The organism is bacterium SCSIO 12827 (assembly GCA_024397995.1).
GTDB lineage: Bacteria > Pseudomonadota > Alphaproteobacteria > Rhodospirillales > Casp-alpha2 > UBA1479.
Genome location: CP073746.1, coordinates 3,160,001 through 3,215,952 on the forward strand (window position 1 = coordinate 3,160,001; position 55,952 = coordinate 3,215,952).

The 55,952-nt window shown below is 63.9% G+C and carries 57 protein-coding genes (2 of these 57 running past the window's edge); 28 read left to right on the top strand and 29 right to left on the bottom strand.

The window, feature by feature from the left end:
• The 3 genes in view from KFF05_14755 to KFF05_14765 are tightly spaced (at most 41 nt apart) and all read left to right on the top strand, a layout consistent with a single transcriptional unit that may run on beyond the window.
• Positions 1-989, top strand: the 3' portion of a protein-coding gene (locus tag KFF05_14755; GenBank protein ID UTW53736.1) for a peptidoglycan DD-metalloendopeptidase family protein. The gene continues 82 nt to the left of window position 1, outside the view; 989 of the gene's 1,071 nt are visible here — the last part of the coding sequence; its start codon lies beyond the left edge, outside the window; its stop codon occupies positions 987-989.
• A gap of 41 nt (positions 990-1,030) precedes the next feature.
• Complete coding sequence (locus KFF05_14760) at positions 1,031-1,816, top strand: alpha/beta fold hydrolase (protein UTW51160.1); 786 nt, start codon at positions 1,031-1,033, stop codon at positions 1,814-1,816.
• A 26-nt stretch (positions 1,817-1,842) separates the two neighbouring features.
• Positions 1,843-2,154 carry an antibiotic biosynthesis monooxygenase gene (locus KFF05_14765; GenBank protein ID UTW51161.1) on the top strand — a complete coding sequence of 104 codons (312 nt, stop codon included), beginning with the start codon at positions 1,843-1,845 and terminating at the stop codon, positions 2,152-2,154.
• An 8-nt stretch (positions 2,155-2,162) separates the two neighbouring features.
• Here the strand turns inward: KFF05_14765 and KFF05_14770 are convergent, their stop codons facing one another.
• The 4 genes from KFF05_14770 to clpB all read right to left on the bottom strand — a co-directional run bounded on the left by KFF05_14770 (position 2,163) and on the right by clpB (position 6,798).
• The gene (locus tag KFF05_14770; GenBank protein UTW51162.1) at positions 2,163-2,543 is read right to left on the bottom strand and encodes a flagellar protein FlaF; all 381 of its coding nucleotides are present in this window, start codon (positions 2,541-2,543) and stop codon (positions 2,163-2,165) included.
• Entirely contained in the window at positions 2,543-3,379 is an 837-nt protein-coding gene (locus KFF05_14775) for a hypothetical protein (protein ID UTW51163.1), read from the bottom strand. Before KFF05_14775 ends, KFF05_14770 begins: the two co-directional genes overlap by 1 nt.
• A 78-nt stretch (positions 3,380-3,457) precedes the next feature.
• Positions 3,458-4,204 (bottom strand): class I SAM-dependent methyltransferase, encoded by a 747-nt coding sequence (locus KFF05_14780; GenBank protein ID UTW51164.1) that lies wholly within the window; start codon positions 4,202-4,204, stop codon positions 3,458-3,460.
• A complete protein-coding gene (gene clpB, locus KFF05_14785; GenBank protein UTW51165.1) occupies positions 4,204-6,798 on the bottom strand; it encodes an ATP-dependent chaperone ClpB in 2,595 nt (864 codons plus the stop codon). The genes KFF05_14780 and clpB overlap by 1 nt, the downstream gene beginning before the upstream one ends.
• A 239-nt stretch (positions 6,799-7,037) precedes the next feature.
• Here clpB and KFF05_14790 point away from each other — a divergent pair, with 239 nt between their 5' ends.
• Complete coding sequence (locus KFF05_14790; GenBank protein ID UTW51166.1) at positions 7,038-7,802, top strand: MOSC domain-containing protein; 765 nt, start codon at positions 7,038-7,040, stop codon at positions 7,800-7,802.
• 47 nt (positions 7,803-7,849) lie between these two features.
• Here KFF05_14790 and KFF05_14795 read toward each other — a convergent pair whose 3' ends face one another.
• The 9 genes from KFF05_14795 to KFF05_14835 all read right to left on the bottom strand — a co-directional run bounded on the left by KFF05_14795 (position 7,850) and on the right by KFF05_14835 (position 20,163).
• On the bottom strand, positions 7,850-8,530 hold the full coding sequence (locus KFF05_14795) for a DUF4167 domain-containing protein (protein ID UTW51167.1): 681 nt from the start codon (positions 8,528-8,530) through the stop codon (positions 7,850-7,852).
• A 340-nt stretch (positions 8,531-8,870) separates the two neighbouring features.
• Positions 8,871-9,671 (bottom strand): peptide chain release factor N(5)-glutamine methyltransferase, encoded by an 801-nt coding sequence (gene prmC / locus KFF05_14800; protein ID UTW53737.1) that lies wholly within the window; start codon positions 9,669-9,671, stop codon positions 8,871-8,873.
• A gap of 86 nt (positions 9,672-9,757) precedes the next feature.
• Positions 9,758-10,828 carry a peptide chain release factor 1 gene (prfA, locus tag KFF05_14805; GenBank protein UTW51168.1) on the bottom strand — a complete coding sequence of 357 codons (1,071 nt, stop codon included), beginning with the start codon at positions 10,826-10,828 and terminating at the stop codon, positions 9,758-9,760.
• Positions 10,829-12,133 carry a glutamyl-tRNA reductase gene (locus tag KFF05_14810; protein UTW51169.1) on the bottom strand — a complete coding sequence of 435 codons (1,305 nt, stop codon included), beginning with the start codon at positions 12,131-12,133 and terminating at the stop codon, positions 10,829-10,831.
• A gap of 12 nt (positions 12,134-12,145) precedes the next feature.
• A complete protein-coding gene (locus KFF05_14815; GenBank protein ID UTW51170.1) occupies positions 12,146-13,390 on the bottom strand; it encodes a histidine--tRNA ligase in 1,245 nt (414 codons plus the stop codon).
• 14 nt (positions 13,391-13,404) lie between these two features.
• Complete coding sequence (gene ispG, locus KFF05_14820; protein ID UTW51171.1) at positions 13,405-14,703, bottom strand: flavodoxin-dependent (E)-4-hydroxy-3-methylbut-2-enyl-diphosphate synthase; 1,299 nt, start codon at positions 14,701-14,703, stop codon at positions 13,405-13,407.
• 175 nt (positions 14,704-14,878) lie between these two features.
• A complete protein-coding gene (locus KFF05_14825; protein UTW51172.1) occupies positions 14,879-16,216 on the bottom strand; it encodes a DUF4115 domain-containing protein in 1,338 nt (445 codons plus the stop codon).
• Positions 16,217-16,426: 210 nt separating this feature from the next.
• Positions 16,427-18,658 carry a phosphoenolpyruvate--protein phosphotransferase gene (gene ptsP, locus KFF05_14830; protein UTW53738.1) on the bottom strand — a complete coding sequence of 744 codons (2,232 nt, stop codon included), beginning with the start codon at positions 18,656-18,658 and terminating at the stop codon, positions 16,427-16,429.
• Between the two features lie 284 nt (positions 18,659-18,942).
• Positions 18,943-20,163, bottom strand: a complete 1,221-nt coding sequence (locus KFF05_14835; protein UTW51173.1) for an aspartate kinase — start codon at positions 20,161-20,163, stop codon at positions 18,943-18,945.
• Positions 20,164-20,315: 152 nt separating this feature from the next.
• On the opposite strand from KFF05_14835, the gene ubiG reads away from it, so the two are divergent.
• From ubiG to KFF05_14850, 3 genes are all read left to right on the top strand, one after another.
• Positions 20,316-21,089, top strand: coding sequence for a bifunctional 2-polyprenyl-6-hydroxyphenol methylase/3-demethylubiquinol 3-O-methyltransferase UbiG (gene ubiG, locus KFF05_14840; protein UTW51174.1), 774 nt, complete (start codon positions 20,316-20,318; stop codon positions 21,087-21,089).
• Between the two features lie 85 nt (positions 21,090-21,174).
• Positions 21,175-22,686 carry a hypothetical protein gene (locus KFF05_14845; protein ID UTW51175.1) on the top strand — a complete coding sequence of 504 codons (1,512 nt, stop codon included), beginning with the start codon at positions 21,175-21,177 and terminating at the stop codon, positions 22,684-22,686.
• 157 nt (positions 22,687-22,843) lie between these two features.
• Entirely contained in the window at positions 22,844-23,722 is an 879-nt protein-coding gene (locus KFF05_14850) for an NAD(P)-dependent oxidoreductase (protein UTW51176.1), read from the top strand.
• Between the two features lie 22 nt (positions 23,723-23,744).
• Here KFF05_14850 and KFF05_14855 read toward each other — a convergent pair whose 3' ends face one another.
• Positions 23,745-24,176 carry a DUF1178 family protein gene (locus KFF05_14855; GenBank protein ID UTW51177.1) on the bottom strand — a complete coding sequence of 144 codons (432 nt, stop codon included), beginning with the start codon at positions 24,174-24,176 and terminating at the stop codon, positions 23,745-23,747.
• 170 nt (positions 24,177-24,346) lie between these two features.
• On the opposite strand from KFF05_14855, the gene KFF05_14860 reads away from it, so the two are divergent.
• Positions 24,347-24,952, top strand: a complete 606-nt coding sequence (locus KFF05_14860; protein UTW51178.1) for a class I SAM-dependent methyltransferase — start codon at positions 24,347-24,349, stop codon at positions 24,950-24,952.
• 2 nt (positions 24,953-24,954) lie between these two features.
• On the opposite strand, the gene KFF05_14865 is transcribed toward KFF05_14860, so the two are convergent.
• Both KFF05_14865 and KFF05_14870 read right to left on the bottom strand, forming a co-directional pair.
• Entirely contained in the window at positions 24,955-26,085 is a 1,131-nt protein-coding gene (locus tag KFF05_14865) for a hypothetical protein (protein ID UTW51179.1), read from the bottom strand.
• Positions 26,086-26,154: 69 nt separating this feature from the next.
• Complete coding sequence (locus KFF05_14870; protein ID UTW51180.1) at positions 26,155-27,078, bottom strand: LysR family transcriptional regulator; 924 nt, start codon at positions 27,076-27,078, stop codon at positions 26,155-26,157.
• A gap of 147 nt (positions 27,079-27,225) precedes the next feature.
• Here KFF05_14870 and KFF05_14875 point away from each other — a divergent pair, with 147 nt between their 5' ends.
• Together KFF05_14875 and KFF05_14880 are read left to right on the top strand one after the other, a co-directional pair.
• Positions 27,226-28,116: a TauD/TfdA family dioxygenase gene (locus KFF05_14875; protein UTW51181.1), complete on the top strand. Its 891-nt coding sequence runs from the start codon at positions 27,226-27,228 to the stop codon at positions 28,114-28,116.
• A 185-nt stretch (positions 28,117-28,301) separates the two neighbouring features.
• Positions 28,302-28,862, top strand: coding sequence for a hypothetical protein (locus tag KFF05_14880; protein ID UTW51182.1), 561 nt, complete (start codon positions 28,302-28,304; stop codon positions 28,860-28,862).
• A 52-nt stretch (positions 28,863-28,914) separates the two neighbouring features.
• On the opposite strand, the gene KFF05_14885 is transcribed toward KFF05_14880, so the two are convergent.
• The 4 genes from KFF05_14885 to KFF05_14900 form a co-directional block, all read right to left on the bottom strand.
• Positions 28,915-29,982: an outer membrane beta-barrel protein gene (locus KFF05_14885; GenBank protein ID UTW51183.1), complete on the bottom strand. Its 1,068-nt coding sequence runs from the start codon at positions 29,980-29,982 to the stop codon at positions 28,915-28,917.
• Positions 29,983-30,084: 102 nt separating this feature from the next.
• Complete coding sequence (locus KFF05_14890; protein UTW51184.1) at positions 30,085-30,927, bottom strand: carbon-nitrogen hydrolase family protein; 843 nt, start codon at positions 30,925-30,927, stop codon at positions 30,085-30,087.
• A 9-nt stretch (positions 30,928-30,936) separates the two neighbouring features.
• Positions 30,937-31,200: a glutaredoxin 3 gene (grxC, locus tag KFF05_14895; GenBank protein ID UTW51185.1), complete on the bottom strand. Its 264-nt coding sequence runs from the start codon at positions 31,198-31,200 to the stop codon at positions 30,937-30,939.
• 85 nt (positions 31,201-31,285) lie between these two features.
• Positions 31,286-32,110, bottom strand: coding sequence for a ComF family protein (locus tag KFF05_14900; GenBank protein ID UTW51186.1), 825 nt, complete (start codon positions 32,108-32,110; stop codon positions 31,286-31,288).
• Between the two features lie 9 nt (positions 32,111-32,119).
• Here KFF05_14900 and KFF05_14905 point away from each other — a divergent pair, with 9 nt between their 5' ends.
• The 5 genes from KFF05_14905 to KFF05_14925 all read left to right on the top strand — a co-directional run bounded on the left by KFF05_14905 (position 32,120) and on the right by KFF05_14925 (position 36,744).
• Positions 32,120-33,055, top strand: coding sequence for a methyltransferase domain-containing protein (locus KFF05_14905; GenBank protein UTW51187.1), 936 nt, complete (start codon positions 32,120-32,122; stop codon positions 33,053-33,055).
• Positions 33,056-33,112: 57 nt separating this feature from the next.
• Positions 33,113-33,820 carry a DNA/RNA nuclease SfsA gene (sfsA, locus tag KFF05_14910; protein UTW51188.1) on the top strand — a complete coding sequence of 236 codons (708 nt, stop codon included), beginning with the start codon at positions 33,113-33,115 and terminating at the stop codon, positions 33,818-33,820.
• A 107-nt stretch (positions 33,821-33,927) separates the two neighbouring features.
• On the top strand, positions 33,928-34,749 hold the full coding sequence (map, locus tag KFF05_14915) for a type I methionyl aminopeptidase (protein UTW51189.1): 822 nt from the start codon (positions 33,928-33,930) through the stop codon (positions 34,747-34,749).
• Entirely contained in the window at positions 34,746-35,486 is a 741-nt protein-coding gene (gene radC, locus KFF05_14920) for a DNA repair protein RadC (protein UTW53739.1), read from the top strand. The genes map and radC overlap by 4 nt, the downstream gene beginning before the upstream one ends.
• Positions 35,487-35,562: 76 nt before the next feature.
• Entirely contained in the window at positions 35,563-36,744 is a 1,182-nt protein-coding gene (locus KFF05_14925) for an ion transporter (GenBank protein UTW51190.1), read from the top strand.
• On the opposite strand, the gene KFF05_14930 is transcribed toward KFF05_14925, so the two are convergent.
• Together KFF05_14930 and KFF05_14935 are read right to left on the bottom strand one after the other, a co-directional pair.
• Complete coding sequence (locus KFF05_14930; protein UTW51191.1) at positions 36,741-37,289, bottom strand: DUF2062 domain-containing protein; 549 nt, start codon at positions 37,287-37,289, stop codon at positions 36,741-36,743. The genes KFF05_14925 and KFF05_14930 overlap by 4 nt on opposite strands.
• 81 nt (positions 37,290-37,370) lie before the next feature.
• Positions 37,371-38,618 (bottom strand): adenylate/guanylate cyclase domain-containing protein, encoded by a 1,248-nt coding sequence (locus KFF05_14935; protein ID UTW51192.1) that lies wholly within the window; start codon positions 38,616-38,618, stop codon positions 37,371-37,373.
• Between the two features lie 121 nt (positions 38,619-38,739).
• On the opposite strand from KFF05_14935, the gene KFF05_14940 reads away from it, so the two are divergent.
• The 5 genes from KFF05_14940 (at position 38,740) to KFF05_14960 (ending at position 42,789) form a co-directional block, all read left to right on the top strand.
• Complete coding sequence (locus KFF05_14940; GenBank protein ID UTW51193.1) at positions 38,740-39,945, top strand: MFS transporter; 1,206 nt, start codon at positions 38,740-38,742, stop codon at positions 39,943-39,945.
• A gap of 33 nt (positions 39,946-39,978) precedes the next feature.
• On the top strand, positions 39,979-40,620 hold the full coding sequence (locus KFF05_14945; GenBank protein ID UTW51194.1) for a flavin reductase family protein: 642 nt from the start codon (positions 39,979-39,981) through the stop codon (positions 40,618-40,620).
• Positions 40,621-40,705: 85 nt separating this feature from the next.
• Positions 40,706-41,140 carry a hypothetical protein gene (locus KFF05_14950; protein ID UTW51195.1) on the top strand — a complete coding sequence of 145 codons (435 nt, stop codon included), beginning with the start codon at positions 40,706-40,708 and terminating at the stop codon, positions 41,138-41,140.
• 70 nt (positions 41,141-41,210) lie between these two features.
• Positions 41,211-41,915 carry a hypothetical protein gene (locus KFF05_14955; protein ID UTW51196.1) on the top strand — a complete coding sequence of 235 codons (705 nt, stop codon included), beginning with the start codon at positions 41,211-41,213 and terminating at the stop codon, positions 41,913-41,915.
• 199 nt (positions 41,916-42,114) lie between these two features.
• On the top strand, positions 42,115-42,789 hold the full coding sequence (locus KFF05_14960; protein ID UTW51197.1) for a hypothetical protein: 675 nt from the start codon (positions 42,115-42,117) through the stop codon (positions 42,787-42,789).
• 174 nt (positions 42,790-42,963) lie between these two features.
• Here the strand turns inward: KFF05_14960 and KFF05_14965 are convergent, their stop codons facing one another.
• From KFF05_14965 to KFF05_14975, 3 genes are all read right to left on the bottom strand, one after another.
• Complete coding sequence (locus KFF05_14965) at positions 42,964-43,458, bottom strand: CBS domain-containing protein (GenBank protein UTW51198.1); 495 nt, start codon at positions 43,456-43,458, stop codon at positions 42,964-42,966.
• A 78-nt stretch (positions 43,459-43,536) separates the two neighbouring features.
• A complete protein-coding gene (locus tag KFF05_14970; protein ID UTW51199.1) occupies positions 43,537-44,904 on the bottom strand; it encodes a Gfo/Idh/MocA family oxidoreductase in 1,368 nt (455 codons plus the stop codon).
• A gap of 90 nt (positions 44,905-44,994) precedes the next feature.
• On the bottom strand, positions 44,995-45,993 hold the full coding sequence (locus KFF05_14975) for a hypothetical protein (GenBank protein UTW51200.1): 999 nt from the start codon (positions 45,991-45,993) through the stop codon (positions 44,995-44,997).
• Between the two features lie 136 nt (positions 45,994-46,129).
• On the opposite strand from KFF05_14975, the gene KFF05_14980 reads away from it, so the two are divergent.
• A complete protein-coding gene (locus KFF05_14980) occupies positions 46,130-47,521 on the top strand; it encodes an adenylosuccinate lyase (protein ID UTW51201.1) in 1,392 nt (463 codons plus the stop codon).
• 15 nt (positions 47,522-47,536) lie between these two features.
• Positions 47,537-47,815, top strand: a complete 279-nt coding sequence (locus tag KFF05_14985) for a hypothetical protein (GenBank protein UTW51202.1) — start codon at positions 47,537-47,539, stop codon at positions 47,813-47,815.
• Positions 47,816-47,837: 22 nt separating this feature from the next.
• Here KFF05_14985 and KFF05_14990 read toward each other — a convergent pair whose 3' ends face one another.
• Entirely contained in the window at positions 47,838-48,161 is a 324-nt protein-coding gene (locus tag KFF05_14990) for a DUF1476 domain-containing protein (GenBank protein UTW51203.1), read from the bottom strand.
• Positions 48,162-48,288: 127 nt separating this feature from the next.
• Between KFF05_14990 and KFF05_14995 the strand changes: the two genes are divergently transcribed.
• The 5 genes from KFF05_14995 to KFF05_15015 all read left to right on the top strand — a co-directional run bounded on the left by KFF05_14995 (position 48,289) and on the right by KFF05_15015 (position 52,388).
• The gene (locus KFF05_14995; GenBank protein ID UTW51204.1) at positions 48,289-49,047 is read left to right on the top strand and encodes an NRDE family protein; all 759 of its coding nucleotides are present in this window, start codon (positions 48,289-48,291) and stop codon (positions 49,045-49,047) included.
• Between the two features lie 120 nt (positions 49,048-49,167).
• Positions 49,168-49,935, top strand: a complete 768-nt coding sequence (locus KFF05_15000) for a phosphoribosylaminoimidazolesuccinocarboxamide synthase (GenBank protein UTW51205.1) — start codon at positions 49,168-49,170, stop codon at positions 49,933-49,935.
• 1 nt (position 49,936) lies between these two features.
• Complete coding sequence (gene purS, locus KFF05_15005; protein ID UTW51206.1) at positions 49,937-50,182, top strand: phosphoribosylformylglycinamidine synthase subunit PurS; 246 nt, start codon at positions 49,937-49,939, stop codon at positions 50,180-50,182.
• 9 nt (positions 50,183-50,191) lie between these two features.
• The gene (gene purQ, locus KFF05_15010) at positions 50,192-50,893 is read left to right on the top strand and encodes a phosphoribosylformylglycinamidine synthase subunit PurQ (protein UTW51207.1); all 702 of its coding nucleotides are present in this window, start codon (positions 50,192-50,194) and stop codon (positions 50,891-50,893) included.
• Between the two features lie 49 nt (positions 50,894-50,942).
• A complete protein-coding gene (locus KFF05_15015; protein ID UTW51208.1) occupies positions 50,943-52,388 on the top strand; it encodes a TrkH family potassium uptake protein in 1,446 nt (481 codons plus the stop codon).
• A gap of 3 nt (positions 52,389-52,391) precedes the next feature.
• Here the strand turns inward: KFF05_15015 and KFF05_15020 are convergent, their stop codons facing one another.
• The 3 genes from KFF05_15020 to KFF05_15030 all read right to left on the bottom strand — a co-directional run bounded on the left by KFF05_15020 (position 52,392) and on the right by KFF05_15030 (position 55,270).
• The gene (locus KFF05_15020) at positions 52,392-52,712 is read right to left on the bottom strand and encodes a PilZ domain-containing protein (protein ID UTW51209.1); all 321 of its coding nucleotides are present in this window, start codon (positions 52,710-52,712) and stop codon (positions 52,392-52,394) included.
• Positions 52,713-52,797: 85 nt separating this feature from the next.
• On the bottom strand, positions 52,798-54,213 hold the full coding sequence (locus KFF05_15025; protein UTW51210.1) for an MmgE/PrpD family protein: 1,416 nt from the start codon (positions 54,211-54,213) through the stop codon (positions 52,798-52,800).
• Positions 54,214-54,244: 31 nt separating this feature from the next.
• Positions 54,245-55,270 (bottom strand): TauD/TfdA family dioxygenase, encoded by a 1,026-nt coding sequence (locus tag KFF05_15030; GenBank protein UTW51211.1) that lies wholly within the window; start codon positions 55,268-55,270, stop codon positions 54,245-54,247.
• A 217-nt stretch (positions 55,271-55,487) separates the two neighbouring features.
• Here KFF05_15030 and KFF05_15035 point away from each other — a divergent pair, with 217 nt between their 5' ends.
• On the top strand, positions 55,488-55,952 hold the 5' portion of the coding sequence (locus KFF05_15035; protein UTW51212.1) for a rhomboid family intramembrane serine protease. 324 nt of this gene lie beyond the right edge of the window; the window shows 465 of its 789 coding nt (coding positions 1-465); the start codon lies at positions 55,488-55,490; its stop codon lies beyond the right edge, outside the window.

Genomic DNA, 55,952 nt, shown 5'->3' on the forward strand with positions numbered 1-55,952 from the left:
GCGGGCCCGACGGCCCGCGCACGGGCACCAAACCCGGCACCTTCCTGGGCTTCGGGTTCGAGCCGGACTTCCGCCACGAGATCGTGGTCAAGCGCCACGCGGACGACAGTTTCACCGCCGTCAAGGAAGCCAAGAAGGTCAAGCGCTCCCTCGCCCGCGTCGCCGCCCCCATCACCAGTTCCCTTTATCTAGCAGGTGAAGGCCAAGGTCTGCCGGCCAACGTACTGGCGGAACTAATCCGGATTTATTCCTGGGACGTCGATTTCCAACGCGACATCCGCGAGGGCGACGCCTTCGAGGTCACCTACGAGGAAGTCCGCGACGAGGAGGGCCGTCTGGTTCATGCCGGCACCGTGCATTTCGCGGCCCTGACCCTGTCCGGCGACCGCCGGGCGCTCTACCGCTTCGTCACCGCCGCGGGCGACGTCGATTATTTCGACGACAAAGGCCAGGGTGCGCGCAAGGCGTTGATGCGCACCCCCATCGACGGGGCCCGCCTGTCGTCCGGCTTCGGGAAGCGCCGTCATCCGGTTCTCGGCTATAATAAAATGCACCGGGGCGTTGATTTCGCCGCCCCTCAGGGCACGCCCATCTATGCCGCCGGGGACGGCGTCGTCACTTTCGCCGGACGCAAGGGCGGCTACGGAAATTACATCAACATCCGCCACAACGGGCGCTATCACACCGCCTATGCCCATATGAAGGGTTTCGCCCGCGGCATGAGCCGGGGCAAGCGCGTGCGCCAGGGCGAGGTCATCGGCTATGTCGGCACCACCGGCCGCTCCACCGGCCCGCACCTGCATTACGAGATCCTGGTCGACGGCGGACAGGTCAATCCGCTCAGCGTGCGTATGCCGTCGGGGCGCAAGCTGACGGGCAAGGAATTGGCGCGCTTCCTGGCCGCCAAGGACCAGATGGACTTGCAGTTCGCCCGCCTGGACGATAACCAGAAGGCCGACAGACAACGCGACATGGCGGCCGCCCGATAATCCCAACGGGTGCCGCGCCCAAGGATCAGGCGGAGCCCTTCATGGTGGACCCAAGCCCTCTCTCTCTCGCCTTCACGGACAGCGGCGCCGGCAAACCGCTGGTGATCCTGCACGGCCTGTTCGGCTCCAAGCGCAATTGGGGGGCCATCGCCAAGGCGCTTGCCGGCACCCGCCGGGTGCTCTGCCTGGACCTGCGCAATCACGGGGAAAGCCCGTGGGACCCGGCCATGAACTACCCGGCCCTGGCCGCCGACGTCGCCCATTTCATCCGCTCCAAAGGCTTGGGTGCCGCCGATGTGATCGGCCATTCCATGGGCGGCAAGGCGGCCATGACCCTGGCGCTGTCCCATCCCGAACTGGTCGGCAGCCTGACCGTGGTCGATATCGCGCCTGCCCCCCCGCCCGGCACTTTCATCCATTACGTCGAGGCACTGCGCGCCATTGACCTTTCCAGAATCACCTCGCGCAAGGACGCGGACGCCCAACTGGCGCCCGTAGAAAAGAACCCCGGCATCCGCGCCTTCCTGTTGCAGAACCTGGAAAGCGGCGCCGACGGCTTCACCTGGCGGGTCAACCTGGACGCCCTGAGCGCCGCCATGGAAGACCTACTGGATTTCGAGACGCCGCCCCACGGCCACAGTTACCGGGGCCCGGCCCTGTTCCTGGCCGGCGGGGCGTCCGATTACATCGACCCGCACCACCACGGAGAGATCAACCGCCTGTTCCCCGCCGCCCGCGTCGAGGTCCTGCCCGGTGTCGGCCATTGGGCCCATGCGGAAGCGCCCGAGCTGTTCCTGAACCACGTCAAAGGCTTCCTTGGCACCTAACGCCAGGGATGCCGGAGGAGGCAGTCATGTATGCCGTGATTTTCGAAGTCACCCCCAATCCGGCCCACGCCCAGGAGTATTTCGACCTGGCCGCCGAATTGCGGCCCGATCTGGAAAAGATCGACGGCTTTATCTCCATCGAACGATTCCAGAGTCTGGCCGACCAGGAGCGCTACGTGTCCTTGTCGTTCTGGCGCGATGAGGCGGCGATCGCCGAATGGCGCGGCCATCTGGGCCATCAGGCGGCGCAGGATGCGGGCAAGGCCGGGATCTTCAAGGATTTTCGGATCAGGGTCGCCAAGGTGGAGCGGGATTACACCCTCGCCGACCGGGTCTGACGCGGAACCTAGACGGGGCGGCCGAACAGGCCTGACGACAGGCTGGCGTTGATCGCGATCATGCCGTCCACGTTCGGATGCGCCGCCGAGAGTGCCGCCGCCGTGGCGCGGTCCATGAACTGGGCAAGGGACAGCATGTCATCCCGCATATCCGCAGGTGCTGGGTGGCTCGAATCCGAGGCTTCGGCCTGCACGATCGTCCAGAGTTTCTGATTGTAGCCGAGGGCCCGGACCAGGACGGCTCGATCATGGGGGTGTTCGGCGGCATCGCGCAGTACGGCGGCGGCCCGGGCGAAAGCTTCTGCTTCGGCCGGGCGACCGGAAATGACCGAATGGTGTGCCCGGCCATAGGCGCGCGAGGCGGCGGTATGTTGCCGGATCATCGCCATCACGGCCTTCCCGTATTCAAAAGATCGGCGACCAGACTTTCCGTGCGCACGGTGAAGCGCAGGCCCGCGGTCGCGAAACGGTCCTGAAGCTGCAATGCGACCTGGCGCGCGGCGTCTTCGTTCAGGTCGGCGCCGGTCAACTTGTCCTCGGCCGCCTGCAGGGTATTGGAAAGATCCTGGGTGAATTGCCCGCGCGTCGTCAGCGCCGTGATGTCGGCGCCGACGCGCTGCGTCGTCGATCGCACCTGCCGGGTTGCACCGGAAAGATCGGCCAGGGCCGCGTCGATGTCCGCATCCGTGGCGAAGCCGTTATAGTCCCCGGCGGCCGTGCCGATGCCGAGCGCATCCGATGAGGACGCCCCGCCCTCGACCGTGATCTCGGCGCCGGACAGATCGCCGACCCGCGTCGTCTGACCGTCCGCCGGATCATTGATCAGGTTGACCCCGGCGTAAGACGCATCACCTGCGAGACTGCTGAGCTGCGACCTGATCTGGTCGAACTGTTCCGCCGCCGCCTGTCGCTGTTCCGCCGTACCACCGCGCACGGCCGTGGCGATGCCACGCAGTTGGCGTGTCAGATCCTCGACCGCATGCAGGCCGACCGACGCGGTCTCGGCCGACGACAGCGCCTGATTGATGCCGGACTTGAGATCGAACAAATCGCCGACCCGGCCGGCCGCCGCGCGGCCGGCATAGAAATCCTGGGGATCGTCGGCGACGCGATTGACCCGCCGCCCCGTGGCCAAGCTATCGGCGACCTGCAGACGCAGGGCCTCGGTCCGCTGCAATTGCAGCAGGTTTGCCCGAACGCCTTTGCTGAGAGTCACGTCAGCCATCAAGCCGATCCTTTCATGGGATCAGCCTAATATCATTCCGGAATCGATACAGTGATGGAAGTCACACGGTTCTAAGCGTTAACGGGGCTTTCGCGCGATGAACTTCATGCCCGGTTTGAAGGCCGGCAGCTTCTTCACGATTTCAAGTCCCATGCTTTCCAGCAACAACCGCATGCTGGCCGGGTTGAAATAGACACAATGGACAGGCGGGTTGAAACCGTCCCACGTATCCAGGTCGCGGGGTCGCCGCCAATGGCTGATGTCCGGCGTCGTCACATAAACCACGCCACCCGGATTCAACAGTCGGGCGATCGCCGCCATGAAGGGCCGCACATCAGAAACATGCTCGATGACCTCGGAGGTGTAGATCAGGTCGAACCCCTGATCCGGTTGGAAATCCTCGACCAGGCCCAGAAAATAGTTGTTCTTGGGATAATGTTCGCGCGCATAAGCGAGGGAGACGCCGTCGACCTCCAGCCCCCAGGCATCGAGGCCCGCCTCGCGCGCGGCCTCGACCACGAAGCCGCCGTTGCAGCCGACGTCGAGGAACCGCCCGCCCGTCGGCACAAGCTTCTTGAGTTGGCGGATGCGCCCGCGCGAGCGGCGCATTTTCTTATCGACCTTGGCGAAGTAACCGGTGGTCGCGCCGTCGTAAGAATCGTCGTACCCGGCGGCCACCTCCGCATTGGACGGCAGACCATGCACATAGATCGTCGCGCAGCCGCCACAACGGTAAAGGTCGTGGCCGCGGGCAGCCATTTCGAACACCTGCTCGGCCCCGTCACAAACAGGGCAATGCGGGGCCGATGCAGGTGTCATGTTCATTAGGCTGCTTCCGCCTCCACTGCCTTGCCGTTGATGGTCAGTTTGCCGCCCTCGGCAGAGACCGCGATCTTGGAGCCGTCCTCGACGGATCCTTCCAGAATCATAGACGCCAGGGGATTCTGCAAATCCTTCTGGATCACCCGCTTGAGCGGGCGGGCACCATAGACCGGATCATAGCCTTTTTCAGCAAGCCAATCCTTTGCCGCCCCGTCGAGCTCCAGCGCGATGTGGCGATCAACCAACAGCTTGCGCAGGCGCTGCAGCTGAATGTCCACGATTCCGCCCATGTGTTCGGGGAACAGGCGGTGGAACAGAATGATCTCGTCCAGGCGGTTGAGGAATTCCGGACGAAAGGCCTGACGCACGATCTCCATGACCGGGCCACGCACTTCTGCCGTATCGTGGCCGTCTTCCTGCCCGGCGAGGATCTCACCGCCCAGGTTGGAGGTCATGATGATCAGCGTGTTGCGGAAATCGACCGTGCGGCCTTGGCCATCGGTCAGACGACCGTCGTCGAGAACCTGCAACAGCACGTTGAACACATCCGGATGGGCCTTTTCGATTTCGTCGAACAGCACGACCTGGTAGGGCCGGCGGCGCACGGCCTCGGTCAGGGCCCCGCCCTCGTCATAACCGACATAGCCCGGAGGGGCACCGATCAGGCGCGAGACCGAATGCTTTTCCATGTATTCGGACATGTCGATGCGCGCCATCGCCGTCTCGTCGTCGAACAGGAATTCGGCGAGGGCCTTGGTCAGTTCCGTCTTGCCCACGCCCGTCGGCCCCAGGAACAGGAACGAGCCCATGGGTCGGTTGGCGTCCTGCAGGCCCGCGCGCGACCGGCGCACGGCATTGGCCACGGCGGTCACGGCCTCGGACTGGCCGACCACGCGACGGCCAAGGTTGGCCTCCATCTGCAACAGCTTGTCGCGTTCGCCCTGAAGCATCTTGTCGACGGGAATGCCGGTCCAGCGGCTGACGACCTGGGCGATATGTTCTTCCGTCACCGCCTCCTCGACGACGACGGAGCCGTCGGCTTCCTCCGCCTTCTTCAGCTTGTCCTCAAGCCGGGGGATCAGGTCATACTGCAGTTCGCCGGCCTTTTCGTAATCACCGGCGCGCAGCGCCTGCTGCTGGGCCAAATGGGCCTTTTCCAACTCTTCCTTCAGCTTGGTCGTATCGGCGAGCGAGGCCTTGCCCTTTTCCCACTCGCCGGTCATGGCGGCGGATTTTTCTTCCAGGTCCTTCAACTCGATCTCAAGCTTGCCGAGCCGATCCTTGGACGCCTTGTCGGTTTCCTTCTTCAAGGCCTCGCGCTCGATCTTCAACTGGATGACCCGGCGATCGAGTTCGTCCAGTTCCTCGGGTTTAGAATCGACGGCCATGCGCACGCGCGAACCGGCTTCGTCCATCAGGTCGATGGCCTTGTCCGGCAGGAAGCGGTCGGTGATATAGCGGTTGGAAAGCGTCGCCGCCGCGACCAGGGCGCTGTCGTGGATCTTCACGCCGTGGTGCAGTTCGTACTTTTCCTTGATCCCGCGCAGGATGGAGACCGTGTCTTCGACTGTCGGCTCGCCCACGAACACCGGCTGGAACCGGCGCGCCAGCGCCGCGTCCTTTTCCACATGCTTGCGGTATTCATCCAGGGTCGTGGCGCCGACACAGTGCAATTCACCCCGTGCCAGGGCCGGTTTCAGAAGGTTGGAGGCATCCATGGAACCTTCGGCCTTACCGGCGCCGATCAGGGTGTGCATTTCGTCGATGAACAGGATGATCTGTCCGGCCGCCGCCGTGACCTCGGCCAGGACCGCCTTCAGGCGCTCTTCGAACTCGCCCCGGAACTTGGCCCCAGCGACCAAAGCGCCCAGGTCGAGAACCATCAGGCGTTTCTGTTTCAAGTTTTCCGGCACGTCGCCGTTGACGATGCGCAGCGCCAAGCCTTCGACGATGGCGGTCTTGCCCACGCCGGGTTCGCCGATCAGCACCGGGTTGTTCTTGGTCCGGCGCGACAGCACCTGGATGGCGCGGCGAATTTCCTCGTCGCGGCCGATCACCGGGTCGAGCTTGCCGTCCATGGCCGCCTGGGTCAGGTCGCGGGCATATTTCTTGAGCGCGTCATAGGCATCCTCGGCATTGGCCGAGTTGGCGGCGCGGCCCTTGCGGAATTCCTTGATCGCCGTGTTCAGGTCCTGCGGCTTGATGCCCGCTTCCTTCAGGATGTCGGCCGCCTTGGTGCCCTGGGCCATGACCATGGCGAGCAGCAGCATCTCGACCGTGACGAAGCTGTCGCCGGCCTTGTCGGCGATCTCCTGCGCCTGGTCGAACAGCTTGGCCGTTTCCGACGCCAGGTAGATCTGCACCGTGTCGCTTTCGACCTTGGGCAGGCGCTTCAACTCGCCCTCGGTCAGGCGAAGGGCACGCTGGGCGTTGCCGCCCGCGGTTTCGATCAGCGAGGCCGCAAGGCCTTCCTTGTCGTCGAGCAACACCTTGAGAAGATGCAGCGGCGTGAATTGCTGGTGGGTTTCACGTATGGCAAGCGACTGCGCGCTTTGAATGAAACCGCGCGCGCGTTCGGTAAATTTCTCAAATTCCATCTGTCCCGTCCTTTGGCGACAGAGCGGTGCGTTCCCGATAATCGGCGAACCGGCCGCCCCTCTCAAGGGTTAGTGCACACCCCATGCAAACATAGGCGTTTGCGGCGGCAATGTGCAGGGCAATAGACCGCCTATTCCCGCAACTGAAATAGGGTTATGGCGTCGCCCATGCAATCGCAGAACGGATTAATATTTCAGGCGTTGACGGCGGGCGATGAAAGGGCGAGCCTTGCCCTCCCATGAATGCTGAAATCAAACATATCTACCGCTATCCGGTGAAGGGCCTGACGCCCGAAGCGCTCGACGCGACCGAACTTGCGGTTGACGGGTATCTGCCGGGCGACCGACGGTTCGCCATGGCCTTGGGCTCGACCCCGGTCAGCGGCGGTCATCATCTGGAATGGATGCCCAAGCGCAATTTTCTGGAACTGGTGAAGAACGAAAAGCTGGCGACCCTGGAAACATCCTTCGATGACGATACGGGTGTTTTGACCATCAAGCGTCAGGGCCGCCAAGTCGCGCGCGGCAACATCACCGACCGCATCGGCCGCACCATGATCGAGGATTTCTTCGCCGCCTATATGAAGGATGAAGCCAAAGGCCGGCCGCGCCTGGTTGAAGCCAATCCGGGTGAACGTCTGACCGATCAGTCGACACCGCTGATTTCGGTGATCAATCTGGCGTCGATCCGCGACCTGGAACGGGTCGTCCAGGCACCGGTCGATCCTTTGCGCTTTCGCGCCAATTTTTATATCGACGGGCTCGACCCCTGGGTCGAGTTCGGTTGGCTGGGCAGACCGGTCGCCATCGGCGACGCCGAGGCGGACGTGATCGAGCGCATCGGCCGCTGCGGAGCGACCAGCGTCAATCCAGCCACGGCAGAGCGCGACCTGAACATTGTCAAATTCCTGCAGACCGGATTCGGCCATACTGACATGGGCGTGTTCGTCCGGGTTACGAAACCCGGGCCGGTCGCCGTCGGTGAGTTCCTCTCGCCTCGTTGATCTTTAAGGCGGCGCGATCAGGGATCGCGCTTGAGGAATTCAGGCAGTCAATCAGCGGCGTCTGTAGCCACGGGCTGTTCGGGTTCGACCTCGGGCTGCGCATCAGGCTTGGCGGCCATGGGCAATTCGGCCTGCTGGCTTTCCTGCTGAGGCTCCGGTGCCTTGCGGCGGCGTCCGCGGGGTGCCCGGGCGGGTTTCGCCGCCGGCGCGTCTGCCTCATCCGCGGCTTCGGCTTTGTTGCCGGAACCGTTTCGACCATTGTCGCGGCTATCACGCTCGTCACGGTTATCACCGTCATTCGCCTGCGGCCGGTTGGTGTGGATGACCTCTGCGTCGGCGTCGTCCTGATCGCCGTCGTTATCCATATCGTCGTCGTAATCGCCGCCCATGTTGTCTTCGGGCCCGCCTTCGGCACCACCGGGAGTCTGACGGGCACCGCCGTCGGGACGTCCCCGGTTCTGACCGTTGCGATCGGCGTTGCGCTGTTCATCCGTGTTCAGCAGGCGGAAATAGTGCTCCGCGAACTGAAAGTAGGATTCAGCCATGATCCGGTCACCGGCGGAGGAAGCATCCCGCGCCAGGAGCAGATATTTATCGAGAACCTGCTGGGCCGAGCCGCGGACTTTGACGCCGGGGCCGTTGCTTTCGAAGGTTTGATTACGAACGTTGCCGTGACGCTTATTGCCACCGCGGCCGCGCGACCGTCTGTTATTGGAGTTCTTGTTCATTTTCCTTGCAACACTGCTGTTAGCGGGCTGCTGGGTACGCTTCCCATGTCGGCCGGCCAAATTAAGGACCAGCCCCACCCGCCACGGTGACAGACAAATCGCGCCTGCCCGCCGCATCGGCTGTTCAAAGAACGACCGCCTCGTTACCCAACGGAGACGCACGTCACTTTGCTCAGGGAAATCCCGGGGGGCCTGTCCGGTGCCGCGACCTGGTTCCGAATTTCATGTGATTTTCGGATGTCGATGACGCGTCACACAAGACGATCCGCCCAAGTGGCCTCACAGCCACCACGGGCACCCTAGACCGGTTCCCCCGCATTTCCAGCATTTTTTTGCGGGTTCATCCACCATCCGTGATGGCAGCGAATGACCGGGGGATTCCTGCCAGATCGGCACGTGTCCCATCGGGGATCAGTCCGGCACGGCGAAAGATTTCAGCCACCGCCGCTTCCTGTCCCTGGCCCAGTTCGAGGATAACGATTCCCCCTGGGGCTAGAATTTTTGCGGCCTGGGGCGCGATCGCGGCATAAGCATCAAGCCCCTCGGATCCCGCGAACAAGGCCCCATGGGGGTCGAAGCCCAGAACCTCAGGCGGCAGTGTCTCGCGGTCGGTCTCGGCGATATAGGGCGGGTTGGACAGGATCACGTCGAACGGCCCCGAAAGGCCGGACGTCCAGTCCCCGGCCTGGAAGCACGCCCGCCCCTCCAGGCCCAGGTGCTGTGCGTTGTCCGTCGCCACGGCGACGGCATCCGGGCTGATGTCGATGCCGAGCCCCTCGGCCCGTGGCAGTTCCGACAGCACCGCAAGCAACAGGCAGCCCGTACCGGTACCGAGATCGAGAATGCGGAGCGCCTCCCCTTCCCGACCCATGGCGCGGATTCGGGCCAGCGCGTCTTCGACCAGGGTTTCCGTTTCCGGACGCGGCGTCAGGGTCGCCTCGGTGACCCGAAAGGTCAGGGACCAGAATTCACGTTCCCCCAGAATGCGCGACACGGGCTCATGTGCGGCGCGGCGGGCAATCAGGCTCTGGGCCGCATCCTGCTGCGCGGCGCTTAATTCCGTTTCCGGATGAGTCAGAACGAAAGACGCGTCCCGGCCCAGGACATGGGCCGTCAGAAGGCGGGCATCCAGGCGGGCCATGTCGATCCCCGCCGCGGCCAGATCAGCCGCCCCCTGGTCCACGGCATGACCCAGAGTGCCCGGGGCAAAGCGGCTTGGCCGCTGCGTCACGCGATCTCGGCCAGGCGGCTCGCCTGGTCTTCGCTGATCAGCGCGTCCATCAGCTCGTCCAGGTCGCCGTCCATCACCCGGTCCAGCTTGTGCAGGGTCAGGTTGATGCGCTGGTCGGTGACGCGGCCTTGGGGGAAGTTATAGGTGCGGATGCGCTCCGATCGGTCGCCGGACCCGACCTGGCCCTTGCGCTGGGCGGCGCGGGCGTCGTCACGGATCTGGCGTTCACGTTCGTACAGCCGCGAACGCAGCACCTTCATGGCCTTGGCCCGGTTCTTGTGCTGGGATTTTTCATCCTGCTGAATGACCACCAGCCCTGTCGGCAGGTGCGTGATGCGCACGGCGGAATCGGTGGTGTTGACCGACTGACCGCCGGGGCCCGAGGCGCGGAACACGTCGATGCGCAGTTCCTTTTCGTCGATGTCGATGTCGACCTCCTCGGCCTCGGGCATGACCGCGACGGTCGCCGCCGAGGTATGGATGCGTCCCCCCGATTCCGTAACCGGAATTCGCTGCACCCGATGCACGCCCGATTCGAACTTGAGCCTGGCAAACACGTCCGTGCCCGAGATCGTGGCGATGGCTTCCTTATAGCCGCCGATGCCCGTTTCGTTGACGCTCATGACTTCGAACCGCCAGCGATGGGTTTCCGCATAACGCTGATACATGCGGAACAGGTCGGCGGCGAACAGAGCCGCTTCGTCGCCGCCGGTGCCGGCGCGCACTTCGAGGATCGCGTTCTTCTCGTCGGCCTCGTCCTTCGGCAGCAGCATCAGCTGCACCTGACGCTCCAACTCCGGCAGGGTTTCCTTCAGTTCCTGGAATTCTTCCTCGGCCAGTTCGCGCATGTCGCGGTCGGTCGCCGGATCGGCCAGCAGGTCGGCCATGCCCTGGGCGTCGGCCTGGGCCTTGCGGTAGGTCTTGACCGCCTCGACCACCGGGCCCAGGTCGGAATATTCCTTGCCCAGCTTGGCGATCTTGTCGCCGCCGGCGCCGCCTTCGGACATCAGGGATTCCAGTTCCTTGTAGCGGGTCAACACCCGGTCCAGGCTCTCGTTCAGGCTCACTTAACCGTTCTCCTTGCCGCCGCCGCCCGTGCCGCCATCGGCATCGGGGGGATCGGGCTGAAACAAATGGGCGATCAGGCGTTCCGCCGCCGCCAGGTCCAAATCGGCCTCGGCCGCCGCCCGGCGCAGCCGCGTCGACGGCCCATGCAACAGGCGCGCAACCAGCAAATGGGTCGCTTTCTCTGCGTCCCCGCCGGCTTCCGCCAGGGCCTGGGCGCGATGATCCTCGAAATACTGGCGCAGGCCGGTGACCAGCGGCCCCGCATCCCGTTCCCGGCGACCGTTGAGAAACGCCCGCACTTCCTCGTCGACGATACGCTGGGCCGCCTGGGCCTCGGCGCCACGGCCGACCAGTCCTTCCATGGCGATGCGTTCCAGATCACCGAAGTCATAGACATAGGCGTCGTCCAGATCATGGACCGCCGGGTCGACATCGCCGGGCACCGCCGTATCGACCACCAGGATAGGCCGCCGCCGCCGCGCCTTGAGCGCCGCCGCCACCAGGCTTTTCTCGACGATCCGCCCGCCGCCGCCCAAGGCCGCGATGAGGACGTCTGTCTTGGGCACCAGATCGGCCAGATTTTCGAACTGATCATGGTTGCAGTTCAGCACCCGCGCCGTGCGTTTGGCCCGGCGTTCGCGGGGATGGATTACAGTCAGGTTGGTAAGGCCCTCGCCGATCATGTCCTCGGCCACCATCTCACCCATGTCGCCGGCGCCGACCAGCAGTGCCGACACGTCCTCCAGGTCGCCATGCAGATCCTGAACCAGCATGGTCGCGACGGCGGCGATGGACACGGGCCCTTCGCCGACACCGGTTTCCGTGCGCACCCGCTTGGCCGCGCTGTAAGCCGCCTGCAACAGCGCCTCGAGCACGCCCGTGGGCAGACCCGCCTCCTTGGCCATCCGGTGGGCGGCCTTGACCTGCCCCAGGACCTGGGGCTCGCCGATCACCAGACTGGCAAGCGAAGCCGCGATATTGAACAGATGCAGAACCGCCGCCTCGTCAACGGCGATATGAGCCTGGGCCCTGAGATCGGCCAACGGCACCTGGGTTTCCGCCGCCAGAACGCCGAGCACCCTGTCCGCCGCCGCATCCGGATCGGGGTCGGCGCCCACCACCTCGACCCGGTCGCAGGTCGACAGCAGCACCGCCTCCGCCACGCCGGCGTCGCGCAGGCGGGCAAGCACGCCGGGCACCGCCTCGTCCTCGATGAACATCTGGTCGCGCAGGCCGAGGGAGCTGGTCCGGTGATTGACCCCGGCCACGAAGGGCCGGGCGGAATGCGCGCGGTCTTCGGGCATGGGGCTGCCTCGCTAGAAGTGAAGCTTCAGGGTTTCAACGATGTCGGAGAGTTTGACTTCGGCCTGGGTGCCGGTTTCCATGTTGCGCAGGGTCGCAACACCCCGCGCCAGTTCGTCGGAGCCCAGGATCAACACGGCCTTGGCGTTCGCCTTGTTGGCCCGCGCCAGACGTTTCTTCAGGTTGCCGGAATATCCCATATCGACCGTATGGCCAGCCCGGCGCAGATCGTGAGCGGCCTTCATGGCCGGGGCCATTGCCTCGTCGCCCATGGGGATGACCACGATGGGGCGTTCGCCCGCCGGCGCCGTGCCGAGCATCATGGACAGGCGTTCGACCCCGGCGGCCCAGCCGATCCCCGGCGTCGGCCGCCCGCCCATCTGTTCCATCAAGCCGTCATAGCGGCCACCGGCCAGAACGGTGCCTTGGGCGCCCAAGGTGCCGGTGACGAATTCGAAGGCGGTGTGGGAATAATAATCGAGCCCGCGAACCAATCGGGGCTGAACCTCATAGGCGATACCCAGGGCGTCAAGTCCGGCCAGCACCTCGTCGAAGAACGCGCGCGAGGTGTCGTTCAGGTGGTCCTGCAGCAACGGCGCCGAGGACATGATGTCCTGATCGCCCTTATCCTTTGAATCGAAGATGCGCAGCGGGTTCTTGTCCATCCGCGTGCGGCTGTCTTCGGACAGATCGTTGCGGTACTTGGCCAAGTAGTCGAGCAGCACGCCGCGATAGGCCTGCCGGCTTTCCGGATCGCCCAGGGTGTTGAGTTCCAGCCGCACGTCCTTGGCCACGCCGAGGTCGTCCAGGATATGGGCGGCCAACGCGATGACTTCGATGTCCGCCTGTGCCCCCGGCACGCCCAAAATTTCCACGTCGATCTGGTGGAACTGGCGCAGGCGGCCCTTTTGCGGGCGTTCATGGCGGAATACGGGACCCCGGGCAAAGAACTTCAGGGGCGCTTCCTGGGCCAGGCCGTTCGACATGAAGGCGCGGGCGATGCCGGCGGTGAATTCAGGACGAAGGGTGATGGAATCCCCCCCCCGGTCGTCGAAGGTGTACATCTCCTTCGTCACCACGTCGGATGTCTCACCCAACGTGCGCGAGAACACTTCCGTGAATTCGAAGATCGGCGGGGTCATTTCCTGGAACCCATGACGCGCGGCCAGGGCCGCCGCCCGATCACAAATGTGACGGTGCAGACGGAAGTCGTCGGCCAGGATGTCGTGGGTCCCGCGAACGGGTTGCAAATCTGCCATCGCCGCCGGTCCCGCTATTCCGCCGCATCGGCGCCGGAAGGAGCGGCACCAGTCTTGCGCGGGTACTTGCGGGCGACATAGTCGTCGACGATTTTCTTGAAGTCCTCGGCAATGGCCGCACCGCGCAGGGTCGCGACCTTTTCCCCGTCGACGAACACAGGCGCCGTCGGTGCCTCGCCGGTGCCGGGGAGCGATATGCCGATATCGGCATGCTTGCTTTCACCGGGGCCGTTGACGATGCAGCCCATGACGGCAAGCGACAGGTTTTCCGCCCCATCGTACTGTTCGCGCCAGGTCGGCATCATGCCGCGCACGTAGCCCTGCACGGTGTCGGCCAGTTCCTGGAAGAAGGTCGAGGTCGTGCGCCCGCAACCGGGGCAGGCCGTGACCAGGGGTGTGAAGGCGCGCAGGCCCATGGTCTGCAGCATTTCCTGGGCGACGATGACTTCCTTGGTGCGGTCGCCACCGGGCGACGGCGTCAGCGACACACGGATGGTGTCGCCGATGCCTTCCTGCAGCAGCACAGCCATGGCGGCGGTCGAGGCGACAATGCCCTTCGAGCCCATGCCGGCTTCGGTCAGGCCCAGGTGCAGGGCCCAATCACCCCGGTTGGCCAGTTCGCGGTAGACCTTGATCAGGCTCTGAACCTCGGAGACCTTACAGCTGAGCACGATGCGGTCGCGCGAAAGACCCAAATCTTCGGCTCGCAGCGCGTTGGAGATCGCCGACTGAACCAGGGCTTCCTGCGTCACTTCCGCGGCTGTCATGGGATTGGCCGACTTGGCGTTCTCGTCCATCAGGCGGACCACCAGGTCCTGGTCGAGCGACCCCCAGTTGACGCCGATGCGCACGGGCTTGCCGTACTCGATGGCTTTTTCGACCATCTTGGAGAACTGCGTATCGCGCTTTTCCTTGAAGCCCACGTTGCCGGGATTGATACGATACTTGTCCAGGGCCTCGGCACAGGCCGGATGGCTGTCCAGCAGCTTGTGGCCGATGTAGTGGAAGTCGCCGACGATGGGCGTATCGACGCCGCGCGCCAGCAGCTTTTCCTTGATATGCGGGATCGCGGCGGCGGCGCGTTCCGTATCGACGGTGACGCGAACGATTTCCGACCCCGCCTGGGCCAGGGCATGGACCTGCTCGACCGTGCCGTCGATGTCGGCGGTGTCCGTGTTGGTCATGGACTGCACGACGATGGGGTTGAGGCCGCCCATGGCGACCTTGCCGATTTTGACGGGGACGCTCACCCGACGCGCCTTGGGACCAAAGGCGAACGCGCGGTCGGTGGGAAGCGCGGCTTCCTGAGACATGAAAGTGGATCCTTTAAACGCTCAACGGCAACCTACATGGGCCCGGCCGCGGCGGCGCACAAGCGAGAAACCGCGCCTGCCCGGCCCGTGGGGCATGTTTTGCCCGACGCCCGGCCCGCGGTCAACGGTCGTGACGGCCCTGTCAGCCGGAATGCCCGGCCGGTTTGACGGCGGGTCAGCGGAAAACGGCGGTGCCGGCCTTCAGACGCTCGGGGTCGAGCAGCACATTGCGCACGACCTCGCCACTGGCGCCGACCGCCGGGGCGCTGTCGCCGTCGACGGTGATGGTTAGGCCGCCGGCATTGCCGGTCTTCAGCTTCAGGTCGGGCCGGTCGGGCACGGCGTAGGATTCACCGGCGCGCAGCAATTTACCCCAGACCCAGGTATCGGTGCCCTGTTCACGGACTTCGACCCAGCTGTCGCTGATCGCCGTCAAGACGATGCGGGCTTCCGCGGTTTCGGTCGGCGTGCTGGCGACTTCCGTCGCCGCCGGCGCGGGCGGGCTTTCCGATGCCTCGGCAGCCAGGGTCGACGTGTCCGATGCGACCGGGGCCGGAGGTGCCGACAGTTCGGCGGTTTCCACGGGCTGGGCGATGGATTCGGGCGGACGCACGGTTTCCGTTTCCGTCACCGGCGCGGCGGCAGGCACGGATTCCGGCGCCGAAGATGCCGTGGCGGGTTCGCTGGCCGGGGCCGGCACGGCGTCGGGTTCGGTCGCCGGCGCGGGGGCCGGTTCCGTCTGCGCCAATTCCGGCTGCGCCTGTTCGGTCGGGCTCCCGGTCGGGCTCCCGGTGTCGGCGGCCGCCACCGTTTCGGCCCCAACGGCGGCCGACTGATCGGAAGCCTGGGTATCGGAGGGCTGGGCATCGCTGCCCACGCCTGCCGGCATGGCCGACTCCGTGGCGGCTTCGGTCACTGCTGTCGGTTCCGGCGCAGCTTCGGATGAAAGGGCGGAGGATGCAGGCGCGGGCTTGTCCGCGGCCACGGCCTGGCTACGGTCCGGGCCATCGTTTTCCGCACCGCCCGGCAGCAAAGCCGCCAAGCGCGCGGGCACGGGCTCGATCCATTGCTTGAAGAAATCGTTGTCGACGGTCGAGCTGTACCAGCCGCCGTAAGCAATGACGCCGATCACCACGCCAAGGAACACAACGGCACCCCGCGGAATGCCCGTCTCGGACATCGGCGACGGGAAGACCAGATCGGCCTTCGGCGTCTTGCCCGGCTGCAGGGTTTGTTCCCCTTTGAAGCGGCGCACCACTTCTTCACTGTCCAGCCCTAGATAATCCGCATAGGTGCGGATGAAACCGACCGCGTAGGTCGTCCCCGGAAGCTGATCGAAATTGCCGTCCTCGATGGCCTGCAAGTGACGGCGGCGAATGCGCAATACCTGGGCGATGACGTCCAGATCTTCACCACAGCGCAATCGCGAGGCCCGTAACAACCCCCCGACGCCCGTACGATGATCAGCGGCGGCGCCCCCCGGCGTCGCCCGTGAGATGGGATCGTGGTTCACGCGTAGGTCACCCCTTTGCCCCAACGTCCGCCCCTTGGAATCCCGACGCCCGGGCGATCCGAAACCGGTGCCCGGCGGCTGGATGGCCGCGGCGATGACGCCCCCCGGGGTCACGCGGCAGCCGAATTTAAAGGCGAATCGTTTCGTCTTTTCCGCAGACTTAATAATCCCACAAAAAGTCATGTAGATTCAAGCAGAAAACCGGTTGCTTTAAACCATTACACCATGATCTGCGGCAAAGGCCCTCAATTTTTCCCGAAGGGAATGGGCCGGCGACTGCGACAACCCGGAAAGATAGTTTTCCAAAGCCCCCACATCGAGCGAGCGGACCATGGCCTTGACTGGCCCGATCGACGGCGCCGACATGGACAGATTGCGGTATCCCAAACCGATCAAGGTCATGGCCGCCAGCGGATCGCCGGCCATCTCGCCGCACAGGCTGAGATCCGTGTTGGTTTCCGCGCAATGCCGCGCGATCTGGCCCAGGAAATTGATGGCAGCGGGCGCCAGGTCATCGTAGCGGGACGCGACCATGGGATTGCCACGGTCGGCGGCGAACAGGAACTGCAGCATGTCGTTGGAGCCGACGGAAATGAAATCGACCCGCTTGGTCAGGGCCGGTAGTTGGAAAATCAGGCCCGGCACTTCGAGCATCACCCCGGCCCGCACGGTGGACGGCAGTAACTGGCCGCGCCGGCGCGCGCGGGCCAATTCGGCGTCCAGCAGCTTTTTGGCGGCATCGAATTCGGCGACTTCCGTGACCATGGGGAACATCACGCGCAGCGTCTTACCCGCCGCCGCGCGGATCAGGGAGCGCAGCTGGTCGCGCATCAGCGCCGGGCGGTCGAGCGACACCCGGATCGCACGCCATCCCATGGCGGGGTTTTCCTCCGATTCCTCGGCATCCCAATAGGGCAGCACCTTGTCACCGCCCGCATCCAGGGTGCGGAAAGTCACCGGGCGGTCGCCGGCGCGCTCGTAAACCGTGGCGTAGATTTCCTGCTGGCGATCGACGGTCGGAGTTTCGGCTTCCACCATGAAGGGGATTTCCGTGCGGAACAGGCCGATGCCAATGGCCCCCGTGTGGTCCAGGTGCATGAGGTCCACGCGCAGCCCGGCGTTGAGCAGCAGGTTGACCGCGACACCGTCCTTGGTCACCGACGGCAGGTCCTTCAATTCCGCATACTGGGCGCGCTGTTCGGCGCGCAGCCGCATGCTGTCCTCGAAGGTGATGCGGATGTCCTCGCCCGGACGCAGATAGACCTGACCATGATCGCCGTCGATGATCAGGGGATCACCTTCTTCGACCCGATCAAGAATATTATCGAGCCGCCCGACAACGGGCAGGTCGAGCGCGCGGGCGACAATGGCGACATGGGCGTTGGGCGAACCTTCGGCCAGAACCAGGCCGCGCAATTTCTGGCTGTCGTAGTCCAGCAGCTGCGCCGGGCCCATGTTGCGGGCGATCAGGATCGCGTTGTCGGGCATTTCGCGGGGCCCCGGCTCAGCCCCCATCAGGTGTTGGGTCAGGCGATAGCCCAGGTCGTCCAGATCGTGTGCCCGTTCGCGCAGATAAGGGTCATCGATCCCGGCCATGCGGGCGCGCAGATCGTTCTGCACGCGCTGCACGGCGGCTTCCGCGGACAGGCCGGTAAGAATGGCGTCTTCGATGCGTGACAGCCAACCCGCGTCCTGAGCGATCAGGCGGTAGGTTTCCAGGATGTCGCGATGCTCGCCGCCCTTGGCCATGTCGTCGGAGGCCAGCATGTCGTCGAGCGCCCCATGCATGGTCTTGAACGCCTGGTGCAGGCGCTCGCGTTCCGCCGCCGGGTCGTCGCCGACGATCCGCTCGATGTACAGATGGGGGCGGTGCAGGACGGCCACGCCGATACCGATGCCGCCGTTGAGCTTCAATCCCTCAATGCGCAGCGGTTTCAATGCAATGCCGTCGACCGGCAATAGTTCGTTCGCCGCCACCAGATCGCCACCGGCAACCAGTTCGGCCAACACCATGGCGACGGTCTGAAGAGTTTCGACCTCTTCGTCCTCGTAAGCGCGGCGGGTGCGGTTCTGCACCACGAGAACGCCGGTAACCCGCCCGCCGCGCAGAACCGGCACACCCATCAGGGAATGAAACAGTTCTTCACCGGTTTCCGGACGATAAGCAAAGCTGGGATGAGATTGCGCGTCCTCAAGAGCAAAGGGCAACGCATGAGCCGCGATTTCACCGACCAGACCTTCGCCGATGCGTAGGCGGGTCTTGTGCACGGCGTCCTTACGCAGGCCCTGGGTGGCGAACAGTTCGAGCACGTCGCCGGCGCGGCGCAAGTAGATGGAACAGACTTCGGCGACCATTTCGAGGGCGATCACCTGGACGATCTGATCCAGGCGTTCCTGCGCCGTCGCCGCCGCCGCCATGACGGCGCGGACCCGGCTGAGCATGCGCCGGGGTACGGGCGACACGTCCGTCCGCCGGCGACCGACGACCGGGGGCTTCTTCGGCGCCTGTCCCCCCGCCTTGGTAGCCGGGTTTTGCGGGTTCAACTTATCGTTCACTGGCTAAAGGACCCCTGCTTTGATCTGCACGCGCGGCCTGCCCGGGTCCGTTTCCCCCCCGGCGTCGCTATCATATAGGATCAAATAGCCGCGATGGCGACCGCGATGCCGCCGGAATTGTTCGCCGTGGGGGCCATTACCGTGCCGGCACGGCCCCGACCGGATGCCTTTTAGGCGGCGTCCAGCCCGTAGGCCGTGTGCAGGGCGCGCACCGCCAGCTCGGTATATTCCTCGGCGATCAGCACGCTGACCTTGATTTCCGAGGTCGAGATCACCTGGATGTTGATGCCCTTGTCGGCCAGGGTCTGGAACATGGTCTGGGCGACGCCCGCATGCGATCGCATGCCGACCCCAATAATGGAAATTTTTACCACGCCGTCCTTGGCGACCAGATCCTCGTAGCCGATTTCGGCCTTCTTCGACTGGATGATCGACTTGGTGCGTTCCAGATCACTTTTGGTCACCGTGAACGTCATGTCCGTGGCCTTGCCGTCGGCGGACACGTTCTGCACGATCATGTCGACGTTGACGCTGGCTTCCGCCAAGGGACCGAAGATGCTGGCCGCCACACCGGGCCGGTCGGCGACACGGACCAGGGTGATCTTGGCCTCGTCCCGGGAATAGGCGATACCGCTGACGACTTGCTTTTCCACGATTTCTTCCTCGTTCACGACCAGGGTGCCGCGCTCGGCGGAGAAGCTTGAGCGGACTTCCGTGCGCACCCCGTGGTTCATGGCCATTTCCACGGCGCGGGTCTGCAGGACCTTCGCACCTTGGGAGGCCATCTCCAGCATTTCCTCGTAAGTGATCTTGCTCAGCTTGCGGGCCTTGGCAACGATCCGGGGGTCGCAGGTATAAACCCCGTCGACGTCCGTGTAGATGTCGCAGCGGTGCGCCTTGAGCGCCGCCGCGAGCGCCACCGCCGAAGTATCGGAGCCACCACGGCCCAAGGTGGTGATACGACCGTCCGGGGCGACGCCTTGGAACCCGGGGACGACCACGACCTCACCCTCCTGCAGGCGGGCCTGAATTTTGTCCGTGTCGATGCCGGTGATCCGCGCCTTGGCATGGACATCGTTGGTATGGATGGGAATTTGCCAGCCCTGCCAGGATCGGGCGGAAACGCCGATATCCTGCAGCGCCAGGGCAAGCAGGCCCGACGTCACCTGTTCGCCCGAAGCGACGACGGCGTCGTATTCCCGGGCGTCATAGAGTTTGGAAATGTCATCCACATAACCGACGAGCTGATTGGTCACCCCAGCCATGGCCGATACCACCACGGCGATCTGATGGCCCGCGTCGACCTCGGATTTGACGCGCTGCGCCACCGCTTTGATGCGGTTGACGTCGGCTACCGAAGTGCCGCCGAATTTCTGCACGATCAACGCCATGGAACCGGTGTCTCTCCCGATTGCTGAAAGATGCCCGAAAACCGGAAATTTCCGTCGGAATTACTTGCCCTTGTCTGCCGGGCGGCGCCTTCTTACTCTTAATCTGCGTTGCGGGCAAGGTGCCCGCGCCGCCAACAACGCAAAGGCCCCCTATGACCGCCCAGACCGCGCCGAAGACATCGTCCCGACCGACCACCGCCGATGACGGCGAAGTCGCCCGCTTTCAGGCCATCGCCGACGAATGGTGGGACGCCAAGGGCAAGTTCCGCCCGCTGCACCGTATCAACCCGGTGCGCATCGCCTATATCCGTGATCGGGTGGCGGCCCATTTCGGCATGGACGCGGACAAGGCGGAGCCGCTTTCCGGCCTCACGCTGCTCGACATCGGTTGCGGCGGCGGTCTTTTGGCCGAACCCATGACCCGGCTGGGCGCCAAGGTCACAGCCATCGACGCCGGCGAAAAAAACGTCGCCGTGGCGAAATTGCACGCCGATCAGATGGGCCTGGACATCGATTACCGCCACGTCTTGCCCGAAAATTTGGCCGACCTGGGCCAGACCTACGACGTGGTTCTGAATATGGAAGTCGTCGAACATGTCGCCGACCTGGATGCCTTCCTGGCCGCTTCGGCCGGGCTGGTGCGACCCGGCGGATGCATGGTGGTGACGACCCTGAACCGCACGATCAAGTCCCTCGCCCTGGCCAAGATCGGCGCCGAATACATCCTGCGCTGGCTGCCCGTGGGCACCCATGACTGGCGCAAGTTCGTGCGCCCGTCGGAACTGGCCGAGGGCCTGGCCGCCCACGGCGTGCGGCTTACCGACCTGGAAGGCATGGTATTCAACCCCCTGAACGATACTTGGCGCTTGGACGCCCGGGATCTTGCCGTCAACTATCTGGCGTTCTGCGTCAAGGACATCCACTAGACAATCCCCACGAAACATATCTGTCACATGCCGCCGCTAGGATGCGCTCAAACGGGCGATCAACGGGAACCTGGACGGAACGGATATGTCGGAACTGGCGGCGGTCAAAAGCCTGCGATATCGCTATGTCCTGGGCTTGGCCGCCATCGCGCTGCTGGTCACGGCGTCGTTCGTCACCATGCATTTCATCATCGACAAACAGTCGGACTACGCGCATCTGATCTTCATCGCCGGCGGCCAGAACGGGCAGGCCAACCGCATCGCCCATTTCGCCGGACAGATGGCCTTCGCCCAGGACGAATACGAATACGAGATTTCCCGCGCCCAGTTGGGCCGTGCCGTCAACGCCATGCAGCGGGCACACCTGCTGCTGCTGACCGGCAACGCGGAGGCCGGGATTCCCCAGGTCATGACTGCGGACCTGGAAATTATCTATTTTGACAACACCGTCGGCCTGGACCTAGCAATCAACCGTTTCCTCGACCACGCGCGGGACATCTACGCCATGCGGTTCGGTGAACTTCGGTTCAATACATCTTCCTACGTGTATCTGATCAACTACGGCCCTCATGTTCTGGAGCCGATGTTGAATTCCGCGGTCGAAGCCTACGAAGCCTTTTCCCGAAGCGCCATCGGACGAATCAAGCGGTTCGAGACGGGGTTGTGGATATGCGCCCTCTTGGCCCTGCTCGGCGAGGCGCTGTTCATCTACCGTCCCCTTGAATCGAAGGTCCGCGCGACGGTTCTGGAATTGGAGACCAAGAACAACGAATTGCGCCGCACCATCATGGACATCGCCCAGGCCCAGACCGCCATGGAGCGCCAGAAGGACCGTGCCGAGCGCGCCAACCGGGCGAAGACCGAGTTCCTGTCCAACATGAGTCACGAATTGCGCACGCCCTTGAACGCCATCATCGGCTTCTCCGGCTCGCTCAAGGAAGGTGTTTACGGGCCGCTTGCCAACGACCGGCAGGAAGAATGCCTGCGCGACATCAATACCTCCGGCAGCCACCTTCTGTCCTTGATCAACGATATCCTGGACCTGTCCGCCGCCGAGACGCAGCAGTTGCACCTGAGCGAGACAGAGATCGACTTGGACCGGGTGATCTCCGAAACATTCCGCATGATCGACGGCGACGTGGCACGCAAAAGCATCCACCTGGGCGCCAATATCGCACCCAACCTGCCCGGCCTGATCGCCGATGAACGGCGGATCAAGCAGATCCTCCTGAACCTGCTGTCCAATGCGGTGAAATTCACCAGCACAGGCGGGCGGGTGACGGTCGCGGCCTTGCTGCTGGACGGCGGCGGACTGCGTCTTGCCGTCACCGACACGGGCATCGGCATGGACGCGGAGGAACTGGAGATTGCGTTGTCACGGTTCGGCCAGGTTGGCCAGACCATGACCCGCGACCACCAAGGCACGGGCCTTGGCCTGCCGCTCGCGATCGAGTTGGCGAATACCCACGGCGCGACCACCGAAGTCGTCAGCGCCAAGGGTAAGGGAACGCGCGTGAACGTCGATTTTCCGCCGGCCCGGGTATCCAGCCGGCAGGCCCCACGGCACCGCCCCCTGCCGCGCCTGACCGTGGTCTGACCGTCGGGTCTTCTAGACACAACCCATATTCGCTATCATCCCGCCCAACCCCTTCACGATCCCGCCCGTCCGGGCGCGCATCACCAAGGAAACAAGAAACCAATCTGTTCGCGGGCGAAGCTACCCGCGCGCGAACGCCTACGGGAGGACTACAGACATGAATTTGGGATACATCGGACTCGGCATGATGGGTGGCGCGCTGGCGCGGCGGCTGATGCGGGAACACAAATTGCGGGTGTTCGATCTGAACCGCGCGGCCGTCGACAGCTTCGCCACCGACGGCGCACAACCGGTCCAGGATCCGGCGTCCCTGGCCCGCGAATGCGACATCATCCTGACCTGCCTGCCGAGTTCGACCGAGGTCCGTCAGGCGATCTTCGGCCCCGGCGGCCTGATCGAAGGGCTGGAGCCGGGCAAACTGATCGTCGATCAGACCACGGGCGATCCCAATGAGACCCGCGCCATGGCGGCCGATCTTGCGGAAAAAGGAATTAGCCTGATCGACGCCCCCGTGTCCGGCGGCCCCCACGGAGCCGAAGCCGGCACCATCGCGATCATGGCCGGCGGGACGAAGGAACAGTTCGACAAAATCCGGCCCTATCTGGAAACCATCAGCCCCAACATCTTCCACTGCGGCGATGTCGGCGCCGGCCATACCATGAAGCTGGTCAACAACGTGACCAGCGCGTCGATCCGCATCGCCACCTTCGAGGCCGTGATCATGGGCATGAAGAACGGGCTGAGCCTGGACACCATGATCGAGGTCTTGAGCAAGGGATCAGGGCAGAGCAATGCCTCCAAGATTTCCCTGGCCCGCATCCGCGACCATGCGCCGGGGACCTTCGCCATGGACCTGATGCACAAGGACGTACGTCTGGCCTGTCAGCTCGGCAATGATTCAGGTGTGCCCATGATGGCGTCGAACCTGACCCGCGAGTTCTTCCAGGCCGGCATGCAAACGCTCGGCCCGAAAGCGAGCTGTGACGACATCATCAAGGTGTTGGAACGTAATGCCGGAGTCTCGTTCACGGACTGACGTCCGCGAAAAGGGACGATGGTCAGTTGTCGCGGCGCTGGGGGCGGACCGGCAGGCGGAAGAATTCGATGCCTTCCTCCTCCAGCTCGGCGGCGTCATCGTCCGACGCCTCGCCATAGATACCGCGTTCGTCGGCATCGCCGTAATGAATGGCGCGGGCTTCGTCGGCGAACTGATCACCGACGTAGTCGAATTCCTGTTCGACGTTGTCGCGCAGCTTGCCGACCGCGGTCAGGATACGCCGCGCGACCTCGTGCGCCTTGGCTTCGGCGAATTTATCCGTATCGGATGACTTGGCGATGCCCGGCGCCATGATCGCCTTGGTCACATCGACGTCGCCGCAATGGGGGCAGGTCACCTGCTGGCGTTTGACCTGGCGCTCGTAACCGGCGCCGTCACGGAACCAAGCATCGAATTCGTGGTCCTGGCTGCAAATCAGTCGATAGCGGATCATTGCTCGGACTCTTTCTGTGCCGACGGCCCCGAAATTCCCGTAGAATCATGCCGTAAGGCGTATTTTTAGGGCCAATCGCGCCTGTTATAGGCGTTTTACCCCCTGAAACATAGTATGAAACGCTTAACAAAATCCGAATCGCCGGCCCACGAAAGCCCAGGAAACGCCCCATGTCCGACGCCCCCCACCACCTGAAATTCAAGGCCCCTTCGACCTGGATTACGCGGTTCGCCCCCTTAGCGCCCAAGGGCGGCTCTTCGGGCGGGATGGTGCTTGATCTTGCTGCGGGGGGTGGGCGGCACGCCCGCCATTTTCTGGGTCGGGGCCATCCGGTGACGGCCGTGGACAAGGACGTCTCGGCCCTGGCCGACCTAGCCCGCGATGAGCGCGCCGAGGTCATCGCCATCGACTTGGAAGACGGCAAGCCCTGGCCTTTTCCACCCTGTGCCTTCGCCGCGATCGTGGTCAGCAACTATCTGTTCCGCCCGCACTTCGAAGGCCTGATCGCGTCGCTCGAGCCGGGCGGGGTACTGCTATATGAGACCTTTGCCCGCGGCAATGAGGCCTTCGGGCGGCCGCGCAACCCGGATCACCTGCTGACATCGGGCGAATTACTGGACCTTGTCCGGGACCGGTTGCAGGTCGTCGCCTATGAACACGGAGAGACGGACGAAGCGCCCCCCGGCGTGAAACAGCGCATCTGCGCGGTCAACGATCTGGGCCTATCGGCCCGCGACGATGGCGAACCCGCGCCCCATCCCCTGGCTCTTGGCTGAGATCAGAAATTGGCACGCTTTTCGAAAAGGCAATTTCTTAGGCTGTTGGGAGACATCGTCAAATAAGTGTCCCCTTCAAACAATCCTTCGCGGTGCTTTAAGCGACGGGCCATGGGTGTTAGCGATTCAAAGCAATGTTCGACGAACCCATCGCACCGGAACTGCCGTGCGTGCTTGTTTTTATAGGCTTGCCCCAGAACACCATATCGACACTTCCCAACCAGACTAAGAGCCGTTCGCACAATCTCCTGCCGTTCCAAATTAGTCAGTGGTTCGTCCGGGGAAATGTCCGCCGAATATGCGCCCCAAAAACAATTGTGCGCGTTACCGTGCGCCTTGAAGCCGCCAACAGTAGAAATAACGCAGTTCTGGCGGCGGTTAATCAGGATGCCCGGTATCCAGAAGTTACCGATCCAAGGTTCCATCTCGACCACCCGATGGGCATCAAGGTTGGCCACCTCATTCTCGTTCGAATCCGGATCGGGGCCGATGTATATCCCGGTATGCCCGAAACTCTTGAATCCCTTCAGATTCAAATTTCGAAATAGAACGTCACCGGGCTTGGCATCAGTAATTCCCATGTCCACCACCTCTTTCGCCGCCCCTACAGAAGCCTGTGCCTCATTTGCGAATTCTGCCAAAAACGCCTCGGGCCGCAGGCCGCGGGCAATGCAGTCGTCCGTATAATCGAGCAACGGCTCGCTACGCACCATATCCCGTGTCAAGGCGGCCAAACGAACCAAAGCGCTGGGATCGCCGGGCTTTGACAACGCGAATGCGATGCCGATCAGACTGGCCTGCAAGGCTTGGCTGAACTCGTCATCGTTACCCCATGCCTCCCAAACACCTTTCCCTCGGTCTCTATAAACGTTCAGCACCAACGGATGCGAAATCACACCCAGGATTTGGGCACTAATGATCGCCCGTGCCTTTACATGCTCAAAAGGCATGGGCAGGCCCCGTTCCATCGTTTGGAAAATTGCATCCAGGCTATTCAACAGATCCTCGTTGCGCTCGGTTGCAAGTTCGTCTTCGATCTCATCGATGATCGGGGCAACCGCGCCGAAAACATCGTAAAGCGAGCCCGCGTCCAATACCCGCAAGAGCTGCGATTGGAATTGATCGATATTCATGACTGGTGACCCTGCATGCAGACATTCCGATGCCGGCCAATATACTCTTATAAATTAATTTAGAAAATTCTAATTAATTGCATTGGTTGTGGATTCACCAGTTCCGAAATCTTCCAAATGACGGTGCAGCAGGTCCGTAAATGCCGCGGCACGTTCCCCCAGCGGCCGGGCCGTCGGGAACATTGCCTTCAATTCATAGGTTACCGCCGGGCGGAACGGGCGCAGCACCACACCCCGGCCCGCATGGGCCTGCGCCGTCAGGGGGTCGAGCACGCCGACGCCGACGCCGTCGGCGATCAATGGGCAGAGCGAAGCTGAGAACGAGGATTCGAACACCACGTTCGGGATGATGCCCGCCGCGTCCAGGCAAGCCAGAAACTGCTGCTGCAGGCGGCTGTAGTCGGACAGCACCAGCAGCGGAACCCCGTCCAGATCCTGTGCCGTGACGGCATCTTTATGAGCAAGCGCGTGATCCTGTGGCAAGACGCAGACCGCCTCGTGCACCGGCAGGGTACGGGTCACGACGCCTGGAGAGTCGGCCGGCACCACGGCGACGCCCAAATCACATTGCTGCATGGCAACCAGGTCCAGAACCTCGGGCGAGGAGCCGGTCTTGAGCGACAGCGCCACCCCCGGCCAGGCTACGTGAAAGGCGCGGATCACCGGCGGCAGGCAAAAGAACGACGGTGCCACCGAAGCGGCGATGCGCAATTCCCCCTGACGGCGCTGGCGCAGTTCCGCCGCCGCGCGGGCGACACGGTCCAGGCCGTGGAAGCTGCGCTCAACCTCACGGAACAGAGCCACGGCGTCGGGAGTCGCGATCACCCTCCCGGCCGCGCGCTCGAACAGGGGCAAGCCGATTTCCGCCTCCAGGTCCCGGATCAGGCGGCTGACCGCCGGCTGGGTGATGCCCATCAGACCACCGGCGGCGGTCATGCTGCCGGTCTGGAACACGGCGCGAAAGGCTTCAATCTGACGCAGATTGAGGCGCATGGGGAATGACGCTCCATAATATTTGGTTATGGATGGCTAATATTTTGAATTCGACATTATCCTATGACCGCTGTCAAATCAGTTTCATCGCCGATCCCGCACAGACGGGCACGGCGCAGAGGAAACCGCCGATCCAAGGAGCCCGCCATGGCCGTCACCGTTAAACAGTTGAATCCCTCCTTCGTGGGCGAGGTTCAGGACATCGACCTGTCCCAGCCCATCAGCGACGACACCTTCGCCGAAATCCAGGCCGCCATCGACGCCAACGCCGTGCTGATCTTCCACGGGCCGACCCTGGACGAGGATGCGCAGGCCGCCTTCGCCGAACGGTTCGGGCCGCTTTACGCCGATAACCGGCTGCTCAAAACCGGGCTCAAGGACCGCATCGGGCCCAAGCTGGTCGATATCTCGAACCTGAACGAAAACAACGAGACAATGGACCGTGGCGACCGCCGGCGCATGTTCGGGCTGGCCAATCAGCTGTGGCACACGGATGCGTCCTTCAAGAAGGTGACGGCGAAATATTCGCTGCTGCATGCCCATACGGTGGTGCCCGAGGGCGGCGAGACCCAGTTCGCCGACATGCGCGCCGCCTATGATGCCCTGCCACAAAAGATGAAGGACCGGATCGAGGGCATGGTGGCCGAGCACTGCATCGCCACCTCGCGCGCCCAATTGGGCTTCACCGAATTTTCCGACGCGGAACGCGCCGCCCTGCCGCCGGTTCAGCACGATCTGGTCCGCGTCCACCCCGCGACCGGGCGCAAGGCGCTTTATCTCGCGTCCCATGCCTCGCACATCGTCGGCATGCCCTTGCCCGAGGGACGTATGCTGATCCGCGACCTGATGGAACACGCGACCCAGCCGCAGTTCGTCCATACCCATACCTGGCGGGTCGGCGATCTGGTGATCTGGGACAACCGCTGCACCATGCACCGGGCCCGCCCTTACGATCTGGATGCCTACCGCCGCGACATGCGCCGCGCCACGGTCATGGACCCGGATTATATGGAAAACGCCGCCCAGAAGACCGCGTAACCCGTCAACTTCCCGACAACGCGCGCCGCCGCGCCGGATTGATCTCCGGGGCGGCGGCGTTGTTCGTTAGTTGCATGGTAACTTCCTTGATGGCATGATCGGGGCAATTAAGGAATTTTGGGGACCAAAAAGGGGCTTTCGGGGACTTGGCAATATCCGCAGCTAACTCGTGGAAACGACATCTGATGGCCGCCGCCGCTGTGGCCGCGCTGACCGTTGTCGCCTTTGCCCCCCAGTCGGCGAACGCTGCTTGCGCCCCCACCGACGACTTTGCAGGTGTCCGCCTGCCCACGACCTGCCTGACCCCGGACGAAAGCCAAGCCGTTCAGATGCGCATGTTCCGCGCCGAACTGGCCGTGGCGGCGCTCAGCTGCCAGCAGCAATCCCAGTACAATACCGTGGTGACCCGCCATCAGGACGAACTGGTCCGCGAAGGCCGCGCATTGCGCGGCATTTTCCAGCGCGTCTACCGCGCCGGGGCGGAACGGGAACTCAATCGCTTCATCACCCACCTGGCCAATCGCGCGTCATTGAAACGCCTGACGCAGCCGACCTATTGCCAGACCATGGCCCGCGTGTTCCGCGAAGCCCAGGCCCAGCCGCGTCAGGGGCTTCTCGCCTATATCCAGGGCGTGCCTACGACCACCTCCATGATGGCGTCGGTCACGCCGCCGCCCAGCGCACAAGCCCTGGCGGCCATGGATACCGCCGCCGGCAAGCCCGGGAAGCCCGTCATCGACGACTGAGGCAAGCCGAAAAAATCCACCCCATCGCCAAGCTGCCCAACGGGCGGCTTTTTTATTTGCTGAGAATGATCTCGACGCGCCGGTTCTGCGGCTCGCGCGCACCATCCGGCGTCTGCACCAGGGGTTCGCGCTCGCCTTTCCAGCGCACGACGATCTCGCGCGCGGGAATGCCCAGACGGGCCAGTTCACCCATCACCGCTTCGGCCCGACGCTTGGACAGGCGCAGGTTATAGGCATCCGTGCCCGACCTATCCGCGTGCCCCGTGGTTTCGATACGGGTCACCGTCATGGTCTTGGCGTTGGCGGCGGCGGCCTTGATGATCGCCTGGGCGTCGGCGGTCAGATCCGTCTTGTCCCAGTCAAAGAACACCAGGTAATTGCGCGGTGCTTCCGGCGCCGGCTTGGCCACGGGCTTCGGTTCCGGCGCGGGGGCCTGAACGGGAATCGGCTGAGGTTCGGCCTTCGGCATGGGCTTCGGCGCGCCGAAGGACCAGCGCAGGCCGACCATGATGCGGTGTTCGCCCGAATCCGACTCCACCTCAATGCCGGAATCGGTCCGCAGGTCGCGGTCCGCAGTGCCGACATAGCGATATTCCGTGAACAGGCCCAGTTGATCGTCGATCTTATAGCTCACACCGGCGATGCCCTGGTAGGCGAACACCTGATCGCTTTTCGAGATGCGCGAGCCGCCGACCGGCGACAGATCGCTGGCCTTGATCACCGCGGCACCGATACCTGCGCCGATATAAGGCGTCCATCGGGAATTCGTTTTGAAGTCGTACAAGCCGTTGAACATCAGACCAAACATCGAGGTTTCGCCCGACCCATTGGTGCCGGAGAACGAATCCACGTTGGCGTTGCTGTAGGACAGCTCACCCTCGGCCCGCCAGTTGTCGGAAAACGTCGTGCCCAGCGCAATGGCGCCGGCGAAGCCCGGATCGGATTCCTGCTTCGTGTTGACCGTGCCGCCGGTGATGTCCCAGTCGCTTGGCTGGGTCCCCCCGAGCGCGCCAGAGACATACGGCCCGGACGACTGCGCCTGAGCGGTTCCGGTTACGACAAAGGCCGCGAGCGCCATGGCGCCGGCGGCGAGAGTTTTCCTGAGCTGGTACACGGTCATCCTAAACATACAATTGCGTGTCGGGTTCGTTAATCGGCAGTATAACCGATCCGTGGTTGCCGCGCTGCAACAATTCTAAATTTTTTCAAGCCGGTGACGGGCTCAGTTGGGCGTGCCGCCGCCGTCGAACGGTCGGTCATGGGCCAGGGACGGCACTTTGGCCCGCGCCTTGTCGACCGCCGACAGGTCGATCTCTGCCAACACGATGCCCGTGTCCTCGCCGCCGTCGGCGATGACCTCGCCCCAGGGGTCGACCACCAGGGAATGGCCATAGGTCTTGCGCCCGTCCATGTGTTCGCCGGTTTGCGCCGGGGCGAACACGAAGCACCCCGTTTCGATCGCCCGGGCGCGCATCAACACATGCCAGTGCGCCCGCCCCGTGGGCCGGGTGAAGGACGCCGGAATGGCGATCATCACCGCCCCCGCCTGGGCCAGGCTGCGGTGAAGGTGCGGAAAGCGGATGTCGTAGCAGATGGTCATGCCCAGCTTGCCCCAGGGCGTATCGGCGACGACGGCGCGGGTGCCGGGCTCGTAACTCTTGCTTTCCCGGTAGCTTTCGCCGTTTTCCAGGTCGACGTCGAACATATGGATCTTGTCGTAGGTCGCGACGATGTCACCCGTGTCGGAGATCAATACCGAACGATTGGCGAACTTGCGGTCCAAGGTTTCGTGTTCGACCACCATGGAGCCGATCAGCACCCATACGCCGGCTTCACGGGCGGCATCCCGGAACCGGGGCAAGTTGGGGTCGGCGTCAAAAGACGTGACCTTGGGGGCAACGTTCTTAGCCCCCGTTTCGACCAGGGTAACGACCTCGGGAAACGTCACGAAGTCCGCCCCCATGCCGGCGGCTTCCTTGATGCGGGCGACGATCATGTCGCCGTTGGCGGCGGGGTCGTTGCCCGAATTGGTCTGCACCAGGGCGGCAGTGAAGGTCGTGGTCATGGTCCCGGCCTACCCAAGGCCCAGGATGACGTCCAGGGCACCCTTGGCGTCGAGCGCATGGATGCCGTCGCAATCGCCGATATGGTCGCCGTCGACGAACACCTGCGGAACCGAGGTCGCGCCGCCCGCCCGCGACGACATTTCCTTGCGCTTGGCCGGTGCCATCATCACGTCGATTTCCTCAAACGCCACGCCCTTGTCCGTCAGCAGGCGTTTGGCCGCATGGCAATAGGGGCAGAAGGGGCTGGTATAGATTTCGATTTTCTTTGTCACGTTGTCGGATCCTGGACTCAATCGCGGGGCATTCCGCCTCCCTTATATAGGTCAGGGCCGGTTGCTGGAAAGGTGCCGCTGCACACTATTCCGCGCGCGGTCGCGCAACCCGGGCCAGGGTCAGCACGTCGACCGCCCCCGCACCCGCGCGCAACAGAACCCGGGCACAGGCCTCGACCGTCGCCCCCGTGGTGAATACGTCATCCACCAACAGCACCCGCGCGCCCCGCAGCCTTACCTGGAACTTGGGTTTCAGGCGGAAAGCGCCGCGCACGTTACGCGCCCGCGCCGACGCCCCCAAACCACCCTGGGACGGCGTGCGGCGGCGGCGAACCAATAAATCCGGTATCACCGGCAGATGCCGGCCACCGGTCAACGCCCCACGGGCCAAGGCCTGGGCCAGCAGGGCCGACTGGTTGTAGCGCCGCCGCCAGAACCGCGTCCAATGCAGGGGCACGGGGGCGATGATGTCGGCCTCGGTGAGCAATTCCGCCCCGGCACGGGCCAGCCAGCGCCCGAAAGCGGGGGCGGCCTCGGTGCGGTCGCCGTGCTTGAACCCCAGGATCATGCCGCGGCTGGCGTCGTCATAGACCAGAACCGCGCGGGCACGCTCATAGACTGGCGGGCGGCGGATGCAGGCGGCGCACAGCGCCTCCTCCCCGGCATCATATTCAAAGGGTATGCCGCAGCACGCACAGGCGGGTAGCCCCAGGAACGTCACCGCGTCCCAGCAAGGCGGACACAGGCTGCCAGGCTCATCCACCATTCCGCCGCAGGCCAGGCAATGGGGCGGCAAGATGACGTCCAGCAACCGCCGGCCGGCCGACCTCAGCCCGGCGGCGAGCGCGCCGCCGCCGTCCGATCCGGTGCCGTCCAAGGCGCCGTTTATGCCGGGCGAACGATGTGTCATATAGATACGATGACCGAAACGATCCATGTGTTCAATCGCACCAAGGTGCGCCATCACCGCGACCGCGCGGCACCCCTGCTCGACGCCCACGGCTTCCTGTTCGAAGAAACGGCCGACCGTCTGGCTGACCGGCTCGACGACATCACCCACCGCTTTCCGCTGGCCCTCGACCTGGGCTGCCACGGCGGCGACATGGGCGGACAGGTGTTCGGCCCCCGCACCATGGGGCGCGGCGGGATCGAGACCCTGATCCAGGCCGATCTGTCGCCTGCCATGGCGGGCCGCGCCAATGCGTCCGGCAGGCCGACCATCGCGGCGGACGAAGAATTCCTGCCCTTCGCCGATGCCACCTTCGATGCCGTGCTGTCCAACCTGTCGCTGCATTGGGTCAACGACCTGCCGGGGGCGTTGCTGCAGATCAGAAAGGCGCTCAAGCCCGACGGCCTGTTCCTGGCGTCCATGCTGGGCGGCGGCACGCTGGCCGAACTGCGCGACTGCCTGGCCGAGGCCGAGATCGAAATCTGCGGCGGCCTGAGCCCCCGGGTGTCGCCCTTCGCCGACGTCCGCGACCTGGGCGGGTTATTGCAGCGCGCGGGCTTTTCCCTGCCCGTGGTCGACGCCGATCAGGTCACCGTCAGCTACGAAACCCCCATGAAGTTGCTCTACGATCTGCGCGCCATGGGCGAAAGCAACGCCGTCGCCGAGGCCAAGTCCGGCCTGGCCCGGCGTGACGTTTTGGCCCGCGCCATGGCGATGTACGAGGAGCGCCACCGCGACACCGACGGCCGCTTCCCCGCGACCTTCCGGATTTTGACCCTGACCGCCTGGGCCCCGGCGCCGACCCAACAGCAACCCCGGCCCCCCGGCAGCGCCAAGACACGGCTGGCCGAAGCCCTGGGCACCCAGGAATTCAGCCTGGGCGAGAAGGCCCAGCCCAAGGATTGAGGTGCCGCCGAGACCTCGGCGTTGAAATGTTCCGAGGCGGGGAGTAGCTTTCCGGCCATGAAGTTTCACGCTCCCCTCGTCAAAGGCACCCTGGTCAAGCGCTACAAGCGCTTCATGGCCGACGTGACCCTGAAAGACGGCACCGTCGTCACCGCCCATTGCGCCAATTCGGGATCGATGCTGTCGGTCAACGAGCCGGGGGCGGAAGTCTGGATCAGCCCGGCCGCCAACCCGGACCGCAAGCTGAAATGGACCTGGGAACTGATCCGCATCGGCGAGACACTGGTCGGCATCAACACGGCCCTGCCCAACGCCATCGTCGCCGAAGCCATCGAGGCCGAAAAAGTGCCTGAACTAACCGGCTACAAAACCCTGCGTCGCGAGGTCAAATACGGCCAGAATTCCCGCATCGACATCCTGCTGGAAGACCCCAAGAAGGGCTTGTGCTACGTCGAGATCAAGAACGTCACCATGCGCCGAAACCTGGATGACGGGCCGCTGGAATTTCCCGACGGCGTGACCTCACGCGGTGCCAAGCACCTGGTCGAACTGGCCGACATGGTCTCCCAGGGCCATCGCGCGGTGATGCTTTATCTGGTTCAGCGCGAGGACGGCAACCGCTTCGAGATCGCCGGCGACATCGACCCGGCCTATGCGGACGGCCTGGAAGAGGCGCGCATGAAGGGGATCGAGGTTCTGTGTTACCGCTGCGCCGTCACGCCCGAAGACATTTCGTTGAGCGACCCCGTGCCGGTCACGCCTTAAGGGTGCACACGCGGAACTGGTCGCGCCTGCGGATAAGGTCTGATAAAACGGTCGCGATACACGACATCTGAGTTGCCTTTTCGAATTTACCGCTTATTTGAGACGCCATGAAAGAGATCGTCAAAACCGTGCCGTCCCGTGACGGTCGTCAGATCAAGATCCACGGGCCCGAGGGCTTCGCGGGTATGCGCGCGGCCGGCCGTCTCGCGGCGGAAACGCTCGATATGATCACGTTCCATGTTCAACCGGGCGTGACGACGGAGCGCCTGGACGAGCTTTGCCACCAGTTCATCGCCGATCACGGCGCCATCGCGGCCCCGCTGAATTATCGCGGTTTCCCGAAATCCATCTGCACCTCGGTCAACCATGTGGTCTGCCACGGCATTCCCGGGCCCAAAGTGCTGGAGGACGGCGACTGCATCAACATCGACGTCACCACCATCGTCGACGGCTGGCACGGCGACACGTCGCGCATGTTCCATGTCGGCAAGCCCAAGGTGAAGGCGGAAAAGCTGGTCGACACCACCTTCGAGGCCATGTGGGAAGGCATCAACATGGTGCGCCCGGGGGCCCGCCTGGGCGACACCGGCCAGGCGATCCAGAATTATGCCGAGGCCCGGCGTTATTCCGTGGTCCGCGATTTCTGCGGCCACGGCCTGGGCAAGGTGTTCCACGACGCGCCCAACATCATGCATTTCGGCCGCGCCGGCGACGGCGACGTCCTGCATGAAGGCATGTTCTTCACCATCGAGCCGATGATCAACGCCGGCAAGTTCGACGTGAAAATCCTGGCCGACGGCTGGACCGCCGTGACCAAGGACCGGTCGCTCTCGGCCCAGTTCGAACATTCCATCGGCGTGACGGCGGACGGGTTCGAGGTTTTCACCCTGTCGCCCAACGGCCTGGACCGGCCGCCCTACAAGGTCTGATCCGGGGCGGGGCGGTGGCGACGGGCGACGACGAACAGCCTGACGCGGCCCCCGACGCGGCCAAGACCCCGCATTTCCACGGCCATCGCCAACGCCTGAAGGACCGGTTTCTCAAAACCGGGGGCGACCAACTGCCCGATTACGAACTGCTGGAACTGCTGCTGTTTCAGGCCCTGCCCCGACGCGACGTCAAGCCCTTGGCCAAGGACCTGCTGGACCGTTTCGGATCGTTCGCCGGGGTGGTGACGGCCGAAGCATCGCTGATCCACCAGGTGCCGGGGGCCGGCGACGCGGTTGTCGTTGCGCTGAAAACCGTGGCGGCGGCGGCCGAACGCCTGGCCCGCGACGAACTGGCCTCGGCACCGGTCCTAAGCAACTGGGACAAGCTTCTGAAATACTGCCGCACGGCCATGAGCCGCGAAGGCCGTGAACAATTCCGGGTTCTCTACCTCAACCGCAAGAACGCATTGATCAAGGACGAGGTGCAATGGCGCGGCACCATCGACCACACGCCGCTGTACCCGCGCGAGGTCGTCAAGCGGGCGCTGGAACTGCAGGCCGCCGCCCTGATCATGGTTCACAATCATCCGTCCGGCGACCCGACGCCGTCCCAGGCCGACATCGACATGACCCGCCAGGTCGCAGACGCCGCGCAAAGCATGGGCATCGTCCTGCACGACCATTTGATCATCGCCAAGTCGGGACATACCTCGTTCCGCGACATGGGCTATCTTTGATTGACGTCGGTCAATCCACGGCACGCCGACAGAAGATAGGCTGGCGCAAGCATCTTTGCGCAATGGAACAAGGCAGATGATTGTGACCATTCGGCGCCGGATCTATTACCTGATCGAGGCCAGCCACCCGGATCACCCCGGGTCGCGGGTGTTCGATATCGCCATGGTCACCTTAATCGTCGCCAACGTGCTGGCGGTGATTCTGGAGACGGTGCCCGGTCTGGACGTCGCACATGGCCAGTTGTTTCTCATGTTCGACCGTGTCTCCGTCGCCGTGTTCACGGTTGAATATCTGGCTCGGCTGTGGGTCGCCGTCGAACATCCGCCGGTTGCCCGCCACGGCGCCTTTCTCGGCCGCCTGCGCTTCGCCATGGGCCCTTACCTGCTGATCGATCTGCTGGCGATTGCGCCCTTCTACCTGTCGCTGTTCATTCCCGCGGCGGACCTGCGCGTGCTCCGGGTTTTCCGCCTGCTCCGCATGCTGAAGCTGGCGCGCTATTCACCGGGCCTGAATACCTTGATGCGCGTCCTGGCCGAGGAAGGGCGGGCCCTGGGGGCCGCCTTGATCGTCATGCTGGGGCTACTGGTGGTCTGTTCGACCATCGTCTTTCACCTGGAACACGCGGTCCAGCCGGACAAATTCGCCTCGATCCCCCATGCCATGTGGTGGGGCTTGGCGACCTTGACCACGGTCGGCTACGGCGATGTCGTGCCGATCACGGTGCTGGGCAAAATTGTCGGCGGGGCCATGATGATCTTCGGGCTCGGCATGTTCGCCATTCCCATCGGCATCATCGCCTCCGCCTTTTCCCGCGACATCCACCAGCGCGATTTCGTCATCTCGTTCGGCATGGTGTCGGGCGTCCCGGCGTTTTCCCACCTGGGCCCGGTGCAGATCGAACAGATCGTCCGCCGGCTGCAATCCCGCCGCCTGCCGGCGGGCAGCACCGTGTTCACCAAGGGTGATCCGGCGAATGCCATGTATTTCATCCTGAGCGGCACCGTGCGCGTCCACCTGCCGGGCCGCACCATCGACATGGGCGCCGGTGAATTCTTCGGCGAAATGGCGCTGTACCGCGACACGCCCCGGCTGGTCCGCGTCCATTGCCTGACCGATTGCAGGCTGTTGCGCTTGGCCAAGGATGATTTCAACAGGCTGTCCGAGGACGACGCCGACTTCCGCCATAAGATCGAGACGGTGGTCAGGGAACGCCGGATGGAGCAGGAAACCGAGATCGCGAAAGACCCCCGCGCCTAGGCGCTCGGGGCCGTGTCGTCCACCGCCAAGGACTCGCGCAGGCGTTTGGCCAGGATGCGCTGGCGGCGATCGCGAATGATCTTCAGCGACAGCCTGTAGCCGGCCCATCCACCGATCAGCGCCCAGGGGATCCAGCCGATAGCCAGCGGCAGGCCGAACTGCTCCCAGACATATTCGAAATAATGGGCCACGGTTTCCCAAAACGTCTCTTCCTGCCAGGCGTCGAAATTGAACAGCTTGGCGAAGGAGTCGTAGCCCGATACATGCCTGATCCGGCCCAGCATCACCTGCCCGGTGACGTAGAAGCCGTAATACATGGGCACCATGGTGAAGACATTGGAAATCCACACCCAGGCCAGACCCTGGATCAGGTGGAAGCTGGTCTTGGGGTGCAGACGGAACAGCAGCCAATGGGCGGTGACGAGGGGCATCTGGATGCCGACCAGGGGCGTCAGGCCCCAGAACACGCCCCAGAACACGCCGCGCGCGGTGTATTCCGGCGAATGCGGGCTGCGTTTCATGGGGACCAGGAGCTTGTAACGCATGAAGCGCTTGGCCCCATGCCAATATCCCGTCCCGTTGCCGTTTTTGTTGATGCCCAGTTTCTTGCTCCCGGATTTGCTTTATCAGCCCGCTTTGGGCGGCGCAAACACTTCCTGTTCGCCGGAAACACCCCGCAGGCGATGCGCGCCCAGAGGCCGCCAGTCGACGTCCAGATGTTGGGAAAAGCGTGCCGAAACAACGACCCGGTTGCCCGTTTCCTTGGTCAGGTTTTCCAGCCGCGCAACCTCGTTCGCCGCCGGGCCGGTGACCGAAAATTCGACCCGCGCGGGCACGCCGATGTTGCCGTACATGACCTCGCCGACATGCAGGCCGAGCCCGAAATCCAGTTCCGGATGGCCCTCTGCGCGGCGTTCCGCGTTGATCTTTTCCAGCTTTTCCTCGGCCCGACCGGCCGCCGCCAGGGCCTTGGCGCAGGCTTCCTCGGGACTGTAGCCGCCGTCCTCGCCGATCGGGAAGATCGCCAGCACCGCGTCGCCGACGAAACGCAGAACCTCGCCACCGCCCTCCATCACCGCCCCCGCCGTGCAGGCGAAATACTGGTTGAGCACGGCAAGATACTCGCCATGGCTCAGGCTTTCGCACAGCTCCGTCGAATTGCGCATGTCCGAATACCAGATGACGGAGGGAATGACCTGGCCGTCGCCCAGCTTGATCTGGCCGTTCAGCACCCGACAGCCGGCATCCCGGCCCATATATGCAGTGACGATGTTAAGCGCCGTCTCCTCACGCTTGGCCAGCTTGGCCGCCAGCGCGAAGCGCGGCACCAGACGGCGCAGCGCGCGCAGGTGCTTGGCCGCGAAGCCCTCGGGCCGGTCGGTGACCCAGGACGTCATCAGACCATCAAGGTTATGGACGGAATCCGGCACCTCCACCCCCGTGACGAAGGGCGTGAGGAAGCCGACGTAATCGGTGCCGCCCAAATCCCGTGCCTCGCCCAACAGGGGATAGGGCGTCACCTGCTTGTCATCGGTCAGGTCGAAGCGGCATTCCGTGACGTCGTTGTCGAACATGGTTTTCAGGGGGCTTTTCTGCCAAGCGTCGGTGTTATGCGCACCATGCGGAATATCCGACGTCACGTTGCCCCGCCCGCGCACGTAGGTATAGGTATGCGCCACATACATGGGGTGCAACGTGCTGAGCGCCGAAATGGCACGCAAAACCGGCAGCCCGGCCGCGTTCAGGGCATCGCACAATCCGGCCAACAAGGGACGCACCTGGACACGGCCCAGGGCCTCGGCCACCAGCCAATCGCTGATCGCCTGAATGTCCCGTTCCCAGTCGCCGTAGGGAAAGCCGCCGCCAGGCCCCATGTGTTTCCTACCTATGTATGTTTTCCCGCCCTACGCTTGCCTTCGGCACAGGTTTGGCGCAAGGTCTCCGCCCCCGCCGGTGGCCTCCCGGCGGGAATTCAACGATAATATAGGCCCATCCATGATCGTCTTTCAGGTCTTTCTTCCCTTCGCCTTCGGCTATTTCCTGAGCTACCTGTTCCGGGTGGTGAATGCCGTGATCGCGCCCAACCTGATCGCCGACCTCGGCCTGACGGCGGCGGACCTGGGGCTTTTGACCAGCGCCAATTTCTTCGCCTTCGCGGCATTCCAACTGCCGCTCGGCATTCTGTTGGACCGATATGGCCCCAGGAAGGTCGAGGCAGCGCTTCTGGTGGTCGCCGCCGCCGGCGCCCTGGTGTTCGGCATGGCCGGCAGCACGCCGGGCCTGGTCGTCGGCCGGGCGATGATCGGCTTCGGCACCTCGGCCTGCCTGATGGCGGCGTTCAAGGCCTATTCCCATTGGGTGCCGGCGCAGCGCCAGTCGCTGGTCACCGGCATCCACATGGCGTTCGGCGGCATGGGGGCATTGACCGCGACCAAGCCCGTTGAAATGGCCCTGTCGTTCACCGATTGGCGCGGCGTATTCTTCATTCTGGCCGCGGTCACGCTGACGGCGGCGGCCTATCTGTTCCTGGCCGTGCCCAAGCGCGACCGCACGGAAAGCACGGAAACCCTGGGCGAGATGGTGAACGGCATCAAGCGCGTGTTCGCAGACCCGGCGTTCAAGCGGGTGGCCCCGGCCTCGGTCCTGGTGCAAAGCGGGTATCTGGGCGTGCAGTCCCTATGGTCCGGGCCCTGGCTGCGCGACGTCGCGGGCCTGGAACAGTCGGAAATGGCGACGGGGCTTTTGTTCATCGCCGCCTTCATGGTGCTCGGCTTCGTGTCCATGGGCGGGATCGCCGACCGGCTGGCCCGCATGGGCATCCGCACCATGGCCGTGTCCGTGTTCGGCATGATCATGTTCACCATTGCGCTGACGGTCATCGCCCTCGACCCGTTCGAGGATACGACGCCCGTGTGGTACGCCTTCGGCCTGTTCGGGACCTTCGGCATCCTGCCCTATACGGTGCTGTCCCAGACCTTCCCCAAGGAATTGACCGGGCGGGTCGTCACCGGGCTTAACGTCATGGTGTTCTTCGGCGCCTTCGCCGTGCAATGGGGGATCGGCGAAATCATCTATCAATGGCCCGAACCGACCCCCGGCCATTTCGCGCCCGAAGGATACCGCACGGCCTTCCTGATCGTCGCCGGGATGCAGGCGGCAGGTCTTGTATGGTATGGGTTATACCGCAAAGCCCGCCTCTGACGCTCACGCGCTCCAGCCTATAAGGAAACCCCCATGTTTTACGAGCCCAAGGACGGCCACGGTCTGGCCAAGAACCCCTTCAATAGCCTGGTCGTGCCCCGGCCCATCGGCTGGATCACCACCGTCGACAAGGCGGGCAACGTGAACCTGGCGCCCTACAGCTTTTTCAACGGCGTCGCCTACAACCCGCCGACGGTCATGTTCTCGGCCGGCGCCAGCCGCATCGAAGGGACCGACGGCCGCAAGGATTCCCTGCGCAACGCGCTGGAAACCGGCGAGTTCGTGCACAACTTCGCGACCTGGGACACGCGCGAGGCCATGAACCAGACCTCCGCCGACCTGGGCCCGGATCAGGACGAAATGGCGCTGGCCGGGTTGACGCCCATCGCGTCCACCCTGGTCAAGCCGCCGCGCGTCAAGGAATCGCCGATCCAATTCGAATGCAAGGTCGTGCAGTCGGTGGAACTGCCCAACACCAAGGGCGAACACCTTTACACCGTGGTGTTCGGCGAGGTCGTGGGCGTTCATATCGCCGACGACCTGATCATGGACAACGGCCAGATCGACATCGGCAAGCTGCACCCCATCGCGCGCATGGGCTATCAGGACTATTCGGAAGTGACCGCCGACACCCTGTTCACCATGGAACGGCCGGGCTTTCATCCCTATACCTGATCGCCTGCAGACTTAACCCAGATCAAGGCAGGCCCCCGCCGGGGTGCTAGGCTGGTTCTTCGTCACATCGATGGAGGCCCCGCCCATGTTCGACCGCCCGTCCCTCGTCACCCGCATCGCCATCGGCAAGGCGCTCGGCTTTCTGGTCGGGCTCGCCGGCTTTCTCAGCTTTCCCTATTTCATGGCCGACGTGGGCTGGCTGGTGCGGTTCGGCATCCTGTTCTGGTACACGACCCTGGGCGCGATCATCGGGATGGCGGGGATATTTACCTGGCATCCGGTGCTGCATCTGCCGCTGCCCTGGTGGGCGCGTTCGACGATCCTGGGCGCCTGGATGAACTTTGTCCTGACCTTCTTCGCCTATGATTTCATGGAAGCCGTGCTGATCAACATCTTCGGCTTCGGCAGCCCGCTCGCCTCGCCCTGGTGGTTCGTCGCCGAGGGGGCGGTGGTCGGCCTGGCCATCGGCTGGGCCGCCACCCGGTTCGGCGGCGAGGGTGAGGAAACCGTCGGCCATTGAGCGCCCTTCCCCCCATCGCCTGCTATACAGTCGGGCAGGATCAATTCGCGCAGAACAGGGCGGACGCAGGATGAAAACGGAATTTCGGGTTCGGGTCCTCAGTTTCTCCAACATCATGGAGATCGAGGGGGCGCGCACCGTCGACCACTACGCCGCCCTGCTCGACGCCCTGGAATACGGCGACCAGAGCGGCCTCAGCGACGACGACAAGCGCGAGATGTGTATCCTCGCCCTGCAGGGCCTGGAACCCGAGGAAGCCGCCTATCAGGTGCTCAAGCACGACATGAGCGACGTGCTGCGCGACGGCCAGATGCGCAACATCGCCGGCGAGATGCAGGAGGAAAAGCTGTGGGAGGAATATTCCAATTCCGCCCTCCACGAGCGCCTGTTCACGGTCGGCGGCCTGCTCTACGCGGCCTTTCCCAACCTGTTCCCGAAACCCGACGCGGTCCGCGTCGAACTTGAAGTGACCGCCGTGAACGCCGCCGCCAAGGTGCTGCTGACCCCGGCGCCGGACGAGACCTTCGTCGTCCGCCTGCTCGCCGACGGCATGGAGCCCGACGCCGTGCTGCACCGGCTCTACGGCGACCAACTGGCCGGCACGTCCTTTCCCGAAGCCGCCGAGGTCGTGTGGATCGTGCGCGCCACGCCGGCCGGCGACAACGTCATGACGATCGAGATCATCAGCTCCGGCTATTGGCTGGACCCGCTCGACGGCACCAAGTCCTACGACTCGTCCGCCTATGCCGACGCCCCCCACCCGGCGGCGCGTTAACCAGCGCGGCGCGGTCGTTCGCGGCAAAAGCGGACGTTTCGTTTGTTGGTGGTAGGTGGCCGCTTTTGACCCGAAGCAGTCTTTATCGACATTCAACACGAGTGCCACGATATACTTGGAGAACTGATACAAGCGGGGATATCAGATGGCATTAAAAAGTACTACGTCAACGAAACTGATGAAATTGGCGGAGAGGGTCATGCTATGGCTGGCTCTCGACATTATCCTACTTGTGGGTCTCTTTGGCATCGAATTTTCTCCACTCTCAAAGCCATGCTGGTGGAAAGATGTCTATTCAGTGGCAACGAATGTGCTCACGGGTGGACTTGTCTCATTCTTCTTTTACTGGCTTGTAGTTTATCTTCCAGAACATCGAAAACGGCGCATTCTTAAAAATAGTCTTTCGAAGATGTACAATAGAATCAAAAAGAACATCCTGTGTCAGGTAGTTATTGCAAGCATTAAGGGCGGTCGCCGCGACCTACAGACAGACCTAGATACCATCGAAAACCTGATGACACCCAAAGCCTTCAAAGAAGCATTCTCGGGTGGGCGGGAGGCGGATGAAGGTTTCTATGCATTTGAAAACCAGATGAGTGACGACACACCGGAATTCCGTGAGATCATCCTGAACTTGGAGATGCTAGCGAAGCAAATCGAATTCGTGCTGCATAATTACTCGATCGACGACGAGAATCTCTTCGACTTCTTCAAGCGTCTTGAACTGATTCTGCTTTCGCTGAGGCGGTCGAGTCCCGGGTACGATGAATCAAGACCGCTATGCAGCTTTGTATACGAGATGTTCTCAGGATTTAATTTGATTGAGGGGTACCGCGGTTACGATGTCATCGACAAGATGATTGCCGATATCTGAGCGCCTTGACCGCCCACATTCGTAATGCCTCTGCCAGAATGTCCGATACGACGGCGATGAAACAAGCCGGGATGATCACCGGTTGCAAGATTAAGGAATGTCGGCTCATGGCTAAATACTGCAATCTTCCCTCGGCACATAACACCGCCGCTTAAGAACTGAAAACAGCCCCCCTCACCCGCCCGGATAGACCAGCCCGGATTCCAGGATGATCGCCAGGATCACCTGGCGGTCGTTGAGGCTGGCGTATTTCATGTAGAACATCAGGATGTCGGTGGCGCTGATCAGGGCGCGCAGGCGGCCGTCGTCGACGACGGGCAGATGGCGGAACCCGCCCTGCTGCATGATCGCCATGGCCGTCGAAATCTCGTCGTCCATGTGACAGGTCCGGACGTCCTTGGTCATCACGTCGTGGACCAGCATGGAGCCGACCCCTTCCGGGTGTTCGGCGAACACGCGCACGATGTCGCGTTCGGAAATCACGCCCGAGACGATGGTCGGGTCGTCGCAGCAGACCAGCACGCCGATCTTTTCTTCCGCCATCATGCGGGCAGCGTCGACCGCCAGGTCGTCGGGCGAAATGGTCGAGACGGCCGAGCCCTTTTCCTCGACCAGGCGGCGAACGGTCTTGGGGATGCTCCCCCCGTCGTCAGGCAAATGTTGTTCCATGAGTCCCCCTTCAAGCTTCCCCCGTTCTAGGCCCACAGGGTGACCGCATCCTGACAGGTCGCAGGAATGCGCCGACAGTCAGCCCGCCAGGCGTGTTCCCGCCACGCCGCCGCCGAACATGGCTTCCATCTCGCGGCGGATCTGTGTGGCGCTCAGGCTTTCGTCCACGGCGACGTCGTCCCAGGTCAGCATGGTGTCCTTGGCCACGGGGCGGACGACCTTCAGCTGATGGGCGAGGCCCAGCGGCAGGCGCCCGTCGGCCATGGATTTGGCCGCCGGCTGCAGCTTGCCGAACACGGTCGCCCCGCCTTCGCCGTCGAGCATGTCACCGGGGGCCAGGGCGCGCTTGGCCGTCGCCACCACATCGGCGTTGAAACAGGTGGCGACGCCCGTGGGCTCGCCGCGCAGGCCGATGGAGGCGACGGAAAGACCAAGTTCCAGGCCGATCATGTGCCATTTCTTGTAGTTGCACATGTAGCGGCCCGAGGGGTCGGTGGTGACCTGATATTCCTCGAAACAGCGGCGGATGTAGTCCGTATCGGCCTCGACGCAGACCCAGACCCCCTTGCGGATATCGTGGGGGATCGGCGTGCCGTCGGGCCGCAGGGAGGCGACGGCCTCGACCAGGCCCTTCTTTTCCAGAACGCCGCCTTCGTCGCGGGGGCGCATCAGGGTCGGGATGTCGTCGATGGAGCCGGGCGGAAAGGCGAGGCCATCCTCGGGCGCTTCCAGGCCCGTCGCGTTGGCGATGGCGGCGGTCTCAATCGCCGGTTTGGAGCCGTCGAGGAAGGCGTTGAACATCTTGGGATTGAGGCCCCCGGCCTGGGCCTGTTCGGCGCTCAACCCCCAATGGTCCCATACGGTATCCGGCGTCGATTCCCGGAAATGCGGCAGCCATTTGTGGCCGCGCCCGGCGGCGACCACGGGAAAGCCCGCCGTACGCGCCCAGTCGACCAGCTCACACGCCAGCGCCGGCTGATCGCCGTAAGCCAGGGAATAGATCACCCCGGCGTCCCCGGCCTTGGCCGCCAGCAGCGGGCCGCAGAAGGCATCGGCCTCGACCGTGACGTTGACGACATGCTTGCCGGCGGCGAAGGCGGCCAGGCAGTGATCGACGGCCGCCACGGGATTGCCCGTGCATTCGACGATGATGTCGATCGCGGGATGGTTGATCAGGGCCTGCCAGTCGTCGGACAGGAACGTCTGCCCCGACGCCACGGCGGCGTCGAGCGAGGCCACGTTGGTGCGCGCCGCCGACCAGCCGACCCGGTCCAGATTGGCCCGCGCGTTGGCGGGGCTGAGGTCGACCACGCCCGCGACGTGCACGCCCGGCGTCTTCGGCGCCTGGGCCAGATACATGGAGCCGAATTTCCCGGCGCCGATCAGGCCGACGCGGATCGGACGGCCTTCGGCCGCGCGCCCCTTCAGCAACGTGAACAGATTCATGGATGTCTCCTCAATTTGCGACACGCAATTCCAGGAGCCCCCCCGGGACCGGCAGTCTAATAACCCGGGCCCGACCGTCAATGACCTAAGTCACAGGGTGAAGTCCCGGGTCGCGGCCCCCGCGGCCTCGTATCCGCGCACCCGCACCCCCCCCGTGGCCGCGTTGGCGGTCACGGCAAGCCGCGTGGTCGGGTTGAGGATCGGTGGGACGACCCAGTCGAAACCGTCTTCGACCCCGTCCCGGCAGGCTTCCATCCGGGCGAAGCGGCCTGGACTGTCGAAGCCCCGTAAACGGCCCGTGAAGGGCCCCGCGACCCAGTGATTGGCGATGGTGGCGCTGCCGCCGTCGCGGATGAAGGCGTCGGTTTCCGTGCGCTCGATGACGCAGCCTTCATGGGGCGCCGTTCCCGACAGAGAAAAGAAGGCCGGCACCGCGATCGGCGTTTCGGTCAGCAGGGTTTTCGCCGCGTCATAGGTTGAACAGGTCTCGAAGGCCAGGCGCAGCAGATGCGTCGGCGGCATCAGGCGCCGCCGCCACACCCGGGTCCGCTCGATCGCCCAGTCGAGCCAGCAGCTGGTGGTGCATGTCTCCATGGGCGGCTGGTTGAGCGCCGCCGCGAAGCGCCCCGGCGCCATCGCCGTGGCCACGCCCACGAACCCCGGCCAGGTGACGTTGAGCCAGCCCCCCGCGCCGCCCGCCTGCCGCGCGACGACGACGTTGCGGCCCAGGCCGTGGAGCGGCCAATCGAGCGTGCGCAGCATGCGGTTGCCGCGGCCCGACGGCGGGCAGCCCACGGCCGTGGTGCACGACCATTCATAGCTGAGGTTCAGCATGTAGACCCCGGCGTGGTCCAATTGGGCCGCGCAGGCGTCCAGATCGGCGCGGTAGGGCGTCGGGCAATCGGCGAGCCAGCGTTTGGTCAGCCGGTCACCCAGGCCCAGGAACAGAGGGCCGTAATGGTCGCGGCCCGCGCGGAACAGGTCCGTGAACCGCGCCCGTTCGGCCTCGGCCACGGCGGGCGGGCCGCCTTGCCCGGCGTCAACCAGGGGAATCACCGGAAGATCGGCGGGGGTGCTGAGGTCATCCATGGCCTGAATATATCCCGGAATGCCGTAAATTCGGGGAAATCAACGGTCGGGTCTTTTCAAATCCGCCCCAGTCTGGCATGTCCGCTTGTCCGCGCCGCCGTCCAGACTATAATTTCCCGCCTGAAACGGAGTTTCCATGATCCCGCGCTATTCCCGCCCCCAGATGGCCGCCATTTGGGAGCCCGCCAACAAGTTCCGCATCTGGTTTGAGATCGAGGCCCATGCCTGCGACGCGCAGGCCCAGTTGGGCGTGATCCCGAAAGAGGCCGCCCAGACCGTCTGGGAAAAGGGCAACAAGCCCTATGACGGCGCGCGCATCGACCGCATCGACGAGATCGAGCGCGAGACCAAGCACGACGTCATCGCCTTCACCACGGAACTGGCGGAGCATATCGGCGACGACGCCCGCTTCGTCCACCAGGGCATGACCTCGTCGGACGTTTTGGACACCTGCCTGGCCGTGCAGTTGAAGCAGGCGGCGACGATCCTGCTCGACGATATCGACAAGGTTCTGGCGGCGCTGAAGACCCGCGCCCTTGAACACAAGATGACCCCGGTCATGGGCCGCAGCCACGGCATCCATGCGGAGCCGACGACCGTGGGCCTGAAGCTGGCGCGGTTTTATGCGGAATTCCAGCGCGCCCGCTGGCGCCTGGAAAACGCCCGCGACGAAATCGCGACCTGCGCCATTTCCGGCGCCGTCGGCACCTTCGCCAACATCGACCCCTTCGTCGAGGAATACGTGGCCGAGAAGATGGGCCTGTCGCCGGAGCCGATTTCGACCCAGGTGATCCCCCGCGACCGCCACGCCATGTTCTTCGCGACGCTGGGCGTGGTCGCCGCGTCCATGGAAAACCTGGCCACGGAAATCCGCCACATGCAGCGCACGGAAGTGCGCGAGGCCCAGGAATATTTCGCGCCGGGGCAAAAGGGTTCCAGCGCCATGCCGCACAAGCGCAACCCGATCCTGACGGAAAACCTGACCGGCCTGGCGCGCATCGTGCGCATGGCCGTGGTCCCGGCGCTCGAAAACGTGGCGCTGTGGCACGAACGCGACATCTCCCATTCCTCGGTCGAGCGCATGATCGGCCCCGACGCCACGGTGACCCTTGATTTCGCCCTGGCGCGGCTGGCCAGCGTGGTCGAAAAGCTGGTCATCTATCCGGCCAACATGAAGGAACATATCGACAAGTTCGGCGGTATCCACGATGCCCAACGGGTGCTGCTGTTCCTGACGCAGAAAGGGGTTTCCCGAGAGGACGCCTATCGCATCGTGCAGCGCAACGCCATGCGCGTGTGGAAAAGCTTCGGCATCGATCCGGACGATCCGGACAAGCCGGCCCATCTGGACGCCGAGGACGAAGAGGCGCAGTCCTACGACAACCGCCTGATGTTCTTCCTGGAACGGGACACGGACATCAAGAAGCTGTTGACGCCCGAGGAACTGAACGCGCTGTTCGAGGTCTCGTCCCTGGCCTATCACACGGCCCAGGTCGATACGGTGTTCCGCCGGGTGTTCAGCGAATAGAGCGGATGACGCGGAATGCCGGACCAGCCAACGCCTCTGCCCGGCTTTCCCATGAAATACATCGTGTTCACGTCGGCGCGGGGCGAGGCCCCCGTGCTGTTCCCCCACGAATTCACCCATAGTTGGGTGGCGGGCGAACTGCGCCCGCTCAAACCCGTATCGGCGGGCTTCGTCGAAATGGCGGCGGACGGACAGATCCGCTGCTTCGGGCATTCAAGCAGCCTGAACCTGCCGTCGCGGGGCGCGGCGGACGCGGAACTGGTGCACCGTCACCTAAAAGGCGACGGCCGATAACCCGGCAAAAACCGTGAGGAAATTATTCGCTTTTGATCTGCTCAGCCGCGGTGTGCAGCAGGTCTTCGAGCTTGCGCCGGATCTGCTCTTCGGTGATCGCGAGGCCGCGCGTTTCGATATCGCCCATGACCTTGCGCACCACATCGTCGACACCGGGCTCGTCCAGATCGGCCAGAACCACTTCGCGGGCATAGGCGTCGGCGTCGGAGCCCTTCAGCCCGAAAGCCTCGGCCAGCCACAGACCCAGCAGCTTGTTGCGCCGGGATTCCGCCTTGAACCGCTGTTCTTCGTCCAACTGGTACTTGGCTTCGTAACCTTTTTCCCGGTCCTTGAAGGCGTCAGACATGTCCTGGGCTCCCGTTCTGGCCAATGAGTAATGAGTTTCGCTGGGCTTATTTACGCGGGTTGGCGCGTCACCGCAACATCCGGCGCAACTGCTGGCGCAATCTGTTCGCAGGCCTTATGTAACAATTATGTGCACACTCGTCATTCTACGCCGCCCGGGCCATGACTGGCCACTGATCGTCGCCGCCAACCGCGACGAAATGGCAGAGCGGCTTTCCGACCCGCCGGGCCGCCATTGGCCGGATGCTCCCCATGTCACCGCCGGGCGGGACAGAACCGCCGGCGGCACCTGGCTGGGCGTCAACGACGACCGCATGGTGGCCGGCGTTTTGAACCGCCACGGATCGCTGGGCCAGGAAGCCGGCAAACGGTCGCGCGGCGAATTGCCCCTGGAAGCCCTGAGCCACGGCGAGGCCGCCGAAGCCGCCGAGGCCTTGGCCCATCTCGACGGCAGCGCCTATCGGTCGTTCAACCTGATCGTCGGCGACGTGAACCGCGCCTTCTGGATTTCCGGCAACGGCCGGGATTCCAAGGTTTCCGTTCAGGAAATTCGTCCGGGCCTGTCGATGATCACGGCTTATGATCTGAACGACGATACCTCGGCGCGCATCGGCCACTACCGCCCCCTGTTCGAAGCCGCCCCCCCGCCGGACCCGGCCAAAGGTGCCAACGGATGGGACGCCTGGGTGGCCTTGATGTCGGATTTCAAGGAATGGCAGGGCGGCGGCGAGCGCGATTCCATGGCTTTCACCACGGATTTCGGGTTCGAAACCGTGTCGTCGTCGCTGATCGCCCTGCCCAAACCCTTCGATCCGGCCCTGAAACCCCAATGGCTGTTCTGTCCCGAGCGGCCGCGGCCCGGCGGATTCCGGCCAATCACCGACTGATCCCCTATTCTGTTGAGCGGGCTCTCCGACGCTGCTATATGGTGCGTCTAACCCCCCCCCCGCAGGCCACGCCCCATTTCGGAGCGACCACAAAGGGGAACTTCACGAGGGCACAAACCCATGGCAAGACGCAGACAGATTTACGAAGGCAAGGCAAAGGTCCTTTTCGAGGGCCCGGAACCCGGCACCATCGTCCAGTACTTCAAGGACGACGCAACCGCCTTCAACAACCAGAAAAAGGGCACCATCACCGGCAAGGGGGTGCTCAACAACCGGATTTCCGAGTATTTGATGCTCCGCCTCGGCGAGATCGGCGTACCGACCCACTTCGTGCGGCGCCTGAACATGCGCGAGCAGTTGGTCCGCGAGGTCGAGATCATCCCGGTCGAGATCATCGTGCGAAACGTCGCCGCCGGCACGTTCTCCAAGCGCTTCGGCATGGAGGAAGGCACGGCCCTGCCGCGTTCGATCATCGAATACTGCTACAAATCGGACGAACTGGGTGATCCCCTGATCGCCGAGGAACACGTCACCGCCTTCGGCTGGGCGACGCCGCAGGACATGGACGAAATCATGGCCCTGTCCCTGCGCATCAACGACTACCTGTCGGGCCTGTTCATGGGCATCGGCCTGAAACTGGTCGATTTCAAGCTGGAATTCGGCCGCCTGTGGGAAAACGACCAAAACATGCGCATCGTGCTGGCCGACGAGATCAGCCCCGATTCCATGCGCCTGTGGGACGTTCTGACCAACGAAAAGATGGACAAGGACCGGTTCCGCCGCGACCTCGGCAATGTCGCGGAGGCCTATCAGGAGGTCGCCCGGCGCCTTGGCATTCTGCCGGAATCGGGTCCCGTCGACATCAAGGAACCGGAGACCGTTCAGTAAGATGAAAGCACGCGTCCACGTTACCCTGAAATCCGGCGTTCTCGACCCGCAAGGCAAGGCCGTCCAGCATTCGCTGGCCGGGCTTGGCTTTGACGGCGTCAACGACGTACGCCAAGGCAAATACATCGAACTGGAACTGGCCGAAACCGACCCCGCCAAGGCCAAGGAATCCGTGGAAGCCATGTGCCAGAAGCTCTTGGCCAACACGGTGATCGAGAACTTTTCCGTCGATATCGCCGAAGGCTGACCCCCCGCCATGCCGACCAATACGAAAGCCGCCGTCATCGTCTTTCCCGGCTCCAACTGCGACCGCGACATGAAGGTCGCGCTGGAAGCGGTGACGGGCACGGACGTCATCATGCATTGGCACCGCGACACCGAATTGCCCGACGTCGATCTGATCGCCGTGCCGGGCGGGTTCAGCTATGGCGACTATCTGCGTTCCGGCGCGATGGCCGCCAATTCGCCGGTCATGCGCACGGTGGTGGAGCGCGCCAACAAGGGTGTGCCCGTGTTGGGCATATGCAACGGCTTTCAGGTCCTGACCGAGGCCGGACTGCTGCCCGGCGCCTTGATGCGCAACGCGGGCCTGAAATTCGTGTGCAAGGACGTGTGGCTCAAGGTCGAAAACACCGATACCCCCTTTACCGGCGGCTATACGGCCGATCAGGTGATCCGCATCCCCGTCGCCCATCATGACGGCAATTATTTCGCCGACGACGCAACCCTGGACCGTCTTGAGGGCGAAGGCCGCGTCGCCTTCCGCTACTGCGACCCCAAGGGCAAGGTTGCGGACGCGGCCAATCCCAACGGCAGCCGCAACAACATCGCCGGCATCGTCAACGAGGCCGGCAACGTGCTGGGCATGATGCCGCACCCCGAACGTCTGGCCGAGGCCGCGCTTGGCGGCACCGACGGCAAGCCCCTGTTCGACGGGCTGGTCGCCGCCCTGCACTAGGCCGCGCCGGCCCGGCCATTTCCGCCGACCCTTAAAGGAGGGTCACGAGATGCTGAATATTCGGCCCGTCGTGCACCTTTTGGGTCTGCTGTCCTGCTTTGTCGCGGTGCTTCTTTGCATCCCGGCCCTGACCGATGCCATCTACCACGACCAGGATTGGAAACCGTTCGTCACGGCGGCCCTGGTCACCGGCTTCATCAGCTTCGCCTTGGCCATCGCCGCCTGGCCCAGGGACGGCATCAAGCTCAACCTGCGACAGGCGTTTCTGGTCACGGCCCTGGGCTGGGTCACGGTCGCCGCCATCGCGGCGATCCCGTTCCTGGGCCTGGGCATCAGCCTGACCGACGCCGTGTTCGAATCCATGTCGGGGATCACCACCACGGGGTCCACCATCCTGACCGGCCTGGATCACCTGCCGCCGGGCATCCTGTTGTGGCGGGCGATCCTGCAATGGCTGGGCGGGATCGGGATCATCGCCATGGCGATTCTCATGCTGCCGCTGATGCGCGTCGGCGGCATGCAGTTGTTCAAGATCGAAAGCTCGGACACCGGCGAGAAGTTCAGCGCCAACGCGTTCCAGATGGTCATCTACCTGATGGCCTTCTACACCCTGCTGACCGTGCTTTGCGCTTTCCTGTACTTCATTTTCGGCATGTCCCTGTTCGACGCCGTGACCCATGCCATGGCCACCGTGTCGACGGGCGGATATTCGACCCATGACGCGTCCTTCGGGTTTTTCAAGAGCCCGGCCCTGCACTGGATCGCCACCCTGTTCATGGCCGCTGGTGCTGTGCCCTTCTATCTGTACATCAAGGCCGCGCGGGGCGCGCCACAGCAGATGTTCAGCGACGAACAGGTGCGCGGCTTCATCGCCCTGCTGGCCGTGGTCAGCATCGGCCTGGCCGGCTGGATGACCTGGGAGCGCGGCATTTCCTTTCCCGAAGCCCTGACCCTGACCGCGTTCAACGTGACCTCGGTCATCACCACCACGGGCTTCGCCACCGACGATTACACGACCTGGGGGCCCGGCGGGGTCGGGGTGTTCCTGGCCTTGATGTACATCGGCGGCTGTTCGGGATCGACCTCGGGTGCGATCAAGATCTATCGCCACCAAATCCTCTACAAACTGGTGCGCGCCCATGTGAAGCGCCTGTTCAGCCCGAACCGGGTGATCACCCTGTCCTACAACGGCGCCCCCGTGCCCGATGACGTGCCCTATTCGATCCTCGCTTTCCTGGCCGTGTTCGTCGCGACCATCGCCGTGTTCACGGTGGCGCTATCGTTCCTGGAACTGGATATCCTGACGGCCTATTCGGCGACCGTGACCGCCATCACCAACGTCGGTCCGGGCCTGGGGCCGATCATCGGCCCATCCGGCACGTTCGAGCCCCTGCCCGACGCGGCGAAATGGATTTTGACCCTGGCCATGCTGGCCGGGCGGCTTGAAGTGCTCGCCCTGCTGGTGATGTTCGACCGGGATTTCTGGCGGTACTGAGTTTCAAGCCGCGTCGAAGGCTTCCTGAATTTCCGCCCGCAGCATTTCCTGGCGTTCGCCGTCGATACGAAATTCGATGGCCACGCCCCGGCCCGTCAGGCGCGAGATGACGCCGGGCAATTCGCCCAGCCCGTCGACCCGAAGATTGACCGCATCACCGGCGGCAAAGGCGTGTTGGGTCCGGCCCAGGATGTCGGAAAATTCGACCTGGGCACCCTGCCGGGAAATGTCGCGTAACAGCCCTGTCCTCGTTTCCCTGGAAGAGGAGACAAAGATCAGTTCCGTGATATCGAACCGGCGCGCGGCGCGGCGTTCTTCAGGCATGGCCAGGACCTCCACCGTAAGAGTTGATCCCCCATGAGCAGGCCGATTCTACACCAATCGCCCCCCTGCCGCCACCGGCGGCCGATCACGCCGTCAGCAGGTTCATCAGCGGGCGGATATCCTCGACGGTGTCCAAGCCCGCCACGAAATCCTTCACCTTGGCCGCCTTGGCCTCGCCCAGCACGGGGATCGCCAACGCATCGTACTTGCGGTCCAAATCCGTGGCCGAAACGGGGTTTTCCGGACTGCCGCGGCGGTTGCGCTCCGTATGAGACAGCGTCCGCCCATCCGTGGTCACCACGGTGATCCGCGCCATGTGGCGGGCGCCCGGGCCTTGGGCTTCGATCTCGGGATCGACCTCGGCATCGATACGTTCGATGAACTTCAGAACTTCAGGAGCCTTGATGCGGTCCTCGGTGAACTGGGCGGTGAAGGCTTCGCCGTCCAATGCGATCATGGCGAGCCCGTAATACAGGTTCATCTGCGCCGCCGTAATGCCCTGGGCCTTGTAGGGCCAGGCGCAATGGACATAGGTCGGATGGCTGACATATGCCGTGATTCGGGCGATGTCGGCGGCGGCCAGATTGTTATCCGTCATCACGGCGCGGAGCGCATCGAGGGCGCCGTGGATGCTGGTCACCATGGCGTGGGGCTTGAACCCCGTGCGCAGCACTTCCCATTGCATGTCCTGGCCGGGCATCAGGCCCTGCACGACGCGCTCAACGTTGATCTTGCCGGCGAAGGCGGCGAGGAACCCACCGTATTCGGCCTCGACCATGTCGGAAATGCCGGTGAAGCCCTTGGCGGCCAGTTCGGCGCCGCGAACCCCAGCCTCGGCCGCGCGGCCGGAATGCAGGCGCTTGACCATTGCCCCTTCCTGGGCCGCCATCAGCCCGGCGCCGAGGGAACCCGCGATACCCAGCGCATTGGCCGTCACCGCCGCGTCCAGGCCCATCATGCGCGCCGCCGTGGCGGCGGCGACCAGGGGGCCGACCGTGCCCTGGGGGTGGAAGCCGCGCAACAGAAGGTCCGTCCCGGCGGCAGCCCCGACCCGGCAGGCGACTTCGTAACCCGCGGCCATGGCCGTCAGGACCAGCGATCCCGGCACTCCGGCGCGGCGCGTGCCCAACAGGCGTTCGCCCATGTTGAGCGCCACCGGCACGGCGATGGAATTGGGATGGGTAATGGCGTCGCGGTGAATGTCGTCCATTTCAAACGCGTGGCCCGCCGTGGCGTTGACCAGCACGGCATTGGCCACGGGCACCATACGCAGCATGCCGATCAAAGACGCCTCGGGCGTGCCGCCGTCGTGGTCGACCAGCTCTGCGACCATGCGCGTCCACGGCAGGGTGGCGCCATGCAGGCAGCAGGCCAGTCCATCGAGCACGGCCAGCTTCAGATGTTCGACGACTTCCTTCGGCAGATCCTCGAACGTCAGCCCGGCGGCGAAATCCGCCAAAATCGCAGTCGCCCCCGGCGCCGCCTTGTCGGCGTCCTTCATCACGTCTCCATCCTTCACTTGATGCGTGCTCTTATTGCTGGGCCGCGACGCCGCCCCGCGGACCGGTGTTGAGCAGGTTCAGCATTTCCGGCGCCACCGGGCGGCCTTCCGGAGTAATCATCCAGATGCGCAGCATCAGGCGTTTCTGGTCGGCCTCGGCATGGTCCACGAACTCTTGGCGGGAATGCAGCGTCGTGCGGTTGTTGAGAATCTGGAAATCCCCCCGCTCCAGCATCATGTCCAGGCGCAGGTCGGGGCGCTGCGACAGCTCGCGGAAATAGTCGATGGCTTCCTGCTGCAAGGGCGTCAGGGGATGGCCCGATTTCTCGGCACCCAGTTCAAGCTGCCGCTTATTGTAGCGGCAGGCCAGGGCGCCTTCGTAATAGGCGAACACGGGAATGCGCTGTTGGGTGACTTCCGTCATGTTGCCGGTCTTGGACGCCAGATCGACATAGAAGCCGCCGCACAAGGGGTCGATCAGGTCCGGACGGGTCTTGAGGATTTCGTTGTAGATGGCCGTGGCGGAGACGACGGAGCTTTCACCCCCCGTCTTGGCCCTGCGCACACACATCAGGCCGACCACGTCGCAACTGTCCGTATGGGGCGGCAGATCCAGCGAGGTGCGGTAGAACCGCACGCCGGACAGATAGGGGTCCTTGCCCTCGAACTTGTCACCGTGATCCATGACCTGACCAATCAGCTCGCCCTGTTTGTTCTGGATGATGCCGATACCCAGGTATTGACCGATCCCCCACAGGACCATCTTCAGGTCGTCCAGTTCGAAGCGCTTGGGGTCCAATCCCCGGATCACCTGAAATCCCCGGCCGTACTGGATTTCGTCGGAGACCTCGTCGAGCACCGGGCCCAGGGTCGGCAGGGGGAAATCTTCGCGTGCGAAGCCGAGGGTCCCGCCCGCCGCCTTGACCGATGCCAGAGCCGTGGTCAGTTCGACGATATGGCCCTCGGTCAGCGTCACGGTCCACACCGCCGGATCGGAATAATCCGTTCCGCGCCAGGCGGAGGCGTCGGTCACGGGGGTGCGCAGGATTTCGGTCATCGGTGCATGTCTCCTTGTTTTCGGCCGCGCATGGGGATCGTCAGGGCCGAGCGGCTTGGCGGCACATTGTATACAATCTGATCCTCCCCAGGGACAACAGATTTACGTGCTGGCCGTTGCCGGATCCGCGCATGCTGGCCGGAACGCCCGGCTTTGGCCATAATCCGCACGTAACGCTGAAGGGCCCCGCCGCCCGTCCCGAGGAGACCGCCACTCCATGCTGCTGCCGATATCCGATTCCAATCCCCGGCACCGCATTTCCTTTCAATACGTGACCGTGGGCCTGATCGCGGTCTGCGCGGCCGTGTTCCTGTGGCAGGCAAGCTTGGACCCGCGCCGCGCCCAGGAAGCGGTCTATGCGCTGGGCACAATCCCCGCCGTGGTGTTCGGCGAACGAACCCTGTCGCCGGAGCTGTCCTGGATTCCGGCGGAAATGACGCTGCTGACCTCCATGTTCATGCACGGCGGATGGATGCACCTGATCGGTAACATGCTCTATCTTTGGATTCTCGGCGACAATGTCGAGGACTGCATGGGCCATGCCCGCTTTCTGATTTTCTATCTGGTCTGCGGCCTGGCCGCCGTGATGACCCATATGCTGATCGACACCGGGTCGACCGTGCCACTGGTCGGCGCATCCGGCGCCATATCCGGGGTCATGGGGGCCTATCTGCTGCTGCAT

Bases quoted from the DNA above. Each gene is read 5' to 3' on its own strand.
- KFF05_14760 (UTW51160.1), top strand. From the start codon at position 1,031: ATGGTGGACCCAAGCCCTCTCTCTCTCGCCTTCACGGACAGCGGCGCC.
- KFF05_14765 (UTW51161.1), top strand. From the start codon at position 1,843: ATGTATGCCGTGATTTTCGAAGTCACCCCCAATCCGGCCCACGCCCAG.
- KFF05_14770 (UTW51162.1), bottom strand. From the start codon at position 2,543: ATGGCGATGATCCGGCAACATACCGCCGCCTCGCGCGCCTATGGCCGG.
- KFF05_14775 (UTW51163.1), bottom strand. From the start codon at position 3,379: ATGGCTGACGTGACTCTCAGCAAAGGCGTTCGGGCAAACCTGCTGCAA.
- KFF05_14780 (UTW51164.1), bottom strand. From the start codon at position 4,204: ATGAACATGACACCTGCATCGGCCCCGCATTGCCCTGTTTGTGACGGG.
- clpB (UTW51165.1), bottom strand. From the start codon at position 6,798: ATGGAATTTGAGAAATTTACCGAACGCGCGCGCGGTTTCATTCAAAGC.
- KFF05_14790 (UTW51166.1), top strand. From the start codon at position 7,038: ATGAATGCTGAAATCAAACATATCTACCGCTATCCGGTGAAGGGCCTG.
- KFF05_14795 (UTW51167.1), bottom strand. From the start codon at position 8,530: ATGAACAAGAACTCCAATAACAGACGGTCGCGCGGCCGCGGTGGCAAT.
- prmC (UTW53737.1), bottom strand. From the start codon at position 9,671: ATGGCCCGCCTGGATGCCCGCCTTCTGACGGCCCATGTCCTGGGCCGG.
- KFF05_14810 (UTW51169.1), bottom strand. From the start codon at position 12,133: ATGCCCGAAGACCGCGCGCATTCCGCCCGGCCCTTCGTGGCCGGGGTC.
- KFF05_14815 (UTW51170.1), bottom strand. From the start codon at position 13,390: ATGGCAGATTTGCAACCCGTTCGCGGGACCCACGACATCCTGGCCGAC.
- ispG (UTW51171.1), bottom strand. From the start codon at position 14,703: ATGTCTCAGGAAGCCGCGCTTCCCACCGACCGCGCGTTCGCCTTTGGT.
- ptsP (UTW53738.1), bottom strand. From the start codon at position 18,658: ATGCTCAGCCGGGTCCGCGCCGTCATGGCGGCGGCGGCGACGGCGCAG.
- KFF05_14835 (UTW51173.1), bottom strand. From the start codon at position 20,163: ATGGCGTTGATCGTGCAGAAATTCGGCGGCACTTCGGTAGCCGACGTC.
- ubiG (UTW51174.1), top strand. From the start codon at position 20,316: ATGACCGCCCAGACCGCGCCGAAGACATCGTCCCGACCGACCACCGCC.
- KFF05_14845 (UTW51175.1), top strand. From the start codon at position 21,175: ATGTCGGAACTGGCGGCGGTCAAAAGCCTGCGATATCGCTATGTCCTG.
- KFF05_14850 (UTW51176.1), top strand. From the start codon at position 22,844: ATGAATTTGGGATACATCGGACTCGGCATGATGGGTGGCGCGCTGGCG.
- KFF05_14855 (UTW51177.1), bottom strand. From the start codon at position 24,176: ATGATCCGCTATCGACTGATTTGCAGCCAGGACCACGAATTCGATGCT.
- KFF05_14860 (UTW51178.1), top strand. From the start codon at position 24,347: ATGTCCGACGCCCCCCACCACCTGAAATTCAAGGCCCCTTCGACCTGG.
- KFF05_14865 (UTW51179.1), bottom strand. From the start codon at position 26,085: ATGAATATCGATCAATTCCAATCGCAGCTCTTGCGGGTATTGGACGCG.
- KFF05_14870 (UTW51180.1), bottom strand. From the start codon at position 27,078: ATGCGCCTCAATCTGCGTCAGATTGAAGCCTTTCGCGCCGTGTTCCAG.
- KFF05_14875 (UTW51181.1), top strand. From the start codon at position 27,226: ATGGCCGTCACCGTTAAACAGTTGAATCCCTCCTTCGTGGGCGAGGTT.
- KFF05_14880 (UTW51182.1), top strand. From the start codon at position 28,302: ATGGCCGCCGCCGCTGTGGCCGCGCTGACCGTTGTCGCCTTTGCCCCC.
- KFF05_14885 (UTW51183.1), bottom strand. From the start codon at position 29,982: ATGACCGTGTACCAGCTCAGGAAAACTCTCGCCGCCGGCGCCATGGCG.
- KFF05_14890 (UTW51184.1), bottom strand. From the start codon at position 30,927: ATGACCACGACCTTCACTGCCGCCCTGGTGCAGACCAATTCGGGCAAC.
- KFF05_14900 (UTW51186.1), bottom strand. From the start codon at position 32,110: ATGACACATCGTTCGCCCGGCATAAACGGCGCCTTGGACGGCACCGGA.
- KFF05_14905 (UTW51187.1), top strand. From the start codon at position 32,120: ATGACCGAAACGATCCATGTGTTCAATCGCACCAAGGTGCGCCATCAC.
- sfsA (UTW51188.1), top strand. From the start codon at position 33,113: ATGAAGTTTCACGCTCCCCTCGTCAAAGGCACCCTGGTCAAGCGCTAC.
- map (UTW51189.1), top strand. From the start codon at position 33,928: ATGAAAGAGATCGTCAAAACCGTGCCGTCCCGTGACGGTCGTCAGATC.
- KFF05_14925 (UTW51190.1), top strand. From the start codon at position 35,563: ATGATTGTGACCATTCGGCGCCGGATCTATTACCTGATCGAGGCCAGC.
- KFF05_14930 (UTW51191.1), bottom strand. From the start codon at position 37,289: ATGCGTTACAAGCTCCTGGTCCCCATGAAACGCAGCCCGCATTCGCCG.
- KFF05_14935 (UTW51192.1), bottom strand. From the start codon at position 38,618: ATGGGGCCTGGCGGCGGCTTTCCCTACGGCGACTGGGAACGGGACATT.
- KFF05_14940 (UTW51193.1), top strand. From the start codon at position 38,740: ATGATCGTCTTTCAGGTCTTTCTTCCCTTCGCCTTCGGCTATTTCCTG.
- KFF05_14945 (UTW51194.1), top strand. From the start codon at position 39,979: ATGTTTTACGAGCCCAAGGACGGCCACGGTCTGGCCAAGAACCCCTTC.
- KFF05_14950 (UTW51195.1), top strand. From the start codon at position 40,706: ATGTTCGACCGCCCGTCCCTCGTCACCCGCATCGCCATCGGCAAGGCG.
- KFF05_14955 (UTW51196.1), top strand. From the start codon at position 41,211: ATGAAAACGGAATTTCGGGTTCGGGTCCTCAGTTTCTCCAACATCATG.
- KFF05_14960 (UTW51197.1), top strand. From the start codon at position 42,115: ATGCTATGGCTGGCTCTCGACATTATCCTACTTGTGGGTCTCTTTGGC.
- KFF05_14965 (UTW51198.1), bottom strand. From the start codon at position 43,458: ATGGAACAACATTTGCCTGACGACGGGGGGAGCATCCCCAAGACCGTT.
- KFF05_14970 (UTW51199.1), bottom strand. From the start codon at position 44,904: ATGAATCTGTTCACGTTGCTGAAGGGGCGCGCGGCCGAAGGCCGTCCG.
- KFF05_14975 (UTW51200.1), bottom strand. From the start codon at position 45,993: ATGGATGACCTCAGCACCCCCGCCGATCTTCCGGTGATTCCCCTGGTT.
- KFF05_14980 (UTW51201.1), top strand. From the start codon at position 46,130: ATGATCCCGCGCTATTCCCGCCCCCAGATGGCCGCCATTTGGGAGCCC.
- KFF05_14985 (UTW51202.1), top strand. From the start codon at position 47,537: ATGCCGGACCAGCCAACGCCTCTGCCCGGCTTTCCCATGAAATACATC.
- KFF05_14990 (UTW51203.1), bottom strand. From the start codon at position 48,161: ATGTCTGACGCCTTCAAGGACCGGGAAAAAGGTTACGAAGCCAAGTAC.
- KFF05_14995 (UTW51204.1), top strand. From the start codon at position 48,289: ATGTGCACACTCGTCATTCTACGCCGCCCGGGCCATGACTGGCCACTG.
- KFF05_15000 (UTW51205.1), top strand. From the start codon at position 49,168: ATGGCAAGACGCAGACAGATTTACGAAGGCAAGGCAAAGGTCCTTTTC.
- purS (UTW51206.1), top strand. From the start codon at position 49,937: ATGAAAGCACGCGTCCACGTTACCCTGAAATCCGGCGTTCTCGACCCG.
- purQ (UTW51207.1), top strand. From the start codon at position 50,192: ATGCCGACCAATACGAAAGCCGCCGTCATCGTCTTTCCCGGCTCCAAC.
- KFF05_15015 (UTW51208.1), top strand. From the start codon at position 50,943: ATGCTGAATATTCGGCCCGTCGTGCACCTTTTGGGTCTGCTGTCCTGC.
- KFF05_15020 (UTW51209.1), bottom strand. From the start codon at position 52,712: ATGCCTGAAGAACGCCGCGCCGCGCGCCGGTTCGATATCACGGAACTG.
- KFF05_15025 (UTW51210.1), bottom strand. From the start codon at position 54,213: ATGAAGGACGCCGACAAGGCGGCGCCGGGGGCGACTGCGATTTTGGCG.
- KFF05_15030 (UTW51211.1), bottom strand. From the start codon at position 55,270: ATGACCGAAATCCTGCGCACCCCCGTGACCGACGCCTCCGCCTGGCGC.